Annotated in this window: 56 protein-coding genes, 2 tRNA genes and 4 pseudogenes (1 of these 62 only partly in view); 23 read left to right on the top strand and 39 right to left on the bottom strand. The window is 63.7% G+C overall.

The window, feature by feature from the left end:
* The 3 genes in view from AiwAL_RS10690 to AiwAL_RS10680 are tightly spaced (at most 16 nt apart) and all read left to right on the top strand, a layout consistent with a single transcriptional unit that may run on beyond the window.
* A protein-coding gene (locus AiwAL_RS10690; RefSeq protein WP_235702335.1) for an FUSC family protein crosses the window boundary here: on the top strand, positions 1–369 show its 3' end. It extends 690 nt beyond the left edge of the window; 369 of the gene's 1,059 nt are visible here — the last part of the coding sequence; its start codon lies beyond the left edge, outside the window; the stop codon is at positions 367–369.
* A complete protein-coding gene (locus AiwAL_RS10685) occupies positions 366–584 on the top strand; it encodes a DUF1656 domain-containing protein (protein WP_235702336.1) in 219 nt (72 codons plus the stop codon). The genes AiwAL_RS10690 and AiwAL_RS10685 overlap by 4 nt, the downstream gene beginning before the upstream one ends.
* A 16-nt stretch (positions 585–600) precedes the next feature.
* Positions 601–1,533, top strand: a complete 933-nt coding sequence (locus AiwAL_RS10680; RefSeq protein WP_235702337.1) for an HlyD family secretion protein — start codon at positions 601–603, stop codon at positions 1,531–1,533.
* Positions 1,534–1,580: 47 nt separating this feature from the next.
* Here AiwAL_RS10680 and AiwAL_RS10675 read toward each other — a convergent pair whose 3' ends face one another.
* The 8 genes from AiwAL_RS10675 to AiwAL_RS10640 form a co-directional block, all read right to left on the bottom strand.
* Entirely contained in the window at positions 1,581–2,045 is a 465-nt protein-coding gene (locus AiwAL_RS10675) for an Hsp20 family protein (RefSeq protein ID WP_235702338.1), read from the bottom strand.
* 140 nt (positions 2,046–2,185) lie between these two features.
* Positions 2,186–2,653, bottom strand: coding sequence for a DUF1203 domain-containing protein (locus tag AiwAL_RS10670; protein WP_235702339.1), 468 nt, complete (start codon positions 2,651–2,653; stop codon positions 2,186–2,188).
* Between the two features lie 101 nt (positions 2,654–2,754).
* Positions 2,755–2,982 carry a 50S ribosomal protein L31 gene (gene rpmE, locus AiwAL_RS10665; protein ID WP_235702340.1) on the bottom strand — a complete coding sequence of 76 codons (228 nt, stop codon included), beginning with the start codon at positions 2,980–2,982 and terminating at the stop codon, positions 2,755–2,757.
* Positions 2,983–3,074: 92 nt separating this feature from the next.
* The gene (locus AiwAL_RS10660; RefSeq protein ID WP_262312676.1) at positions 3,075–3,527 is read right to left on the bottom strand and encodes a GNAT family N-acetyltransferase; all 453 of its coding nucleotides are present in this window, start codon (positions 3,525–3,527) and stop codon (positions 3,075–3,077) included.
* A complete protein-coding gene (locus AiwAL_RS10655; protein WP_235702342.1) occupies positions 3,524–3,874 on the bottom strand; it encodes a cupin domain-containing protein in 351 nt (116 codons plus the stop codon). Before AiwAL_RS10655 ends, AiwAL_RS10660 begins: the two co-directional genes overlap by 4 nt.
* Positions 3,875–3,925: 51 nt before the next feature.
* A complete protein-coding gene (locus AiwAL_RS10650; RefSeq protein ID WP_235702343.1) occupies positions 3,926–4,558 on the bottom strand; it encodes a DNA-3-methyladenine glycosylase in 633 nt (210 codons plus the stop codon).
* Between the two features lie 10 nt (positions 4,559–4,568).
* Entirely contained in the window at positions 4,569–5,150 is a 582-nt protein-coding gene (locus AiwAL_RS10645; RefSeq protein WP_235702344.1) for a hypothetical protein, read from the bottom strand.
* Positions 5,151–5,193: 43 nt separating this feature from the next.
* Positions 5,194–7,128 carry a DUF6600 domain-containing protein gene (locus AiwAL_RS10640; protein WP_262312675.1) on the bottom strand — a complete coding sequence of 645 codons (1,935 nt, stop codon included), beginning with the start codon at positions 7,126–7,128 and terminating at the stop codon, positions 5,194–5,196.
* A 336-nt stretch (positions 7,129–7,464) separates the two neighbouring features.
* Here AiwAL_RS10640 and AiwAL_RS10635 point away from each other — a divergent pair, with 336 nt between their 5' ends.
* Both AiwAL_RS10635 and AiwAL_RS10630 read left to right on the top strand, forming a co-directional pair.
* A complete protein-coding gene (locus tag AiwAL_RS10635; protein WP_262312674.1) occupies positions 7,465–7,731 on the top strand; it encodes a hypothetical protein in 267 nt (88 codons plus the stop codon).
* Positions 7,732–7,983: 252 nt separating this feature from the next.
* Positions 7,984–9,291 carry a DEAD/DEAH box helicase gene (locus tag AiwAL_RS10630; protein ID WP_262312673.1) on the top strand — a complete coding sequence of 436 codons (1,308 nt, stop codon included), beginning with the start codon at positions 7,984–7,986 and terminating at the stop codon, positions 9,289–9,291.
* A 100-nt stretch (positions 9,292–9,391) separates the two neighbouring features.
* On the opposite strand, the gene AiwAL_RS10625 is transcribed toward AiwAL_RS10630, so the two are convergent.
* The 10 genes from AiwAL_RS10625 to pspA all read right to left on the bottom strand — a co-directional run bounded on the left by AiwAL_RS10625 (position 9,392) and on the right by pspA (position 18,525).
* Positions 9,392–10,330: a DmsC/YnfH family molybdoenzyme membrane anchor subunit gene (locus tag AiwAL_RS10625; protein ID WP_235702348.1), complete on the bottom strand. Its 939-nt coding sequence runs from the start codon at positions 10,328–10,330 to the stop codon at positions 9,392–9,394.
* Complete coding sequence (locus AiwAL_RS10620; protein WP_235702349.1) at positions 10,327–11,070, bottom strand: 4Fe-4S dicluster domain-containing protein; 744 nt, start codon at positions 11,068–11,070, stop codon at positions 10,327–10,329. Before AiwAL_RS10620 ends, AiwAL_RS10625 begins: the two co-directional genes overlap by 4 nt.
* Entirely contained in the window at positions 11,067–13,910 is a 2,844-nt protein-coding gene (locus tag AiwAL_RS10615; RefSeq protein WP_235702350.1) for a molybdopterin oxidoreductase family protein, read from the bottom strand. Before AiwAL_RS10615 ends, AiwAL_RS10620 begins: the two co-directional genes overlap by 4 nt.
* Positions 13,911–13,983: 73 nt before the next feature.
* The gene (locus AiwAL_RS10610) at positions 13,984–15,429 is read right to left on the bottom strand and encodes a pyridoxal-dependent decarboxylase (RefSeq protein ID WP_235702351.1); all 1,446 of its coding nucleotides are present in this window, start codon (positions 15,427–15,429) and stop codon (positions 13,984–13,986) included.
* A 74-nt stretch (positions 15,430–15,503) separates the two neighbouring features.
* Complete coding sequence (locus AiwAL_RS10605; protein WP_235702352.1) at positions 15,504–16,169, bottom strand: head GIN domain-containing protein; 666 nt, start codon at positions 16,167–16,169, stop codon at positions 15,504–15,506.
* A 74-nt stretch (positions 16,170–16,243) separates the two neighbouring features.
* Positions 16,244–16,876, bottom strand: coding sequence for a GIN domain-containing protein (locus AiwAL_RS10600; RefSeq protein WP_235702353.1), 633 nt, complete (start codon positions 16,874–16,876; stop codon positions 16,244–16,246).
* Positions 16,876–17,136: a hypothetical protein gene (locus AiwAL_RS10595; RefSeq protein ID WP_235702354.1), complete on the bottom strand. Its 261-nt coding sequence runs from the start codon at positions 17,134–17,136 to the stop codon at positions 16,876–16,878. Before AiwAL_RS10595 ends, AiwAL_RS10600 begins: the two co-directional genes overlap by 1 nt.
* 28 nt (positions 17,137–17,164) lie before the next feature.
* Positions 17,165–17,575 (bottom strand): PspC domain-containing protein, encoded by a 411-nt coding sequence (locus AiwAL_RS10590; RefSeq protein WP_235702355.1) that lies wholly within the window; start codon positions 17,573–17,575, stop codon positions 17,165–17,167.
* Between the two features lie 15 nt (positions 17,576–17,590).
* Positions 17,591–17,815, bottom strand: coding sequence for a phage shock protein B (locus tag AiwAL_RS10585; protein WP_235702356.1), 225 nt, complete (start codon positions 17,813–17,815; stop codon positions 17,591–17,593).
* A 26-nt stretch (positions 17,816–17,841) separates the two neighbouring features.
* Positions 17,842–18,525 (bottom strand): phage shock protein PspA, encoded by a 684-nt coding sequence (gene pspA, locus AiwAL_RS10580; protein WP_262312672.1) that lies wholly within the window; start codon positions 18,523–18,525, stop codon positions 17,842–17,844.
* A 169-nt stretch (positions 18,526–18,694) separates the two neighbouring features.
* Here pspA and AiwAL_RS10575 point away from each other — a divergent pair, with 169 nt between their 5' ends.
* Positions 18,695–19,648: a sigma 54-interacting transcriptional regulator gene (locus AiwAL_RS10575; RefSeq protein ID WP_235702358.1), complete on the top strand. Its 954-nt coding sequence runs from the start codon at positions 18,695–18,697 to the stop codon at positions 19,646–19,648.
* On the opposite strand, the gene AiwAL_RS10570 is transcribed toward AiwAL_RS10575, so the two are convergent.
* From AiwAL_RS10570 to AiwAL_RS10550, 5 genes are all read right to left on the bottom strand, one after another.
* Positions 19,629–20,867 (bottom strand): DNA polymerase IV, encoded by a 1,239-nt coding sequence (locus tag AiwAL_RS10570; RefSeq protein ID WP_235702359.1) that lies wholly within the window; start codon positions 20,865–20,867, stop codon positions 19,629–19,631. The genes AiwAL_RS10575 and AiwAL_RS10570 overlap by 20 nt on opposite strands.
* A gap of 73 nt (positions 20,868–20,940) precedes the next feature.
* Positions 20,941–21,870 (bottom strand): sterol desaturase family protein, encoded by a 930-nt coding sequence (locus tag AiwAL_RS10565; protein ID WP_235702360.1) that lies wholly within the window; start codon positions 21,868–21,870, stop codon positions 20,941–20,943.
* On the bottom strand, positions 21,870–22,871 hold the full coding sequence (locus tag AiwAL_RS10560) for a beta-propeller fold lactonase family protein (RefSeq protein WP_235702361.1): 1,002 nt from the start codon (positions 22,869–22,871) through the stop codon (positions 21,870–21,872). Before AiwAL_RS10560 ends, AiwAL_RS10565 begins: the two co-directional genes overlap by 1 nt.
* The gene (locus AiwAL_RS10555) at positions 22,868–24,193 is read right to left on the bottom strand and encodes an O-antigen ligase (RefSeq protein WP_235702362.1); all 1,326 of its coding nucleotides are present in this window, start codon (positions 24,191–24,193) and stop codon (positions 22,868–22,870) included. Before AiwAL_RS10555 ends, AiwAL_RS10560 begins: the two co-directional genes overlap by 4 nt.
* Positions 24,190–24,777: a class I SAM-dependent methyltransferase gene (locus tag AiwAL_RS10550; RefSeq protein WP_235702363.1), complete on the bottom strand. Its 588-nt coding sequence runs from the start codon at positions 24,775–24,777 to the stop codon at positions 24,190–24,192. Before AiwAL_RS10550 ends, AiwAL_RS10555 begins: the two co-directional genes overlap by 4 nt.
* Positions 24,778–24,840: 63 nt before the next feature.
* On the opposite strand from AiwAL_RS10550, the gene AiwAL_RS10545 reads away from it, so the two are divergent.
* A complete protein-coding gene (locus AiwAL_RS10545; protein WP_235702364.1) occupies positions 24,841–25,602 on the top strand; it encodes an alpha/beta fold hydrolase in 762 nt (253 codons plus the stop codon).
* A complete protein-coding gene (locus AiwAL_RS10540; RefSeq protein ID WP_235702365.1) occupies positions 25,599–26,840 on the top strand; it encodes a Zn-dependent hydrolase in 1,242 nt (413 codons plus the stop codon). The genes AiwAL_RS10545 and AiwAL_RS10540 overlap by 4 nt, the downstream gene beginning before the upstream one ends.
* 69 nt (positions 26,841–26,909) lie before the next feature.
* On the opposite strand, the gene AiwAL_RS10535 is transcribed toward AiwAL_RS10540, so the two are convergent.
* The 6 genes from AiwAL_RS10535 to AiwAL_RS10510 all read right to left on the bottom strand — a co-directional run bounded on the left by AiwAL_RS10535 (position 26,910) and on the right by AiwAL_RS10510 (position 34,735).
* Positions 26,910–28,712 (bottom strand): NAD(P)/FAD-dependent oxidoreductase, encoded by a 1,803-nt coding sequence (locus AiwAL_RS10535; protein WP_262312671.1) that lies wholly within the window; start codon positions 28,710–28,712, stop codon positions 26,910–26,912.
* Between the two features lie 28 nt (positions 28,713–28,740).
* Positions 28,741–29,592: an alpha/beta fold hydrolase gene (locus AiwAL_RS10530; protein ID WP_262312670.1), complete on the bottom strand. Its 852-nt coding sequence runs from the start codon at positions 29,590–29,592 to the stop codon at positions 28,741–28,743.
* 128 nt (positions 29,593–29,720) lie between these two features.
* A complete protein-coding gene (gene acs, locus AiwAL_RS10525; RefSeq protein WP_235702368.1) occupies positions 29,721–31,655 on the bottom strand; it encodes an acetate--CoA ligase in 1,935 nt (644 codons plus the stop codon).
* Between the two features lie 67 nt (positions 31,656–31,722).
* On the bottom strand, positions 31,723–32,187 hold the full coding sequence (locus AiwAL_RS10520; protein ID WP_235702369.1) for a hypothetical protein: 465 nt from the start codon (positions 32,185–32,187) through the stop codon (positions 31,723–31,725).
* Positions 32,188–32,190: 3 nt separating this feature from the next.
* Entirely contained in the window at positions 32,191–34,464 is a 2,274-nt protein-coding gene (locus AiwAL_RS10515; protein WP_235702370.1) for an NADP-dependent malic enzyme, read from the bottom strand.
* A 188-nt stretch (positions 34,465–34,652) separates the two neighbouring features.
* A tRNA-Leu gene (locus AiwAL_RS10510) sits at positions 34,653–34,735 on the bottom strand.
* A gap of 24 nt (positions 34,736–34,759) precedes the next feature.
* On the opposite strand from AiwAL_RS10510, the gene lipB reads away from it, so the two are divergent.
* Positions 34,760–35,446 carry a lipoyl(octanoyl) transferase LipB gene (gene lipB / locus AiwAL_RS10505; protein WP_235702371.1) on the top strand — a complete coding sequence of 229 codons (687 nt, stop codon included), beginning with the start codon at positions 34,760–34,762 and terminating at the stop codon, positions 35,444–35,446.
* Positions 35,447–35,449: 3 nt separating this feature from the next.
* Here the strand turns inward: lipB and AiwAL_RS10500 are convergent, their stop codons facing one another.
* The gene (locus AiwAL_RS10500; protein WP_235702372.1) at positions 35,450–36,916 is read right to left on the bottom strand and encodes an oligosaccharide flippase family protein; all 1,467 of its coding nucleotides are present in this window, start codon (positions 36,914–36,916) and stop codon (positions 35,450–35,452) included.
* A 166-nt stretch (positions 36,917–37,082) separates the two neighbouring features.
* Between AiwAL_RS10500 and AiwAL_RS10495 the strand changes: the two genes are divergently transcribed.
* Positions 37,083–37,174: transfer RNA gene (locus AiwAL_RS10495), tRNA-Ser, on the top strand.
* A 503-nt stretch (positions 37,175–37,677) separates the two neighbouring features.
* Here the strand turns inward: AiwAL_RS10495 and AiwAL_RS10490 are convergent.
* Entirely contained in the window at positions 37,678–37,929 is a 252-nt protein-coding gene (locus tag AiwAL_RS10490; RefSeq protein ID WP_262312669.1) for a hypothetical protein, read from the bottom strand.
* Between the two features lie 102 nt (positions 37,930–38,031).
* Here AiwAL_RS10490 and AiwAL_RS10485 point away from each other — a divergent pair, with 102 nt between their 5' ends.
* On the top strand, positions 38,032–39,000 hold the full coding sequence (locus AiwAL_RS10485) for an LLM class flavin-dependent oxidoreductase (RefSeq protein ID WP_262312668.1): 969 nt from the start codon (positions 38,032–38,034) through the stop codon (positions 38,998–39,000).
* Between the two features lie 520 nt (positions 39,001–39,520).
* On the opposite strand, the gene AiwAL_RS10480 is transcribed toward AiwAL_RS10485, so the two are convergent.
* Complete coding sequence (locus tag AiwAL_RS10480) at positions 39,521–40,051, bottom strand: hypothetical protein (RefSeq protein WP_262312667.1); 531 nt, start codon at positions 40,049–40,051, stop codon at positions 39,521–39,523.
* Here AiwAL_RS10480 and AiwAL_RS10475 point away from each other — a divergent pair.
* Positions 40,050–40,493, top strand: coding sequence for a hypothetical protein (locus AiwAL_RS10475; protein ID WP_262312666.1), 444 nt, complete (start codon positions 40,050–40,052; stop codon positions 40,491–40,493). The genes AiwAL_RS10480 and AiwAL_RS10475 overlap by 2 nt on opposite strands.
* A gap of 86 nt (positions 40,494–40,579) precedes the next feature.
* Here AiwAL_RS10475 and AiwAL_RS10470 read toward each other — a convergent pair whose 3' ends face one another.
* From AiwAL_RS10470 to AiwAL_RS10445, 6 genes are all read right to left on the bottom strand, one after another.
* Positions 40,580–41,692 carry a mandelate racemase/muconate lactonizing enzyme family protein gene (locus AiwAL_RS10470; protein ID WP_262312665.1) on the bottom strand — a complete coding sequence of 371 codons (1,113 nt, stop codon included), beginning with the start codon at positions 41,690–41,692 and terminating at the stop codon, positions 40,580–40,582.
* Between the two features lie 313 nt (positions 41,693–42,005).
* On the bottom strand, positions 42,006–42,335 hold the full coding sequence (locus AiwAL_RS10465) for a Rieske 2Fe-2S domain-containing protein (protein WP_262312664.1): 330 nt from the start codon (positions 42,333–42,335) through the stop codon (positions 42,006–42,008).
* Positions 42,319–43,359 (bottom strand): 2Fe-2S iron-sulfur cluster binding domain-containing protein, encoded by a 1,041-nt coding sequence (locus AiwAL_RS10460; protein ID WP_262312663.1) that lies wholly within the window; start codon positions 43,357–43,359, stop codon positions 42,319–42,321. Before AiwAL_RS10460 ends, AiwAL_RS10465 begins: the two co-directional genes overlap by 17 nt.
* Positions 43,356–43,712 carry a Rieske (2Fe-2S) protein gene (locus AiwAL_RS10455; protein ID WP_262312662.1) on the bottom strand — a complete coding sequence of 119 codons (357 nt, stop codon included), beginning with the start codon at positions 43,710–43,712 and terminating at the stop codon, positions 43,356–43,358. The genes AiwAL_RS10460 and AiwAL_RS10455 overlap by 4 nt, the downstream gene beginning before the upstream one ends.
* Entirely contained in the window at positions 43,712–44,791 is a 1,080-nt protein-coding gene (locus AiwAL_RS10450) for an amidohydrolase family protein (protein WP_262312661.1), read from the bottom strand. Before AiwAL_RS10450 ends, AiwAL_RS10455 begins: the two co-directional genes overlap by 1 nt.
* A 131-nt stretch (positions 44,792–44,922) precedes the next feature.
* Entirely contained in the window at positions 44,923–45,606 is a 684-nt protein-coding gene (locus AiwAL_RS10445; RefSeq protein WP_262312660.1) for a Crp/Fnr family transcriptional regulator, read from the bottom strand.
* Between the two features lie 171 nt (positions 45,607–45,777).
* On the opposite strand from AiwAL_RS10445, the gene AiwAL_RS10440 reads away from it, so the two are divergent.
* Both AiwAL_RS10440 and AiwAL_RS10435 read left to right on the top strand, forming a co-directional pair.
* The gene (locus AiwAL_RS10440) at positions 45,778–46,224 is read left to right on the top strand and encodes an IS66 family transposase zinc-finger binding domain-containing protein (protein WP_316044777.1); all 447 of its coding nucleotides are present in this window, start codon (positions 45,778–45,780) and stop codon (positions 46,222–46,224) included.
* Between the two features lie 166 nt (positions 46,225–46,390).
* Positions 46,391–47,263: pseudogene (locus AiwAL_RS10435) on the top strand (IS1595 family transposase); the annotation flags it as partial.
* A gap of 101 nt (positions 47,264–47,364) precedes the next feature.
* On the opposite strand, the pseudogene AiwAL_RS10430 reads toward AiwAL_RS10435, so the two are convergent.
* Positions 47,365–47,556: pseudogene (locus tag AiwAL_RS10430) on the bottom strand (IS110 family transposase); the annotation flags it as partial.
* A gap of 185 nt (positions 47,557–47,741) precedes the next feature.
* Here AiwAL_RS10430 and AiwAL_RS10425 point away from each other — a divergent pair.
* The 9 genes and pseudogenes from AiwAL_RS10425 to tnpC form a co-directional block, all read left to right on the top strand.
* A complete protein-coding gene (locus AiwAL_RS10425) occupies positions 47,742–49,133 on the top strand; it encodes an MFS transporter (protein ID WP_262312659.1) in 1,392 nt (463 codons plus the stop codon).
* Between the two features lie 280 nt (positions 49,134–49,413).
* On the top strand, positions 49,414–49,785 hold the full coding sequence (gene arsC / locus AiwAL_RS10420; protein WP_262312658.1) for an arsenate reductase (glutaredoxin): 372 nt from the start codon (positions 49,414–49,416) through the stop codon (positions 49,783–49,785).
* A 15-nt stretch (positions 49,786–49,800) separates the two neighbouring features.
* Complete coding sequence (locus tag AiwAL_RS10415; RefSeq protein WP_262312657.1) at positions 49,801–50,793, top strand: quinone oxidoreductase; 993 nt, start codon at positions 49,801–49,803, stop codon at positions 50,791–50,793.
* Positions 50,794–50,820: 27 nt separating this feature from the next.
* A complete protein-coding gene (locus AiwAL_RS10410; RefSeq protein WP_262312656.1) occupies positions 50,821–50,997 on the top strand; it encodes a hypothetical protein in 177 nt (58 codons plus the stop codon).
* A 12-nt stretch (positions 50,998–51,009) separates the two neighbouring features.
* Positions 51,010–51,198: pseudogene (locus tag AiwAL_RS10405) on the top strand (IS5/IS1182 family transposase); the annotation flags it as partial.
* 528 nt (positions 51,199–51,726) lie between these two features.
* Complete coding sequence (gene tnpA, locus AiwAL_RS10400; protein WP_262312655.1) at positions 51,727–52,170, top strand: IS66-like element accessory protein TnpA; 444 nt, start codon at positions 51,727–51,729, stop codon at positions 52,168–52,170.
* Positions 52,171–52,196: 26 nt separating this feature from the next.
* Positions 52,197–52,523 (top strand): IS66 family insertion sequence element accessory protein TnpB, encoded by a 327-nt coding sequence (tnpB, locus tag AiwAL_RS10395; RefSeq protein ID WP_262312654.1) that lies wholly within the window; start codon positions 52,197–52,199, stop codon positions 52,521–52,523.
* Between the two features lie 13 nt (positions 52,524–52,536).
* Positions 52,537–53,058 (top strand): transposase, encoded by a 522-nt coding sequence (locus tag AiwAL_RS10390; protein WP_262312653.1) that lies wholly within the window; start codon positions 52,537–52,539, stop codon positions 53,056–53,058.
* Between the two features lie 99 nt (positions 53,059–53,157).
* Positions 53,158–54,250 (top strand): annotated as a pseudogene (gene tnpC / locus AiwAL_RS10385) (IS66 family transposase); the annotation flags it as partial.
* Positions 54,251–54,387 lie beyond the last annotated feature (137 nt).

The following is a 54,387-nucleotide window of genomic DNA, read 5'->3' as shown; positions in this document are numbered from 1 at the left end:
GCCGCGCATCCCAGCAAGCTGACCGCGACGCTCGGGCTGTTGCGCGGCTTTCTGCTGGGCACCGCGCTCGGGCTGTTCGCCCGCTTCATCCTGTTCGCCCAGGGCGCCGATTTTTTCACCGAGGCGCTGATCCTGCTGCCGTTCCTGATTCTTGGCGGCCTCGGCGTGACCGATCCGCGCACCCAAGGGCCGGCGACCGGCTATAACCTGGCCTTCATGCTTGCCGCCGACCCGGCCAACCGGATCGATTTCGATCTCGGCGCCGCACTGAACACCGATCTTGCGATGATCCTCGGCGTGCTGTTCTCGATCGCCGCGTTCCTCGGCCTGGTGCCGATCCGCGAACTGCTGCGGCGGAGGCCGGCATGACCTTCCTTCCCCATCTCGCGGAGTTTTCGATCTTCGGTATCGGGATCGAGCCGGCGGTGCCGATGCTTCTGCTCGCGGTGGCGATCGCCGATGTGCTGCGCCGCGTGCTGACCCGGCTGGGGTTCGACCGGATGGTCTGGAACTGGCCGCTGTTCATGTTTGCCGTATTCGGCTGCATCGCCGGGGGATTGATCCTCGCGATGCCGCTGATCTGAGTCTTTGGAGATGGCTATGTTCGATTCGCCGCAGCGCGACGCCGTGCCGCAACAGGCCAAACCGCCGGCGCCGCGCCCCTATATGCCGGTGTTCTCGGTCCTGGCGACGATCCTCGTGGCGATCGGCGCGGTGTGGATCGGCGTTCTGGCCTGGACCCGCTACGACACCACGCCGTGGACGCGGGATGCGCGGGTGCGCGCCTTCGCCGTCGCGATCGCCCCGGAGATTTCCGGGCGGATCGATCAGGTCGATGTTCGCGCCAATCAGTTCGTCCGCAAGGGCGACGTGCTGATGCGCATCGACCCGAGCGATTTCGAAAACAGCCTCGCCGAAGCCAAGGCGGCACTTGCCGCCGATCAGGCGACGGCGCGGATGAAATTCGCCAATGCGCGGCGGCGGGCCAATCTGCCGTCGATCGCGGTTTCGGCGGAATCGCAGGAAAACACCCAGGCCGCCGCGCTCGCCGCCGCCGCCGCGGTTGCCGGCGCGAAAGCGCGGGTCGCGCAGGCGCTGCTCGATCTCAAGCGCACCGTGGTGCGCGCGCCGGTCACCGGCACGATCACCAATCTCACACTGCACGCCGGGGATTACGCCCATGCCGGGCAGAGCGCGCTCACCGTGGTCGATGCGCGGGATAGCTGGATCACCGCCTATTTCGAGGAAACCGAGCTTGCCCGGATCAAGCCGGGAGCGGCGGCGCGCATCAAGCTGATGGCCTATCCGGGCCGCATTCTGACCGGCCATGTCCAGGGGATCGGCCGGGGGATTTCGGTGGCGGACGCGCAAGCCTCGGCGGGCGGGCTGCCTGTCGTCAACCCGGTCTATTCCTGGGTGCGCCTGTCGCAGCGCATCCCGGTGCATATCGCGATCGACCACGTTCCGGCCGGGATTTTTCTCTCCGCCGGCATGACCGCGACCGTGCGGATTGTGGGAGCGCGCCGCCCATGAAAAAACCCCGCGCCTTGCGGCGCGGGGTTCGATTCAGGCCCTCGCGATCAGGCCGCCTTGGCGGTGTCCTGCTCGATCGTCGGGACCGCGGCTGGGGCCGCGGCTGAAATCGCGATCCGGCGCGGCTTCAGCGCCTCGGGGATCACGCGCTTCAGCGCCACGTGCAGCAGGCCGTTCTCCAGTGTCGCACCATCGACCACCATATGGTCGGCCAGCGCGAAGCGGCGCTCGAAGGCGCGGGCGGCGATGCCGCGATACAGCGTCTCGCCCTTGGCGGTCTCGCCGGCGATCTTGCCGCTGATGACGAGCGTGTTTTCCTTCACCGTCATTTCGATGTCCTCGGCGCGGAATCCGGCGACCGCCATGGTCAGGCGGTATTCCTCGCCGCTGAGCTTCTCGATGTTGTAAGGGGGATAGGCCGATGCACTCGCATCGGGAACGGCATCGAGCAATTGCTGAAGCCGGTCGAAGCCGATCGCGGTGCGGAACAGGGGTGAAAAGTCGAGAGTCATGGTAACCTCCTCGGTCAAGCAAGGTTTCGATCCGGGCTGTCGATTGACCAGCCCGTAGATAGGCGAAGGACCCAATGGCATCCTTCGCTCATAAATTTCGGTGTTCGATGGAGGGATTTCAACCCCTCGCGACTATGAGCCTATTCGCGGCCGATCCGGCAGGCATAGCAGCCGCGTTTCGCGTAATGCGCATGGATGTAGCGGATGCGCGCATCGGCGAAGAGCCGCTCGATCAGGCGTTCGACATCGGCGCCATCGACCAGATCGGCATCGACGATCATGTCCCGATCGTCGAATCCGCGCAGCGATAAAACCCGTCCCCGCAACGCGTTGGGCACCTCGTCAACCCGGTCGTAGGATTGGGTCGCGCCCTCCAGCACGAACACGGCATGGCGCGAGCGATAGGGGGTTCTGGCGGGAAGGTGTTCGTAATTGACCAGGATCACGGTCTCGCCGGGCACCCCGTCGCGCAGTTCGATGCGATCGGGAAAACCCGGCGTTTCATCGACGGTATAGCGCGCGGCGTCGAACCCGGCGAGTTCGGCGTCGGGCAAGCCGAACAGATGGCTGAACGGGGAGGCGGGCAGGCCGGTGATGCGAAAGGACATGGACAAACTCCGTCGGCATGATTGCCGCCGTCATCTGCCCGATGCTTTCGCGTGAAACACCCCGGTTCTTGCGGCCGAATTCCTGATCCGGCCGGAAAACCTTACTTCGTGCGCGCGCCGATGCTGGCGAAGCGCTTGTTGAATTTCGCGACCTGACCGCCGGAATCGACGATGCGATGCTGCCCGGTCCAGGCCGGGTGGGATTTCGGGTCGATGTCGAGGCGCAGCGTGTCGCCCGGTTTGCCGTAGCAGGACCGGGTCTTGAATTCGGTGCCGTCGGTCATGACCACGGTGATCTCGTGATAGTCGGGGTGGGTGTCGGGTTTCATCGCATAGCTCCTGGTTCGCGCCCGATGCCGACCGGCCGCGTCGGCCGGTCGCTTAGCCGCTCGGCGCGATCAAGGCAAGGCGCGGGCTGAAATCAGCCGAGAATTTTGGTCATGTAGACCCGCCGCAACCCCGTCTCCTCACCCCGGCGCGTCTCGACATAGCCGATCCGGGAGTAGAGCGCGATGTTTTCCGTCATTGCCTCGTTGGTATAGAGCCGGATCGAGCGATACCCCGCATCGCGGGCGGTTCGCTCGGCGAATTCCAGCAGCTTGCGGCCGAGACCGGTTTCCTGCGCCGCTGGGGCGACGGCGACATTGTCCAGAAGCAGCGTCTCCTGCTCGGGGATGAGCACGAGAAGACCCGCGACCGCACCGTCGCGTTCGACGACATGGACTCGTCCATCCTGGATGAGGGTTGCGTAGTTATCGCGCATCGGTCCGGGTTCGCGGCCGATGCGCGGCACATAATGGGAATAGGCGGCTTTGACGATCGCCTCGACGGCGGGGCAATCCTCCATCGTCGCGAGGCGCGGGTCGTCGCTCATGCCGGCGGGCCGGCTTCGCCGCCCGCGGCACCCCAGAAGATCACCCAGGCGGCGAAATCCTCGGAAAAATTCTCGAACCGGTGTTCGATGCCGGCTTCCACGAAAATGGCATCCTGCGGCGCGAAGCGACGGCGTTCGCCGCCTTTCACGAAATCGCCGGTGCCGCTCGCCACGATATAGAGTTCGTCCTGGGTATGCGGCTTCTGGATATCCCGGCCGCGCGGCGCATAGAGCCCGATTCGCATCGTGCCGTGGCGGAGACCGTAGAAAACCCTGGATACGTTGGGATCGTCCGGCAGTCTCGCCTCGGCGTCCCGCAGCGAAAACATCCAATCACCGTCCGGCATGGCGGATCGTCTCCCAAGTTGGCTGCTTGTGTGTGCAGGAGGCGGCCAGCCTCACGGTGCCGCCTGCTTCATCGTCTTGCCGCGTTCCGCCGCGCGCCAGAGATACCAGGCGGCGCTGCTGCGATAGGGTGCATAGGCTTCGCCGATCACCGCGAAATTGCGCGGCTTGGGCTGTTCCGCCAGCCCATGCAGCAGCCGGTAGCCTTCGCGCACGCCGAAATCGTCCACCGGGAATACATCGGGCCGGCCGAGAGTGAAGATCAGCAGCATTTCCACCGTCCAGCGGCCGATGCCGCGCACCATGCAGAGCCGCTCGATCAGCACCGCGTCGGTCATCCGGGCGGCGGCGCGGCGGCTCGGCACCGTGCCGTCGAGGCTGCGAGCCGCGATATCGCGCAGGGCGGCGATTTTCGCACCCGAAAAGCCGCAGCCGCGCAGCGCTGTCTCCGATAGCGACAGCAGCGTGGCGGGGTCGGGGATCGGGGTCGCGGCGAGTGCCGCCAGCCGCACCAGCATCGCCCCGGCGGCGCGGGCGTGCAATTGCTGATGCGCCACCGCCGAAATCAGCGCCTCATAAGGTTCGCGCGCCCGGTTCGGCTTCAGCCCGCACGGCCCGACCTCGCGGATCAGGGTGCCGAGCACCGGATCGGAGGCGGTCAGATGGGCGCGCGCCGCGCGGCTCATGGGAGCGTGCTCATTTCGAGGCAAACCCGGCCATGCGGGCGAGGCGCAGCCGCCATGCGGCGAGCCGGCGCGCGAGCCGGCCGCTTGCGCCGCCCCGGACGATCGCGCGCAGCCGGTTGCGGACCGGCGCGGTGCGCGCCAGCACCCAATCGCGGCCGGCGAGCGCCTTGTCGTGTGCTGTGGCAAACCACCGCACCGACATCAGGCTCGCTTCGCAGGATTGATAGATCCAGATGGCGAGCAGAATCGCGAAGCCCTTGACGAAGATCGCCACCGCCGTCGCGCCCAGCCAATTGCCCTTGACGAAGAGAAGCGTGGCCCAGAACCCGCTCAGATGGTCGATCACCTCGGGGATCAGGAACAGGAACACGACGATCAGCGGCGGCAGGCCCTGAAGGAAACGCCGCAGCCGCGCCACCGCCGGCAGCCGGGAGATCAGTTCGAGCAACGCCTTGGTGCCGCGCCAGATGATCCGGTCGAGAAACTCCAGCACCAGCGCGAGCGGCAGGAGTAGGGCATCCTCGACCGTGCGCCGCCAGCGGCGGCGGCGTGCCGCGCGGTCGAGTTCGGGCGATGCGGCGGGGTCGCTCATCAGCCTATCGTATCACGCGGCACCCCGCGCGCGATAGGGACGGTCAGGGATGCTGATCCTTCCGGTTCGGCTGCTGCGGGTGCGGTGTGGGACGCGGTGCCGGTGGATGGAATTGCTGCACCGGCGGGTGGAATTGTTGCGGCTGCGGGTGGAATTGCTGGGCCGGTGGGTGGAATTGCTGGGCCGGCGGATGGAATTGCTGCGGATGCGGCTGCGGGTGGGTCTGCTGAGCCGGCGGGTGGAACGGTTGCGGATGAATTTGCCCATGGTTTTGCAGGGCAGGCGGGCGCGGCACTTGCGGCATGCCTGGCCGCTGGACCGGCGCGGGAGTCATCGGCCGACCGATCGCCGCCGGAGTCAGGTGTCCCGGCGCCGGATGGAAGGGCGCGACACGGATTTGCGGCCGCATTGCCGGCCCGCGGACCGGCCCCGGATGCGCGACCGGCAGGCCACGTTCGGCGGCGAAGGGAGCCGGGCGCGGCGCCGGCGCCGGCGCGCGATGGGCGAGCGGGGTAGGCGCCGTCGGCAGCCGTCCGAAAGCGGGCATCGGATGCGGCCCGGCATGAGGGCTCGGTTGACCGTTCGGTCCATGGTTCGGTCCGGGCAGCGCGCCGTGCAGAGGCCCCGGTCCGGGATGGAATCCGGCCGGTGGCACCGGCCGCGCCGCCGCCAGAACCGTATGTGGCACCGGGCGGGCGAATCGCGCCACCGGGTCGCCCCGGCGCATCGCCACCACCGGCATCACCGTCGCTCCACCCCGGTTGATCAGTCGCGTCGGGCCGTAATTATTGATGACGGTACGGTTGATGATCGTCGTGTTGTTGATGTTGACGATCCGGTTGACGTTGCGGACATTGTAGTAGTTGACCTGTCTGATGTAGCGCGGTGGGCAGTGATACCACGGCAGATAGGGTTCGTCCGGCGCCAGCGGCACCCAGCCGATCGAGCCGGCGGCGAATGCGCCCGTCGTGATGCCGACGCTCAGCGACACGCCGGAGCCGACATCGAAGAAGCTCACCAGCGCCGGGGCGTAGACCGGCTGGTAATAGGCGGGTGCCGCATAGGCGATTGGCGCGGGCGCCCAGCCCCAGCGGCCGCCATATTGCACCCAGCGCCCGTAATGGAACGGTGCGAAACCCCATGGATCGTTATCCACCCAGGTCCAGCCCCACGGCGCCACATAGGCCCAGTGACCATCGCGATACGGCACCCAGCCGGCGGCCACGCGCGGATACCAGATGGCGCCATATTGCGGCGTCTGCGACCAGTTGCCGTATTGGGAAAGCTGGTAGGCGCCGGTCATCTGATCGACCACCGGCGGGACATAGGAGGGCGGCGCCGCATAGCGCACCGCCATCATCCGCATGGTGAACGGGTCGCGCTCCGCGCCGCCAAGAGCCGCCGTAACCGGATTGGCGCCTTGCAGCGTCGCGGTTTCCCCTGGGCCGATATTCAGCGATACGTCCTGGCCCTGCAACTGGGCGGCGCCGTTGATCACGGTGACCATGGTGGGGGTGTTCTGATCGCCCGCCAGAATGTCGTAGCGCCCGTTCCGGGTGATGTTCACCGTGCCGCGCGGCGTGGTGATCACGTAACTCGCGCCGGGGGCGAGGTAGCGCAGGTCGAGGAACGCCTCGCCCTGCGGCAGCGCCGCTTCCACAGTGCGCGGGCCGATGCTTGTCACCTGCAGTTCGGTCGCGCCGTTGAGGGTGATCCGGCTCCAGTCGATCGCGATGGCGGCCTGAGCGTTCGGCTGGGTATAGAGCGCGTCGCCGCCGGTGACCGGATAATTCAGCGCCGCCTGGGTCCAGCCGCCGGTCGCGGACCCGTCGAACGACACCGAACCGTTAAGCTGCGCGATCTGGCCGACCCGGCCCGGCGGGGCGGACGCGGTCTGGGCATGCGCCGCTTGCAGGGCCGGCAGGATCAGGCCGATCGCCGTGGTGAAAGCGAGAACGAAGCGGATGTTGGGGCGCATGGTTAGTCTCCGTATGACAGTATCGAGGATACAACGATCACACTACGACCCAATATCGCCCGGATCGCGGCGAGATGAAGGCGGCCCGTGTCCATCTGTTACAATTTAGACGCCTCCGCGCCTCATCCTCGCCATAAGAGGTATCCTATATATTGGCAGTGTGGTGGTTCTGGAGTTCCTACGTATTTGCGGTAGCAATTTTAGGAACTTCAAAACTGAAACCACACTGAAATCATATGTTTGCTAGCGTCCTTTCGATTCGGAAATTCGTAAAACACTCGCTTCAGCTACGACGAGTTTTCGAATCGGGACACTAGCGTTCAACGAGGTGCGATCATGAAACCGATGTTTCGCAAGATCCTTCTCATGACGGCGGTGGGTGCCGCGGCACTCGCGCTTTCCGGCTGCGTCTATTATCCCGGCTATGGTTACGGCTATGGCGGCTATGGCGGCTATGGTTACGGCGGCGGCTACTATGCTCCACCGGTTTCCGGCAGCGTCACGCTCGGCGGTGGCTGGTGGGGCGGTGGCGATGATTGGGGTGATGGCGGCGGCGATTGGGGTGACGGCGGCGGTTGGCGCGGCGGTGACGAGCGCCATTGAACCGCTCCCTTGCCAGAAGGCTGGTTCGTGCTTTATATGCACTGCAACAGAGCAGTGCTCGTAGATGCGGCGTAACCGCCGCCGGCCCTGTTCACTGGATGCTTCGTACCCATTAGCAGGTGCGGCATCCCAGGTTGGCCTCGGTCGCAATACCGGACGCTTTTGCCGGGTAGCTGTTCTACGCACGCTTCCTTCAACCTTATTGTCGCCTCCCCGGCATGTGCCGGAGCGGCGGTTTTGAAAGCATTGTTCTTGACCCTCTTTACCGAACTCGGCCTTGCCGAGCCCGTGCTGCGCGCCGTCGTGGCCGAATCCTACACCACCCCCACCCCGATCCAGGCCCAGGCGATCCCCGTGGTTCTCGCGGGGGCCGATCTGATCGGCATCGCCCAGACCGGCACCGGCAAGACCGCCGCCTTCGTGCTGCCGCTGCTGCATAAGCTCGCGGAGCAGCGTCAGGCGCCGGAAGCGCGCACCTGCCGCGCGCTGATCCTCGCGCCCACCCGCGAGCTTGCCCAGCAGATCGCCGAAAGCACCCGCGCCTACGGCAAGTTCATCCGCCCCCGCGTCGCGGTGGTGATCGGCGGTGCGAAACCCGGCCCGCAGGCGCGGCAGTTGCTGGCGGGGCTCGACATCGTGGTCGCGACCCCAGGGCGCCTGCTCGATCACATCGCCACCGGCGTTTTCAGGCTGGATGCGACCGATACGATCGTTCTGGACGAAGCCGATCAGATGCTCGATCTCGGCTTCATGCCGGCGATCCGCCGCATCATGGCGATGCTGCCCGCGCGGCGCCAGACCATGCTGTTTTCGGCGACCATGCCGAAGCCGATCCGCGCGCTCGCCACCGAGTTCCTGCGCGACCCGCGCGAGGTCGCGGTGACGCCGGAATCCCGCCCGATCGACCGGATCGACCAGCAGGTGATGCTGCTCGACGCGAACGCGAAGCGCACCGCGGTGGTGACGTTGCTCGCCGACCGCGCGGTCGAACGCGCCATCGTGTTCACCCGCACCAAGCACGGGGCGGACAAGCTCGTGAAGCATCTCGAGACCTCCGGCCTTACCGCCGCCGCGATCCATGGCAACAAGAGCCAGAGCCAGCGCGAGCGCGCGCTCGGCATGTTCCGCGACGGGCGCATCCGCATCCTGGTCGCGACCGACATCGCCGCGCGCGGCATCGATGTCGACGGCATTTCGCATGTCGTCAACTACGAATTGCCGAACGTGCCGGAATCCTATGTCCACCGGATCGGGCGCACCGCGCGGGCGGGCGCGAGCGGAGTGGCCGTGTCGTTCTGCGAGCCGGCCGAGCTGGCCTATCTGCGCGATATCGAGCGGCTGATCGGCCGCCAGTTGATCCCCGGCGGGGCGGTTCCGCCGCGCGGCGTCGCGCCGCCGCATCTGAACCGTGTGAACAATGCGCGCAATCATGCCCAGAATCACGGCAACGGCCATAACCCGGCGCATAAGCAGGAGCGGGGCCGTCAGCAGCACCGTCCGGGCGCCAGCGCATCGCACGGCAACCGGAGCCATGGCGAGCGCGCGGCGAACCGCGCCTGATTGTTTGCTAACGCCGCGCGGTCTGGTTTCATTGTTTGGCGAGCAAGTGAGCCGGTTCTGATTGAACGGAATGGTTCAATCGGAACCTACCTTGCTCTAATCAGGCCGCGCGGCCGTAATAGAGCGCCGAAACATGGGTCGCTTCGGCAAAGAACAGCCAGCGCTCGATGAACAATCCTGCCCCGGCGAGAACGACCGCCAGCGGTGCGGCGATCGCCGGCAGAACGCCGAACGTCGCGATCAGGGCCAACAGCGCGGGGAGCAAAAACGCCATAATCAGCACGATCCGGCGCAGCCTCGCCGCGTGCTTGCGGGCGATCTGATAACCCATTTCGCGCAGAATGTAGTTTTCGGTGAAGTGCGGCTGATCCAGCGGCTTGACCATGCCGAAATTCGCGAGACCGGTCGCCGAGGCGAGGGTCGCGAGCGGCGATTGTGCGTCGATGAAGCGCCAATAAGCGAGTTTCGCGCCAGCACCGATCAGGGCGGCGATTACCGCCACGATCCCCGCGATCAGCACGTGTCCGAACCACATGCCGAGCAGTGCCGCGAGCAGAACCGCCCCGGAAAACAGTGCGAAGATCAGGTAATCCGGCGCGGTATGCCGGTTGTGCCATTGGCGGATCGGCTTCAGGCTCGCATAGATCATCGCGGTGCAGAATACCGTGACCATGCCCAGGATCGCCGCGAGCAATCCCACCGCACGGGTCGCGATTGCTCCCGGTCCCATGAGCCACCACAGCGCCGCGAAGGCCATTGCCGGCGGATAGGTGAGCATCGAGGCGACACCTTCGCGCGACAGCCATGACGAACGCCATTGGCTGAACGCGCGCCACGCCCGTTCCGGCCGGCCGAGATGCAGGGTGGACGCGAGCAGACCCGCGCTCGCGAACGCCAGTCCGATCACCACCGCAACCGGCACGAACCAGGGCGATGCCGGCAGTGCGCGCGCGGAAGCGAACACGCCAAGCCAGGCCAGCAACCCATAGCCGAAGCCGGTCAGCGTGGTGAGCAGAAGAACGGAACTTGCCGGTGTCATCGCGACAGCACCCGGTCCACCAGATTGAGCAAGGCAGAGCCGACGCCCTTGCCGTTGCGCATCGGCGCTTCGGTGGGCTTGGTCGGGATCTGGGCGCGGCGCGGCGGCAGATATTTGTTCACCGGCTTGTAGCCGAGTTCCGGCATCAGATCGACGCCGCCGCGCGACGCCACCAGTTTCGAGACCTTGCTCTCGGGATCGCCCAGATCGCCGAAATGCCGCGCACGGGACGGGCAGGTCGCGACACAGGCGGGCTCGCGTTCGGCTTCCGGTAACGAGGTGTTATAGATGCGGTCGATGCACAGGGTGCATTTCTTCATCACTCCGGCATCCTCGTCGAACTCGCGCGCGCCATAGGGGCAGGCCCAGGAACATAGTTTGCAGCCGATGCAGATATCGGTGTTGACCAGAACGATGCCGTCTTCCGCCCGTTTGTAGGATGCGCCGGTGGGGCAGACGGTGACGCATTGCGGCTGCTCGCAATGCAGGCAGGAGCGCGGAAAATTCACCGTGCGGCCGCCGCAGTTGCTGTCTTCCGCTTCATAGGAATGGATGCGGTTGAACCAGACGCCGTCCGGCTCCGCGCCGTAGGGGGCATGATCGGGGAGCGGCGCGTAATGCCCGCCGGTATTCCATTCCTTGCAATTCACCGCACAGGCATGACAGCCGACGCAGGTATCGAGATCGATAACCAGCCCAAGTTTTTTCGCACCCGGCAGCGATTGCGGCAGGCTGGTCATCGCACGCCCTCCTTCGCACCAAAGCGCAGGATCGCCGGATTATTCACGGCAAATGGCGGATCGAGCGGCGCCATGCGCGGCTGGGTTTCGGCGATGGTGTCCGCCTCGCATTTTTCCAGCCGCACGGTGAGATCGAACCACGCCGCCTGTCCGGTCACCGGATCGGAATTGGATTGGCGCGCACCGCCGGCATCCGCCGGCAGATATTCCGAAATAATGTGGTTGAGCAGAAAGCCGCGCCGCGCTTCGGGGGCGTCCTTTGCGAGTGCCCAGGCGCCCGAGCGTTTGCCGATCGCGTTCCAGGTCCAGACCGTGCCGGGGTTGACGCCGTCCATCAGCCGGACCTGGCATTTCACCCGTCCGTTGCGGGATTCCACGAACACCCAATCTTCGTCAGCGAGATCGTGCGCCGCGGCGAGATCGCGGTGCAGATACAGCCGGTTTTCCGAAAGAATCTGGCGCAGCCACGCGTTTTGCGATCCCCAGGAATGATACATCGCCATCGGCCGCTGGGTGATCGCGTGCAGCGGGAAACGCTTTGTGTCCGTCAGCGTTTCCTCGACCGGTGGATACCAGATCGGCAGCGGGTCCATGACGCGGGCGATGCGCGCGCGCAGCCGCTCGGGCGGCAATCGGCTGCCATGGCCTTCGCCGGCGAGACAGAAACGTTGCATGATTTCGCTGTAGAGATGCAGAACGATCTGATCGTCGGACTCGACAAGCCCCATCGCCTTGGCACCCTCCAGATAGGCGCGGTTGGCGTGCTTGTAGTAGAGCTGTTCGGGCGGCAGATGGTGGCGCCAGAATCCGTGATTCTCCACATAGCGGCGAAGCTGATCCGGGTTCGGCGCACCCCGGCCGATCGCGGTGCCGTCTTCGCCGCGAAATCCCGCCAGCGGCCCGATACCGGGCTTGCGTTCGTGGCGGACCATGTAGTCGGCATAGCTCGCATAGAGCTTGTTGCCGGATTCGTCGACGAAATTCGGCAATCCAAGCCGGCCAGCAAGGTCGATCAGCACGTCCTGGAACGGCCGCACGTCGCGGTCGGGCTTGAGCACTGGCACGCGGATCGCATCGGCCGGGCCGTGCGCCGAGCCGATCGGCCGGTCCAGCAAGGAAATGCAGTCGTAGCGTTCGAGATAGGTGGTGTCGGGTAGCACGAGATCGGCATAGGCGACGGTTTCGGAGAAGAACGCATCGGCATAGATCACGAAGGGGATGCGATAATTGCCGCCGGCGTCCCGATCGGTCAGCATCCGGGTGGTTTCGCCGGGGTTCATCGCCGAGTTCCACGCCATGTTCGACATATACATGAACAGCGTGTCGATTTTGTCCGGCCCGGCTTCATGGGCCTCGGCGATCGCCATATGCATCAGCCCGTGAATGCCGAGCGGTGCGTCCCAGGAAAATGCGCGGTCGAGCCGCAGCGCCTCGCCCGCATCGTCCACCAGAAGATCGTCGGGCCCGCGCGGAAATCCTAACGGGGCGTTGGCAAGCGATCCGTCCGCATGGCGCCGCACGCCGCCCGGCGCGGGACCGGCGGGAATCGGCTTCGGGTAGGGCGATTTGTAGCGCCAGGAGCCGGGCGTATCCACCGCGCCGATCAGCATTTGCAGCACATGGATCGCGCGGCAGGTATGAAACCCGTTGGAATGGGCGGAAATGCCGCGCATCGCGTGCATCGCGACCGGCCTTCCGATCATAGTGGCGTGACGGCGGCCGGCGCTGTCGATCCAGGGTTGATCGAGGGTGAGCGCGTGATTGAACGCGATTTCGGCGATTTCCGCGGCGATCCGGCGGATTGTCGCGGCATCGACGCCGCAGCGTTGCGCGGCCGCTTCGGGCGCGTAGTCCGGCGCCGAATAACGCTCGGCCAGAAGTGCGAACGCCGGCCTGGCCTGTCTGCCATCGGGCAGGGAAAAGCTGCCGAGCAGCGCGGGATCGGTGCCGGTTGCCTGCGCATCGACGAACGCGCGGGTCGTCCGGTCATAGGCCAGGGGCTTGTCGAATTCATTGCGGATAAACAGTCCGTTACCTGGTTCGCCCGGCGCGTCGATCACCAGATAATGCGCGTTGGTATAGCGGATCAGGAATTCGGTATCGATGCTGCCCGATTCGAGCAGGCAATGGATCAGCGCGAGAACGAACAAACCGTCGGTACCCGGTGTGATGCCGATGAACTCGTCGGCGATCGCGGAATAGCCGGTGCGCACCGGATTGATCGAAACGAACTTCGCGCCGCGTTCCTTGAGCTTCGAAAGCCCCAGCTTGATCGGGTTGGAATCGTGGTCCTCGGCGACGCCGAACAGCAGAAACAGCTTGGCGTGCTCCCAGTCCGGCTCGCCGAATTCCCAGAATGCGCCGCCCAGCGAATAGATGCCGGCGGCGGCCATGTTGACCGAACAGAACCCGCCATGGGCGGCGAAGTTCATTGTGCCGAACATCTGCGCGAAATAGCCGGTGAGCGATTGCGACTGGTCGCGGCCAGTGAAGAAGGCTAGGCGGTTGGGGGCGGTCGCGCGGATTTTGGCGAGGCGCTCGGTTGCGATCGCCATCGCCTCGTCCCATTCGATTTCGATGAATTCGCCCGCGCCGCGCGGGCCGATCCGCTTGAGCGGCTTGCGCAGCCGGGCCGGCGACAGCGCCGTCATGATCCCCGCCGAACCTTTGCCGCACAGCACGCCGCGATTGACTGGATGGTCGCGATTGCCTTCGATGTAGCGCAGCGCACCGTTCTTCAGATGGACTTTGATGCCGCAGCGGCAGGCGCACATGTAGCAGGTGGTATAGGCCACCCGGTCGCCGACGGGTTCGGAATAGGCAATGCGGTCTTCGGGCATCGTGCACCTCTGCCACGACTATGGGAGCACCAATCCGGCTCGTCCACGGGCGGGTGGCGATGGAACCGATCGGTTACGGCGATCGGTTGCGCCGCGCCTGTCCTGCCGCGATCACTGCCTCCGCCAGCGCATCGATATCGGCCTCATTGGTGCGATGGTTGACGATGGCGGCGCGGATCGCGCGTTTGCCGCCGATCATGGTGGTGGACGGCACGAACGCTCCGGCCTCCTGCAGATCGGCGACGATATCGGCGTTGAGCGCATCGAGGTCATCGCCGCCGTCATCGTAGCGAAAGCACACGATGTTGAGCGGTACCGGGGCGAGACGGTTCAGGGCATTGGTCGCGTCGATCCGCGCGGCGAGGCGCTGGGCCAGCGCGCAGGTGCGATCGACGACGGCGCCGAGCCGGTCGGCCCCATAGCTTTGCATGGTCATCCAGACCTTCAGCGCCCGGAAGCCGCGCGACAGATCGGGGCCGAGATCGCAGGGCCAGGGCGCGCCGCCGGCGAGGCCGCGCGCGTCGCTGACCAGGTAATTCGCCGCCTGGGCGAAGGTATCGAGCATCAGACGTTCGTTGCGCACCAGGATGCAGCCGGAATCGTATTGCACCTGCGCCCATTTGTGAAAATCGAACGCCACCGAATCGGCCCGCTCGATGCCGGCGAGCAAACCGCGTTTGGTGGGCGAAAGTGCGGCGAGCGCGCCGAACGCGGCATCGGCATGGAACCACAGCCCATGCCGGGCGGCGATATCGGCAAGCGTCGCGAGATCGTCGATCGCGCCGGTATCCACCGCGCCCGCGGTGCCGACCAGAAAGAACGGGGTCATGCCGGAAGCGCGATCGGCGGCGATCCGCTCCTCCAGGGCGGCGAGATCGATCCGGCAATCGGCATCGGCCGGGATGCGGCGCAGCGCCTTGGTGCCGAGTCCCGCCATGTCGAACGCGCCGGGGACGCAGCGATGCACGCCCGCCTGGGCATAGCCCACGAGCTTTGCGCCCCTTAGCCCGTCGGCGCGCACCGGAGCACCCAGAACATGCCGCCGCGCGCATAGGAGCGAAATGAAATTGGCCATCGACGAGCCGGTGACCAGCAAGCCGCCGGTCTCGCGCGGCAGGCCGAGCATTCCGGCCGACCAGGCGATGACCTGCCGCTCGACGGCAAGCCCGACATGGTCGCGCCCGCCGCAATTCTCGTTGAGCCCGCCCGCCAGCAATTCGGCGAGCATCCCGGCCGGGTTGCCGCCGCCCTGCACCCAGCCCATGAAGCGCGGATGCGCATTGCCCGAAGCGTAGGGTGCTATGGTTTCGGCGAAATCCCGATAGGCTGCCTCGGCGCCGACACCCTGGCGCGGCAATTCGGCACGAAATCCGGCGCGCACCGGATCGGGCATCTGCTGCCACACTTTACCGTCGCGGATTGCGGCGAGCCGGTCGATCATGTCGTCGATCATGCGGTGGCCGAGCGCACGCAAATCGGTCCAGTCCTCGGGGTCGAGCGTGGTGCGGATTTCCGTCATGGCAACGGACTTATCGGCCTATCGGGCACGGGTAAAGGGCCGCGCCGGCCTCGCGTTCGAGGCGGCATGATCTACTACTTTGAGGACACGACCCCATAGGCCATCGCCTTGAACTGACGGATCGGCGGATGGCCGAGCACGTCGACCCGCCCTTCGCCATACATGTCGACGATCGCGCTGTGGCTCGCGAAAACCCGCAAATTTCCCTGTCCCCGGACCTCGACCTTGAGATCGCGCGCGTGCAGCGCCCCGGCATCGATCGAGACGACGCCGCGCGAGGCGATGTCGAGCCGCCGCACCGAGCCGGACAGCGTGGCCGCCGCGGCGCCGTGATTGTCGAGGGAAAACGTTTTCCCGGTGAGGCCGCTCAGTTTCGCGCGAATCCGGCCGCGCAGATCGAGGCTGGTGAGGCTGGGCGCGGTCACGGTGACGACGACCGTTTGGTGTTTCGGCATATAAAAGCCGCTGGGCCGGACGATGCCGAGCACGCCGCGCGACGCCGAGACCAGCAATGCATCGATGACGTAGCGATTGCCGGTAAGGCTGACCGTTTCCCGTGCCGATTCGGCAAAATCGAGGTGGAACCGGCCGGACAGGCGCAGCGCCGAGAACGCGCCGGGTCGGGGATGGGTGGTGACCGTGGCGGCGCGGGCCTGTGCCGCCACGGCGAGGGCTGCGAGCGATAGGGCGATGGCGCGACGGCATCCTTTGCCGCAATGGCCGGTGCGTTTTCGGACCATGTTCCGCTCCCGTCGATATTGAACGGTCGTTATGGCCGGTTCGGGGTTCCGCGCAACCGGAAAATCGGGCCGGATCAGTCGAAGCTGACCGACCCGACGCCGCTATTGGTGATCTGGCGGATTTTCGGGTTGCCGGCGATCGCCACCGACCCGGCCCCGCTGATCGAGACATGGCAGGACTGGCTGGCATAGGCGCGCAGCGAGCCGGCACCGCTGAGCCGGACGACCAGATCCTTTGCCATGAGCGAGCGCGCATCGACGCTGCCGGCCCCGCTGATCGATACCGAAACGTTCGCGACGGTGCCGGCAAGGGTCATCGATCCGGCACCGGACAGGCTCAGCACGAAGGTCGCGCCGGACAGGTCGCGGGCCCAGCCGCTTACGGCGCCGTCGATGCCGATCCGGTCGAGCGCGGGGGCGGTGACGACGAGGTCGAGCCTACGGCGTCCGAACAGGCCGAGGCCGTGCCGCTCGTCGACATGCAGCACGCCGTCCCGCACCCTGATCCGCACCCGGCGCAGCAGTGACGGCCTGGCCGTCGCCGTCACCGATTGAGCCGGCCCCTCGGTGAAGTCGAGATGGGCCGCGCCGTCGATCGCGATGGCGTGGAACGGCGGCAGCGCGAAATGTTTGGTGCGCGCCTCGGCCGGTGCCGATGCCGCCACCAGGATGGCCGCCGCGCCGAGCGCGATGAGCGGAGCGCGCATCACAATACGAAAATCGCGGTGTGCGTTGCCGTGGCGGCGTGACGGCCGCCAGTCGCGGCGTCGCCGGCACCGCCGGCGAGCGCCAGGGCGAAGGAGACGACAAGCATGGCGGCCAGGGCGAAGCCGATCACCGGGCCGGCGAGCATGGCGAGCCGGGCGAGCCGCACCTCGCGCGGCGCCTCCGGTGCTGCGAGCGCACCGGGAGACCAGCTTGGCGGCGGTTCCTCAGGAGTGCGGTATTTTACCAGTTTTTCAGTCATAGCCGTGTCCTCACGAGACAATCACATGTTAGAGCGAATCGAAGCGCCGGCGCAACAGACGATCGGGGTCGGCGGCGCGGGCCTCCAGCTCGGCGAGCCGGAGGTCGAGAGTGGCGAAACGGGAGGCGAGACCGTCGATCGGCGGGACCGGCGGCGGGTGGTCGCCAAAATCGGGCCGGCGCGGTGGGGCGACGCGATCGCGCAGGGCCGACAACCGTTGGGCGAAAGGCGTTCTGCCGTGGCGGATGAAGGCGGCGCAGGCGAGATAGGCCAGGACGATGACGATCGGGTGCCAGAGCAGGAGCAGCACCGCGACGGCACGGATGATCCAGACCGGCACCCCGACCATCGCGGCGAGCGAGGCGCAGACGCCGGCGGCCATGCCGCGCCGCGGCGGGGTGCTGGTGCTGAAGTCGTATTGGCTCATGGTGGTGCTCATGATTGCGATTCCTGGTCAGACCTTGGTGCCGAATTGTCGTTCGGCATCGAGCAAGGCGCGTTCGAGTGTCGCGACTCGGGATTCGAGCCGCTGCGCGGTCGCCTGCAGCCCGTCGATCGCCTGCCGGTCGGCGGTGGAGAGACCGGCGCCATGGGCGCGCAGGTAGACTTTGTAGGCCGAGAGCGCGTAGGCGCCGGCGATCGCGATGATCGGGATCATCAGGGCCAGGAAACTTGACATGAAACCTTCTCTCCTTGCGTGCGTTGTTACGCTGCCTTGTCTTCCGGCTTGATCCGCGATTTCAACTCGGCGAGTTCGCGCTCGACCTTGTCGTCCGCTTCAAGGGCGGCGAATTCCTCGCTCACCGTGGGCGCTGCCGGGCGGCGGCCGAGATCATAGGCCTCGGCGCGGCCTTCCATCATGTCGAGATTGCGCTCGACCTGCTCGAACCGGGCGAAGGCGTCGGTCACCCGCTCGTCGTAGAGCGACTGTTTCACCCGCAGCCGCGTGGTCGCACTTTGCTGGCGGAGTAGGATGGATTTTTCGCGCCCCTTGGCATCGTCGAGCTTGGTCTGGAGCTTGCCGACATCCTCGTTCTGCTGGGCGATGGCACCCTGAACCGCCTCGATCTGCGCTTGCGCCGCCGCGATCGCCTGCGCTGCGCGGCTTTTGGCGAGCAGCGCGGCCTTGGCGAGATCCTCGCGGCCGCGCTGCACGGCGAATTCCGCCTTGCGGTGCCATTCGTCCTGATCGCGGGTGAGGGCAGTGATGCGGCGTTCGAGTTCGCGCCGCTCGGCGATCAGCCGCACCGCGGCGGAGCGCACCTCGACCAGCGTATCCTCCATCTCCTGGATCACCAGACGGATCAGCTTCTGGGGGTCTTCCGCGCGATCGAGCATGGCGTTGAGGTTGGAGTTCACGATGTCGGATAGGCGCGAGAAAACTCCCATGGAACCCTCCTATCGGGTGAGAAATCGTTTCTGAAAACCATGTTGCATGTCCCGTGCCAACTGTGTCGAGCGTCACGAGTGCGGCTAACCCGTTGATTCGCAGAGGTCGGGATTGCAAGCCGGCTTGGAATATTGCTAATAATTGGCGCTAATTTATGGTATTAACACCATGTCGAGTCCAATGCCGCCCAGCCCGGCGGAGACCAACCTGATCGGCGAGAGTGCGCCGTTCCGCGCGATGCTCGCCCATGTCTCCGATCTGGCGCCGATCGACCGGCCGGTTCTGGTGATCGGCGAGCGCGGCACCGGCAAGGAACTGGTGGCGAGCCGGCTGGCGCTGCTGTCGGGGCGATGGAACCAGCCGCTGCTGCAACTGAACTGTGCCGCTTTGTCGGAATCGCTGCTCGATTCCGAATTGTTCGGCCATGAGGCCGGAGCGTTTACCGGCGCGGTGCGGCGGCGCGCCTCGCGCTTCGAACTCGCCGATCGCGGCACGTTGTTTCTCGACGAAATCGCCAATGCCTCGCTCGCGGTGCAGGAAAAGCTGCTGCGGGTGATCGAATACGGCGTGTTCGAACGGGTCGGCGGCAACGAGCCGGTGCGTGTCGATGTCCGGGTGATCGCCGCGACGCACGAGGATTTGCCGGCCCTGGCCGGAAGCGGGAAATTCCGTGCCGATCTGCTGGACCGGCTGGCCTTCGACGTGATCCGAATCCCGCCGCTGCGCGAGCGGAGCGAGGATATCCTGCTCCTCGCCGAGCATTTCGCCCAGCGCATGACCGCCGAACTGGGGCGGGATTTCTTCGCCGGGTTTGCCGAACCCGCGCGGGACGCGCTGCTGGCGCATCGCTGGCCGGGCAATGTGCGCGAGCTGCGCAACGTGGTGGAGCGCAGCGTGTATCGTCAGGCGGAGTGGCAGGCGCCGCTCGAAGCGGTGCGGATCGATCCGTTCGGCGCGGCGCCGGAGGTCGAAGCCGCGCCCGGCGAACGCGAAACCCTGGCCGCCTCGCTCGCCGAGCACCGGCACAATCAGCGGCGCACAGCATCAGCGCTCGGCCTGACCTACGATCAGTTGAGGCATCGGTTGCGCAAGCACGGGCTGCTCACGAACCGCGCCGGATGATGTCCGCACCGAATTTTTCGCGGAGTTTGTCGAGCGCCTGTTGGCGGGCAGCGCGGCGAGGGGTTTCCTGGTCCACCAGGTCGCCGCGATCGGCCTGATCGGCGCCGGCCAGCCGGGATGCGCCGATGCCGATCAGGCGGAATGCCGTGCCGTCGGCGGCGCGCAGCAGAACCGGTTTCGCGGCTTCGAACATGGTTTCGGGCAGTTGCGTGGGTGAAGCGAGCGGGACCGCCCGCGTGTGGGTCTGAAACCGCGCGGTCTTCAGTTTCAGCGTGAGACCCGCGGCGGCGAAATTCTCCGCGCGCAGCCTGCGGCCGAGTTTTTCGCAGAGCGGCCAGAGTTCGCGGGCGAGCCGGGCGGGATCGGCGATACCCTCGGCGAACGTGGTCTCCGCGCTGATCGACTTGGCCGAGCGCGTCGGATCGACGACCCGCGCATCCTCGCCGCGCGCGCGGGCGGCGAGCGCGGGTCCGTCCTCGCCCAGCCGGGCGCGGGCGGTGCGCGAATCGAGCGCGGCGAGCTGGCCGATCCGGGTAATTCCGATTTCGCCGAGCTTGCGCGCCAGGCCGGGACCGATGCCGGGCAGGATGCCGACCGGCTCCGGCGCCAGGATCGCGGCGGCGTCGGTCCCCAGAACGGCGAAGCCGCGCGGCTTGTCGCGTTCGGTGGCGAGTTTGCCGAGCAGGCGGTTGGGTGCGAGTCCGATCGAGATCGTCACGCCGACCTCGCGTTCCACCATGCGGGCGAAGCGGCTGAGCACCGCGGCGGGCGGTGCGCCGTGCAGCGCCTCGGTGCCCGTCAGGTCGAGCGCCGCCTCGTCGATCGAGAGCGGCTGGACCAGGGGCGTGAGCGCGTTCATCAAATCCCGGATCTGTCGCGCCGCGGCGGCGTATTTCCCAAGATCGGGACGGATCACCGTCGCGTCCGGGCAGAGTTTCAGCGCCTTGAACATCGGCATCGCCGAGCGCACGCCGGACAGCCTGGCGATGTAGCAGCAGGCCGCGACCACACCGCGCGCCCCGCCGCCGACGATCACCGGGCGGTCGCGCAGTTCAGGCCGGTCGCGTTTTTCGACGCTCGCGAAAAACGCGTCGCAATCGATATGGGCCACGGCGAGGCTGGCGAGTTCGGGATGGCTGACCAGCCTGGTTCCGCCGCAGCGCGGGCAGGGTGCGGTTTTCGGAAAGATCGCGTCGCAGTCGCGGCAGAGCGTGTGCACCAATAAAATGCCCTCAAACGCCGGGCGGAGCCGTCGGCAGCGAAACGAGCTGACGCTCCGTTTCGCTGTTCTATTAGAACGAACGCATCAACTGAACCAGGCCGGACCATTGCTGCGCCAGATAGCCGCCGGTCGCCATCGCCTCGGGGGCCGTCTCATCGCCGGTCGGCGGGAAATCGCGGGTGAAATCGGCGGTGCGGAACAACATGTCCCAGAACGGAAACACCGCGCCGTAGTTGCAGGAGCGCTGGCCGGCGGCGAGAATGCCGTGATGCGCACGATGAAAGCGCGGCGAAACCAGCAGCCGCTCGCCGATCCGCCCGAACGAAAGCCTGATATTGGCGTGGCTGAAACTCTCGACGAAGCGGAGCATCAGCACCAGTACCGGAAATTGCAGCGGCGGAATGCCGATCAGCAGGCCGACCGCCATGAACCAGAGAAAGCCGATGAGTTCGTCGAGAATATGGTTGCGGTCGTCGGACCAGAAGGTCATTTGCCGCTGCGCATGATGCACGGCGTGCAGCGCGTACCAGAGGCGGAATCGGTGCGACAGCCGGTGCCGCCAGTAATCGGCGAAGTCGAGGATTAGCGCGTAGAGAATGAAGGTGACGACCGGATGGCCGAACAGCGGAGGGATGATCGTCTCCAGCATCGGCGGGATATAGCCGCGATCGGCGAGAAACCCGTCGAGCCGGACCTGGGCGGCATAGAAGACCACGAAGGTCATCACCGGCAGCACGCCGACGCGCGCGAGGAATGTGTAGAACACATCGACCAGGACGGGTTTTTTTCCCGTCCATCGCTCGATCGGGAAGCGGCGTTCCAGCGGCACGCAGACCGCGTAGGCGAGGATCATTTGCGCGACACCGTAGACCGCCACCAGGGTCCAGCCGAACGAGACGAATTCCCATTGCATCAGCCCGAGCCGGTACAAAGCCGGCAGAACCGCGACCTGTTCGATCCAGCCGGCAAGATCGTTGAACGGGTGGACGGGGATCGGCATCAGGCGAGCCGCATCGCCGAAAAGGCGGGCCGGTCGGTCAACAGCGTCGAAATGAAAATTCCATGCGGTGAACGGCCGACCGGAATACGCTCGGTATGGCCGGTCGCGGGATCATAGACGCCGACGCGCGAGGCAAAGCGCAGCGCGATCCACAGCCTGCCGTCCGGCGCGAAACATAGATCGTCCGGGCCGCCCGGCATCGGAATGTGCTTGACCACATCGAGCGTCCTGGCGTCGAGCACGGAGAGCGACCCTGCGACGCGGTTGGTGACGTAGATATGCTTGCGGTCCGGCGTGAGGAACAAATTATGCGCGCCGCGATCGGTGACGATGCGGCGCATCACTTTGCCGTCCTTGGGATCGACCACGACGACGTAATCGCGCCCCATGATCGCGACCAGAACCACGCCGTCATGCCACATCACCCCGGCGGGGGTTTTGCCGACCGGCACGCGCCAGCGCTCGGTCATGGTGGCGAGGTCGAAGGAGGTCAGCGCGTCGGAACCCTGCAGCGAATTGAACACGGTGCGCGAATCCGGCGCATAGCTCAGATGACTCGGCATCGAGCCGGGGCGGAAGCGTTTCGCGAGCGTCAGCGTGTCGGCTTGGTAGACATCGACATGGTTGAGCCGCAGGCAATTGACCGTGAGATATTGCCCGTCCGGGCTGAACCAGAGCTGATACGGGTCGGGGATCAGCTTGTGGCCCAACTCCGCGCCGGTCGTGGGGTCGAGGAAGAAGATCGCATTGCCCGAGGCGTCGGCGATCAGCAGTTTCCTGTGATCGGGGCTGAGCGCCCAATGGCTCGGCTCGCGAAAGGTCGGCACCGTGCGCAGCACGCGGCGCGTGGCCATGTCGATTTCCGAAACCGTCGCGCCGCCGGAATTCATCACGATGCACAATGGCGGTGCAGCGGCGGCGCGCGCTATCGCCGGCAGCGCCAGCCCCAGCGTGGGAACGGCGAGTAACGTGCGGCGAGACAGCGGAGCGGAATCAGTCATGCGGCAGGGGGTCCTTCATCGGCGTCGGCGAAGACCGCTCGCGCCCATGTGAAGAACGCGAGACTAGTCGTTGCAATCAAGGTATTATCCGTGAAAGATTGCACCGCGAAGGCGAGAAATACAAGACGGATCACAAGGCGCTGCCCCGCCGGCAGCGCGGCTGTGCCCCGCCGGAGCCAGAGACAGAGCAGGGCGAAGAGCAGCACCGCGCCAATCACCCCGCCCTCAGCGGCGATGCGCAAATATTCGTTATGCGCCGCGTTGGTGCCGAGAAACCGGCCGAGATGCGATTGTAGCGGTACGATCACCTTGCCCGCGCCCACGCCCCAGCCCAGCAACGGCGAGCGGGCGATCGCCGCCTCGAAATCGGGCCAGATCAGGTTGCGGTTCGACAGATCCCCCGCCTCGCCCAGATGGATCAGATCGACCACCCGGATGGCATGCAGCGCGGAAAACGCCATGATCGCCGCGCCGAGCACCACCCCGCCGGCAGCGAGCAGGGCGATGCGCCGCGATGCCGGCAGATGGGGCGAAGGCGTGGCGAGCAGGGTCGCCAGCGTGACGCAAACGGCCAGCGCCAGCGGCGCGCGGGCGCCGGTGGCGAGCAGGATGACGAAATTGACCGCGATCCAGCCCGATTCGCGCAATCGCCCGGCGCGCAGGAATTCCACCAGCCCGGCGAACACCGCGATCATCGCGAAACCGCCGAGAAAGGCGGGATTGCTGGAGGCGATCAGCCGCACCGCGCCCTGTTGCGTGCCATAGAGTGCGCGCACGCCGAGCGCGGCCAGTGCCGCGCCATAGGTCATGGTCACGCTCGGGCCGATGATGGTGCAACGGACGATGCCACGCCGCATTGCTGGGGTGAGGCGCAGGAATCCCGGCGCGAAGGGCGCGGCGGACCCCACCAGCGAGCGGAACGACGCGATCATGGTCAGCCCGGGCCAAAATCCGTGGACCAGCCCGGCGCCGAACATCGCGGCGAAGGCATAGGACGGGTTGAACCGGTCGAATCGCGCACCGTTGCGCAGCGCCGCGAGCGCCACGATGAGCAGCCCGGCGGATTTCAAGGCCGCGATGATCAGTTCGTGATGGCCGATCATGTCGGACAGCCACATTTCCGGCGTGGTTTCGACCAGAAGCAGCCAGGCGGCCATGGCGGCGGCCGGCCGGGCATAGGCGACGGCGGCAACAAGACCCAGTCCGGTCAGCACCAGCAGCGTCCCGGTTACCGGCGGCATTATGAATGCGGTAGCGGCGAACCCGGCGAGCCCCGCGAGGGCGAGCCACCGGACCGGATCGCGCCGCGCCGCGCGGATCATGTCGCGTGGGCGAGGATGATATAGTGTTCGTCCGGCGCATCCGCGTCGCGAGTCACGGCAAAGCCCGCATCCGCCAGCATTGCGCGCACGCAGGCGCGCGGCAGGCGCTTTGCCGGCGGGGCGCCGACCGCGCCTGGCGCCGCGGGATCGTATTCGGCGATGAACAGCGTGGCGTGTTCCGGCATGGCGGCGCGGATCGCCCGCAGCCCGGCACCGGGATCGTCCATGTGGTGCAGCGCGTCGGTCAGCATGACGCGGTCGGGCGCGGCGGGAAGCGCCGGAAGCGATTCGATCGAACCGGTGATCGTGCGGAGCCGAAGCCCGCGCCGATCGGCCTCGGCGCTGGCGTGGTGCAGGCAGAGCGCATCGGGGTCGAGGGCGATGACCCAGCCGTCCGGCCCGACGATTCGAGCATATTCGAGCGCCAGCGCGCCGGTGCCCGCGCCGATATCGAGCACGACCATCGCGGGCGCGAGCCCGGCGGCCTCGGCCCAGATGGCGGCGAGGTGACGCTTCTCCGCCTGCCGCGCGATCAGCCGGGCGAGGCGCGCAGCGGGCGTGGCATCTTGCATTAAGTCGGTCATCGGGCGAGTCTTAACCTCTGATCGTTAATATTCAATCAACAAATGGAACATTAGAGATCCACGATGATCCTGCACGCGACCGCCACCGGCGACGGCCCGGACCTTCTGCTGCTTCACGGCCTATTCGGGGCGGGCAAGAATCTTGGCGCCATCGCGCGCGGGCTGGCCGCGAAGTTCCGGGTGAATTCGCTCGATCTGCGCAATCACGGATCGAGCGGTCACGCAGCGGATATGCGCTACGCGGCCATGGCGGCGGATGTGCTGGAAACCATGGATTCGCTCGGCATCGGCAATGCCGTGGTGGCCGGCCATTCGATGGGCGGCAAGGCGGCGATGATGATGGCGCTGACCGCGCCCGCGCGGGTGGATGCGCTGGTGGCGATGGATATCGCGCCGATCGCCTACGGCCACGATTACGATGCCTATCTCGCGGCGATGCGCGCCTTGCCGCTTCGCCCCGGCCTGACCCGGCACGAGGCCGATACCGCCCTGGCGGACGCCGCGCCCGATGCCGCGATGCGCGCCTTTCTGCTCAACAATCTGATCCTGGCGCCCGCGCCGCACTGGCGCCTCGGGCTCGACGAGATCGCCGGCGCGATGGAGGATCTGATCGACTGGCGCGACCCCGAACCGTTAACGCCTTATGATGGTCCGGCATTGTTCCTGTGCGGCGGCCATTCGCCCTACGTGCCGGCGCGCGCTCACGGCGCGATCCGCGCGCGGTTTCCGAACGCGGCGATCGAGACGCTCGATGGCGTCGGCCATTGGCTCCATGCCGAGAAACCAGCCGAGGTGATCGCGGCGTTGAAGGGGTTTTTGCAATGAATCGGGACAGCAACTACCGCATCGACGGCAAGCGGCTCTGGGGCGCGCTGATGGCGATGGCGGAGATCGGTGCGACGCCGAAAGGCGGGGTGAATCGCGTTACGTTGACCGAGGTGGATCGCGCCGGCCGCGCGCGATTCGCCGAATGGTGCGGCGCATTGGGATTGTCGGTGCGCGCCGATTCGATGGGCAACATGTTCGCCCGCCGCGAAGGCCGCGACCCGGCGCGCAAGCCGGTGCTGTTCGGTAGCCATCTCGACAGCCAGCCGACCGGCGGCAAGTTCGACGGCGCGCTCGGCGTGATCGCCGGGCTTGAAGTGATGCGCGCGCTGAATGAACTCGGCATCGTCACCGAAGCGCCGCTGGAACTGGTCAACTGGACCGACGAGGAAGGGTGCCGGTTCGGCCGCGCAATGATGGGCAGCGCGGTCTGGGCCGGGGTGCATGACGAGCAGACCATCAAGGCGCTGCGCGACGCCGATGGCGTGTCGGTCGGCGAGGCGCTGACCGGAATCGGCGCCGCCGGCAGCGCGCCAGCGCGCGCCTTCGCGGCGGATGCCTATTTCGAACTGCATATCGAGCAGGGGCCGATCCTGGAACGCGAGGCGAAGACGATCGGCATCGTCACCGGCGCGCAGGCGCAGATCTGGTTCGACGCGGTGCTCCGCGGGCGCGAATCGCATGCCGGCACCACCCCGCCCGATGCACGGCGCGACGCGCTGGCCGGTGCGGCGGAAATCATCCTCCTGGTCGAGGCGACCATGCGCGAACGGGGCGATGCCGGGCGCGGCACGGTGGGGCGACTCACCGTGCATCCCAATTCGCCGAACGTGATCCCCGGCGAAGTGCGATTCGCGGCGGAGTTTCGCCACCCCGACGATGCGGCGATCACGACGGTCGCGTCGCGTTTTCCCGAGCAAGCCGCAGCGATCGCGCAAGCGCGCGGGCTCGATCTGTCACTGACGCCGGTGTTCCGCGTCGCCGCGACGGAGTTCGATCCGGGTTGCGTCGCCCTGGTGCGCGACGCTTGCGCGCGGCTGGGTTATCCGGCGCGCGAGATGGTCTCCGGCGCGGGACATGATGCGGTGCATGTGGCGCCCCGCGTGCCCACGGCGATGATTTTCACGCCGTGCAAGGACGGCTTGTCGCATAACGAGGCGGAGTCGATCACCGAGGCCGAAGCCGCCGCCGGCGCGCAGGTTCTGCTCGATGTCGTGCTCGCGCGCGCCAATCGTTAGAGCAATATGGCTTTAAGTGGAATCGCGCAGCGATCCACAAAGCCATGAAATTGCTCGCCCAAACAAAGACTAGTGCAGATGGTGCACCGCTCCCATGCCATAGACCGGGGTAGAAATCCCCTCCATCCGGGCCTTCAATTGCAAAGCGAGGTAGAGCGAGTAGTGACGCGACTGGTGGAGATTGCCGCCGTGGAACCATAGCCCGTCCTGGTGCGTCGGCTTCCACATGTTGCGCAACTCGCCTTCGAAGGGTCTGGGGTCTTTTTTGGTGCCCGAGCCGAAACCCCAGCATTTGCCCACCTTGTCGGCGATGTCCTGGGAAATCAGCCTGGCCGCCCAACCATTCATCGAACCGTAGCCGGTGGCGTAGACGATGAGATCGGCGGGCAATTCCGACCCGTCGCTGAACACGACGGAATGCTCCTTGATCTCCTTGACCGAGACGCCGGATTTGAGCCTGATCTTGCCGTCGGCGACCAGGTCGGACGCACCGACATCGATGTAATAGCCTGAGCCCCGGCGTAGATATTTCATGAACAGGCCGGAATCGTCCTCGCCGAAATCGAGCATGAACCCGGCTTTTTCCAGACGCGCGTAAAAATCCGCGTCACGCTGCTTCATCTCGGCATAGATGGGTTTCTGAAGCTCCGCCATGATCCGGTACGGGATCGAGGCGAAGATCAGATCGGCCTTGTCGGTGGTGATGCCGTTCGCCACCGCCTGTTCGGAATAGAGCCCGCCGAGCGCCAGATCCATCAGCGTGTCGGATCGCGCGATATGGGTCGAGGACCGTTGTACCATCGTCACGTCCGCGCCGTGTTCCCACAGATCGGCACAGATATCGTGCGCGGAATTGTTGGAGCCGATGACCACGGCCTTCTTACCCTTATAGGCTTCGCCGCCGGGATGCTTGCTGGAATGATGCTGTTCTCCCTTGAATTTATCCATTCCAGGGTAATCGGGCATATTCGCGATGCCGGACATGCCGGTTGCGAGAATGAGCTGTTTCGGCCGCAATGTCAGTTGCTTGCCGTCGCGTAGAACCTCCACCGCCCATTCGCCCTTCGCCGCGTCATGGCGTGCGGATATCGCCTCGCTGCTGGTCCAGTAGTTCAGTTCCATGATCGAAACGTAGGATTCCAGCCAGTCCCCGATCTTGTCCTTCGGGGAAAATACCGGCCAATGGTCCGGGAATGGCAAATAGGGCAGATGATCGTACCAGACCGGATCGTGCAGGCAGAGCGATTTGTAGCGCTTGCGCCAGGAATCGCCGCCGCGCTCGTTCTTTTCGAGGATGATGGTGGGCACGCCGAGGCGCCGCAGCCGCGCGCCGAGCGCGATGCCGCCCTGGCCGCCGCCGATGACGACGCAATAGGGTTGGGTTTCGGAGCCGAGTTTTGCTGCCTCCTCGCGCCGATGATCGAGCCAGGTCTTGCGGCCCGGATGCACGCCGTGCTCGGCGCCTTTCGGCCGTGCCGAACCGCGCGGTTCCTCGAACCCTTTCAACTCGGTCATGGTGGTCAGCAGCGTCCAGCATGTCCCGTCCTTGAGGCGGATATGGCCGCGCCCGCGCGCCGCCTCGGTCTCGAAGGAGAACCAGCCTTCGGTAACGCCATCGGCCTCGGCGGCCTCGCCATCGATCAGGAAATGGCGTGGCTTGACGGCCTCGAGCACCGCGTCGAGCAGCGCCGCGATCTCGCTGCGGCCTTCGACGGTTTTGATGTTCCAGGTGAAACTGACGAGATCGCGCCAATAGCACTCATCCGCGAAAAGCGCGGTGGCGGCTTCGATATCGCGCTGCGCCAGCGCGGATTCGAAATCGGCGAGCCAGTTCGAAACGGCGGTGCCGGAATTGGAGACGATGGCGTCCATGGTTTCCTCCGCTTGATGTGCTCCGGTCTCAAACCTGCTGGGCGAGTGCGGTCAATTCCGCATTGAACCGTTCGGTGTATTCCTGCTGCGGTGCATGGCCGCAGGCAGCGTAGCGCGACAGTGTCGCCCCCGGCACCGATGCCGCGATATGCTCGGCCATCGAGGGCAGCACGATGCAATCCTCGTCGCCCTGGGTGATCAGGCAGGGCCGGTCGAGCTTTGCCAGGGTGTCGGTAAAATCGAGCGTGCGCATCAGCAGGAAGGCGCGCACCGCCGGCGGGGTCAGGCCGAGGGCGACCAGCGCGCGTTCGGTATCGGCCACCGGCAGGGGCTTGAAGGTGGTGGCGTGAACCACGTGGCGCACGCCCTCGATCATCACGGCGGGGTCGTCGCTCGCCGCCATCAGCGCGCCATCGATGAAACGCTCGCCGACATGAGTGGGCGGATTGGAGGAAATGACGGCGGCGCCGACGAAGTTGACCGCGCCGACATTGGTGGTGCCGTGGCGGGTGAGATAGTCCGAGATCACGAACCCGCCATAGGACCAGCCGACCAGAACCGGCCGCTTGAGCCGCAACTCGATCATCACGGCGGCTACGTCGTCGGCCCAGTGTGCGCCGGTCTGATAGGCTTCGGGTTCGAGCGACTTGTCGGAAAATCCATGGCCGCGCAGATCCATGCAGACGATGCGGAAGCGCTCGCGCAGGGCGCTGTCGAACTGGTTATGCCAGGCGAGGTAGCACGCCGACCAGCCATGGATGAACAGGATCGGCTGCGCGCCGTCCGGCCCCCATTCGCGCACGTGAAGCCCCACGCCGCCGGACCCCAGGATGCGGTGAACCTTGCCGGCCTGATGGTCGATCGTGTCGGTTGCGCTCATGTCGATGTCTCCCGCAAAGAAGGTCGGTGGTTTTGCATCCGGGTTTGCGCGAAGCCGGCCCCGGTCGCGCCGAACAGCGCCGCCACGGCCAGGAGAATGCGTGCGCGGCGCTGCCGGCGCGTCACGCGCTACGCCGCCCGGTTGGCGACGAGGTCGTCCACCACGCCAGGATCGGCGAGCGTCGAGGTATCGCCCAGATTGGAGGTTTCGTTCGCGGCGATCTTGCGCAGAATCCGGCGCATGATCTTGCCCGAGCGGGTCTTGGGCAGGCCGGGCGCCCACTGGATCGCGTCGGGTGCCGCGATCGGGCCGATTTCCTTGCGCACCCAGGCGACCAGTTCGCGGCGCAGCGCTTCGGTCGGCTCCTCGCTGGCGATCAGCGTGACATAGGCGTAGATGCCCTGGCCCTTGATGTCGTGCGGGAAGCCGACCACCGCCGCCTCGGCGACTTTCGGGTGGGCGACCAGGGCGGATTCGACCTCCGCCGTGCCCATCCGGTGGCCGCTCACGTTGATCACGTCGTCGACCCGTCCGGTGATCCAGTAATATCCGTCCTCGTCGCGGCGCGCGCCGTCGCCGGAGAAGTAGTAGCCCTTGAAGGTGGAAAAATAGGTCTGGACGAAGCGCTCATGGTCGCCGAACACGGTGCGCATCATCCCCGGCCAGCTATCGGCGATGCAGAGATTGCCTTCGGTTGGCCCCTCCAGAACGTGGCCCTCGCCATCGACGATCACGGGTTGCACGCCGGGCAGCGGCAAGGTCGCCGAGCCGGGTTTCTGGTCGATCGCGCCGGGCAGGGCGGTGATCATGATGCCGCCGGTTTCGGTCTGCCACCAGGTATCGACGATCGGGCAGCGCTCATCGCCGACCACGCGGTAATACCAGAGCCAGGCTTCCGGGTTGATCGGCTCGCCGACGGTGCCGAGCACGCGCAGGCTGGCGCGCGAGGCGCGTTTCACCGGCGCCTCGCCGTCGCGCATCAGCGCACGGATCGCGGTGGGGGCGGTGTAGAAGATATTGACCTTGTGCTTATCCACCACCTGCCAGAAGCGCGAACTGTCCGGGTAGTTCGGAATCCCCTCGAACATCAGCGTGGTCGCGCCGTTGGCGAGCGGGCCGTAGACGATATAGGTGTGGCCGGTCACCCAGCCGACATCGGCGGTGCACCAGTAGATCTCGCCCGGATGATAGTCGAACACGTATTCATGGGTGAAGCTCGCCCAGACCATGTAGCCGCCGGTGGTGTGCAGCACCCCCTTCGGCTTGCCCGTGCTGCCCGAGGTGTACAGAATGAACAGCGGGTCTTCCGCGCCCATCGGCTCGGGCGCGCAATCGGCGGAAACCTGCGCCGCCGCCTCGTGGTACCAGTGGTCGCGCCCCGCCTGCATCGGCACGTCGCCGCCGGTCGCGCGTACCACCAGCACCGATTTCATCATCGGGCAGGATTTCAGCGCCGCATCGGCATTGGCTTTCAGCGGAACCTTGCGCCCGCCGCGCCGCCCCTCGTCGGCGGTGATGAGAATGCTGGAATCGCAATCCTGAATGCGGTTGGCGAGGCTGTCCGGCGAGAAGCCGCCGAACACCACCGAATGGACCGCGCCGATGCGGGCACAGGCGAGGAGTGCCACCGCCGCTTCGACGATCATTGGCAGGTAGATGGTGATCCGGTCGCCCTTTTTCGCGCCGAGCGATTTCAGCACGTTGGCCATGCGGCAGACCTCGGCGTGAAGCTGCCGGTAGGTGACGTGCTTCTGATCGTTCGGGTCGTCGCCTTCCCAGATGATCGCAACCTGATCGCCGCGCGCGGCAAGGTGCCGGTCGAGACAATTGGCGGAAGCGTTCAGCACCCCGTCCTCGAACCATTTGATCGAAACCGCGCCGGAAAAACTGGTGTTCTTGATTTTCGTCGGCGGCTTGATCCAGTCGAGGCGTTTCGCCTCCGCCGCCCAGAATGCATCGGGGCCGGTGCTCGCGCGGCGTGCCATGTCGTCGTATTTCTGGCGGTTTATCAGGGCATTGGCCGCGATGTCCGGCTTCACCTTGACGAGCTCGGGATGCGACATTCTGGTTTCCTCCTTGGCTTGTGCGCAAAGTATGGCAAGAATCGCCCCGGATCGGAAGGGTTGTCCTTCACCGCTTCAGCAGCACGTCCCGCGCCTCGTTGAGCCGGTCCGCCAGCCATTGCGAGCCGCCGTGGTCGGGGTTGGCGAACCACATCATATGGCGATAGGCCTCCAGCACCTCCTCGCGCGTGGTGCTCGGCGTGAGGCCGAGAACGGCCAGCGCTTCCGCCCGCGTCATCGCCTTCGGCGGCGGGACGGCACGCGGCGCGGGCGGAGGCTGGGGCTTCGCGCCGCCGCGGTCCGGCCAGAGCGCGCCGAGAAACGGCAGCACGCCGAGAGCGACGATGCCGTGCCCGGCGAGCAGGGCGGTCGCGCCGAAACTGACCGCGAGCGAGATCAGCACCCAGAGGGCCGGGTGGCGCAGCGCGCCCCGCCAGTCGCGCCTGCCATCCTTCTGCGGCCAGAACAGCACCAGGAACGCCGCTCCGGCGAGCAGCCCCGCGAGGATCAGGCGATCGGCGGCGTCCGCCATGCGCTATTTCGCGAGCAGCGCCGCTTCCATCGCGGCGACGGCGCTCATGTTGATCAGGCCGCGCGCGGTGACGCTCGGCACCGCGATATGCAGCGGCTTGGCGAGCCCGAGCAGGAACGGCCCGACGGTCACGGCTTCCCCGGCCGCCTTGAGCAGGTTGAAGGAGATGTTCGCGGAATCGATATTGGGCAGCACCAGCAGATTGGCCGAGCCGGTCAGCCGGCTGTCGCAGACCGAGCGCGCGCGGATCGGCTCGAACAAAGCGTCGTCGGCGTGCATTTCGCCGTCCACCTCCAGCTCCGGGTCTTCCGCGCGGATCAGCGCCAGCGCCTGGCGCATCTTGCGCGCCGACGGCGAGTTCGAGGCGCCGAAATTGGAATGCGAGAGCAGCGCCACCTTGGGCGCGATGCCGAACCGCGCCACCATGTCGGCGGCGAGATGGGTCATTTCGGCGATTTCCTCGGCGGACGGGTCCTCGTTCACATGGGTGTCGCAGAAGAACAGATTGCCGCTTTGCAGGATCAGCGCGGTCACCGCCGAAACCCGGCTGATCCCCTTCCGGCGCTGAATGATCGGCATGGCGTAGCGGAACTGGCGCGACCAGTCGCCCAGCCCGCCGCAGATCGCGGCATCCGCCTCGCCGGCCGAGAGCAGCATCCCGGCGGCGACGGTCGGGCGGCGGGAGAGCTGACGGGTCGCTGCGTCCGGCGGCACGCCGCGCCGCCCGACGATGCGCTGGTAGTCGTCGAGCAGGCGGCGGAACAGCCCGGTATCACGCTCGAAATCGACGATGCGGAAATCCTGCTCCGGCTTCATCCTGAGCCCGAGCGAGGCGATGCGGCGCAGGATGGTCTCGCTCCGTCCGACCAGCAGGGGTATGCCGAGCCGGTCGTCGATCACGCTTTGCGCCGCGCGCAGGGTACGCTCGTCCTCGCCTTCGGCATAGACGATGCGCTGCCGCGCCTGCCGCGCGACCTCGATGACCGGGCGGAGCAGCAATCCCGAGCGGAACACGAACCGCTCCAGCTCGTGGGCATAGACATCGAAATCGGCGATCGGCCGCCGCGCCACGCCTTCGTCCATCGCGGCTTTGGCCACCGCCGGGGCGATGTGCAGAATCAGGCGCGGGTCGAACGGTTTGGGAATGATGTAGTCCGGCCCGAACACCGGCGCCTGCCCGCCATAGGCCGCCGCCACCGTCTCCGACGCCTCGATCCTGGTGAGTCCGGCGATCGCCGTTACCGCCGCGAGCTTCATTCCCTCGGTGATCGCGGTCGCGCCCACATCCAGCGCGCCGCGAAAAATGAACGGGAAACACAGGACGTTGTTCACCTGGTTGGGAAAATCGCTGCGCCCGGTGCAGATGATCGCATCCGGCCGGTGCTCGGCGACCAGGTCGGGCATGATTTCCGGCTCGGGATTGGCCAAAGCGAGGATCAGCGGGTTCGGCGCGAATTTGCCGAGCCATTCGGCCTTCAGCACGCCCGGCGCGGACAGGCCGAGGAAAATATCGGCGCCGTCCAGCACCTCGTTCAGCGTCCGCGCCCCGGTCTCGCGGGCGAAGGCTTCAAGCGTGGGGTCGAGCTTCGGCCGTCCCTGGTAGATGACCCCTTCGATATCGGTCATCGTGACGTTCTCGCGCTTGGCCCCCAGCGCGATCAGGATGTTCACGCACGAAATCGCCGCCGCCCCCGCGCCCGAAGTGACGATCCTGACGTCGCCGATCGCTTTGTCCTGGAGACGGAGTGCATTGGTGACCGCCGCGCCGACGATGATCGCGGTGCCGTGCTGATCGTCGTGGAACACCGGAATATTCATCCGCGCCCGCAGGGTCTGCTCGATGCGGAAGCATTCCGGCGCCTTGATGTCCTCGAGATTGATCCCGCCGAACGAAGGTTCCAGCGCGGCGACGACTTCGATGAATCTGTCGGGATCGGGCTCGTTCACCTCGATGTCGAACGTGTCGATTCCGGCGAACTTCTTGAACAATACCGCCTTGCCCTCCATGACCGGCTTCGACGCCAGCGCGCCGATATTGCCGAGGCCGAGAACGGCGGTGCCGTTGGTGATCACCGCGACCAGATTGCCGCGGATCGTGTAGTCGTAGGAGGTGTCGGGATCGTCCTTGATGGCGAGGCACGCGGCGGCGACGCCGGGTGAATAGGCGAGCGCGAGGTCGCGCGAGGTCTCCATCCGCTTGGTCGGCGTGATCGCGAGTTTGCCCGGTCGCGGGTAGCGGTGGTAGTCGAGTGCCGCCTTGCGGAGCGTGTCATCCATGTTTTCGTTCCCCTTCTCGCCGGCAGAATGCGCGATCGCGGCGGCGGGAACAACCGGGGCGGCATGGCAGGCGCGCGTAGACGAGCTATGCGCGGACACTCCGTGCGGCCATATATGTGCGCGAACAAGCCGCTCGGGGCACTATAAATGTCCGCCGGGCCGGTCTCGCCAAGGTTTCGGGATCAGAATGCGGTCGAGAAGACTCGAACTTCCACAGGGTTTCCCCCACAAGCACCTCAAGCTTGCGCGTCTACCATTCCGCCACGACCGCATCGCAGCGGGAGCGCTATAGCCGATGGATCGGCAGGCATCAATAACCGCTCCGGTCGAGTGGGCGAGGGCGTCCGGCCGCGTCGATTACGCGGCGGCTTTGGCCGAAATGCAGGCCCGCGCCGTGGCGATTCGCGCGGGCGAAGCGGCGGAACTTGTGTGGCTGGTCGAGCACGCGCCGCTCTATACCGCCGGCACCTCGGCGCGCGACTCCGACCTGATCGGGCTTGGCGGAATTCCCAGCCATCGCACCGGGCGCGGTGGGCAATGGACCTATCACGGGCCGGGCCAGCGAGTCGCCTATGTCATGCTCGATCTCGCGAAGCCGCACGGCGCGGTGCCGGCGCGCGATATCCGCCAATTCGTCGCCGGGCTGGAAGCCTGGATGATCGGCGCGCTCGCGCGGTTCGGGGTGCGCGCGGAGACGCGCGCGGGGCGGGTCGGACTCTGGGTCGTCGATCCCGCGACCGGCGCCGAGCAGAAAATCGCGGCGATCGGGGTGCGGGTGTCGCGCTGGGTCAGCTTCCACGGCGTGGCGCTCAACGTCGCCCCCGATCTCGGGCATTACGCCGGCATCGTGCCCTGCGGCATCAGCCAGCACGGCGTCACCTCGCTGGCCGCACTCGGCGTCGATGCCGCGATGGACGCGGTCGATGCCGCGCTGCGGGCGGAATTCGCCAGGATTTTCGGAGTCGAATTGGTGGATTTCTGAAGGTCACACCGTTTCCGGCACGGCGGGCACGCGGCGAAACGCCCCGATCAGGCGACGGACCAGCCCGATCACGCGCGACGGGGCGAACAGCATCAGCACGGCGAGAAACGTGAGCCCGGCGATGCCCGCGCCGAGAACCAGTTGCGCAATGAGCGGCGTGGCGGGTGCTATGTGCCGGAGCAGAACAGCGGCTGCAATTCGGGCAGCGACCAAAGCGATGAGCGGGGCGGCGAACAGGCGCAGCAGCGGCCAGGCCGAGCGGCCGATGCCGATCGACAGCGCCGGCAATAGCACCAGCGCCGCGAGAGCGCCGCGCGCGGCCAGCGTCCAGGCCAGCGGCACCAGCCCGAACGGCGCCGAAACCCAGGCGGCGAGCGCGATGGTCAGCGCGTTCAGCGCCGCGAAGCTGGAGACGAGTCCCGGCCGCTTCAGCGCGGTCAGCATCGGGTTGACGAAGGCGTAGAGCGCCGCCGCCGGCACGATCAGGCTCATCGCGGCGAATACCGGAGCCGCCTCGGCCCAGCGGGCACCGAACATCAGCACCACGATCGGCTTCGCCGCCGCCCCGGCCATCGCCGCCGCGCCGAGCGAGACGATCGCCAGCGCGTCCATCAGCGTCTTCGCCACGGCGAAGCGGCGCTCCGGGTTCTCGCGCACCGCGACGAAGACCGGCAGAAACACCTTGCTCGCCGGAAAGATCGCCAGTTCCTGCAGCACCTCGGCAAGCCGCTGGGCGATGCGGAACTGCCCCACCGCGACCACCGGCATCCGCGCGCCGATCAGCACGACATAGCCGGTCGCCGCGATGTAATCGACGAACGCCGCCCCCATCATCGGGATGTTGAAGCGCAGCGCGGCGCGGATCACCGATAGCGGCGGCAGGACGGGCGGGCGCCAGCGCGCGGCGATCGAGGCGGCGGCGGCGAAGAAGGCGATTCCCACCATGCGCTGGGCGACCAGCGCGCCTAGCCCGTGACCGGTGAACACCAGCGCCAGGGCCGCCGCACCGCCGAGCGCCGTGCTGCCGAACGACATCAGGCTGAGCGCGCGGAAGCCGAACCGTTGGGCGAGCCGGGCCGACGGCACGATCAGGAATGCGCCGGTGACGATATTGACCGCCAGGGCGCGGGTCACCCAGCCGAGTGCCTGTGCGCCATAGGCGTGCGCGAGCAACGGCGCCGCCGCGAACAAGAGGCCGGCCGCCGCCAGAGCGAGCAGGAACTGTGCCCAGAACGCCCCCGCCTCGACCGTGCGGTCGCCTGGCGAGGCGATCACCTGCTCGCCCGAGCCGCCGGTGGTGATCATCCGGCCGATTTCCGAAATCGCCGAAGCGATCGCGACCACGCCGACATCGCGCACCGATACGTGCCGCAGCAGGATCACCAGAACCGTGAAGCCGAGGCTGCGCTCGCCCAGCACGGAGGCGAGATTCCACGCCGCCCCGCGCGCCGCGCCGCGCCCCAGGCTCATTATCGGAGACCCATCGAAGTTGGCGGCATCAATGTTCGGGACATGAAGGGAAGAATAATGAATTCTTCAGTATCGGGACAGGGCGCAGTGCGAGAAATCGCATCACTCTTTACGAACCCCCGCGCTCTCTTTATGAACCGCGCCTGCATACGCCGTGGACCCCGGCGGAGGGGTGGCCGAGTGGCCGAAGGCGGCGGTTTGCTAAACCGTTAGACGGGTTAAACCGTCTCGTGGGTTCGAATCCCATCCCCTCCGCCAACTAGCCTGATAAATCTTTGATATAAAAGAAAAAATTTTAGTTGTTGCAGTTCTACCTGCACATTTACCTACACCTAAAGAGGTGTTCCAAATGCGGTCTTCTGCTGGATTATCGCCCTTGCGCGAATGTTCAACCCGATCCAAAGGACGAGCTTCTCCGAGCCGGCCGCTGCGCCAACCGCATTGGCCGCCGACAACGGTCGTCTGGGTTGCGAGTGCTGGCGCGATTGTTGATGTAGCGGGGGCAATGAGGGGTTTAAGAGTTTTTGAAGAGAGAAGAGCGTATTTAAGCGTGGGTGGTTGCGGGTCCCCGCAACCACTTTCGTTATAACTCACTCACAATCCCGATTTAATAAAGTCCGTTCAGGATTAAGCCACTGAACGAACTTTATTTTTCTTTGTTCTTGGTCGAGTCACAATGACCGACGTGGGTGGAAACCGGTCTGCTGATCAACGTCGAACTCAAATTTCCACCACAACCGCATGACTAATTGCCGCTTCAGCTACACCAAAATTTCCACCACATTGACGGACGCTACCCACCACCCAGGATCGCGGTAGGGGCGCCCAGTAATGGGCGTCCCTACCGCGATCGTCGCGATCAATGAACCTTGGTATGAGTCCATTTCAAATCTGATCAGCAACGTCCCAGCCGTCGCAGCAGGTATGATGACTGACGCGGCGTAGAGGAAGGCTTCTGCGGACGCGATGAATTTTTCAACATCGCGGGAAAAACGACGTTTTCGGTCACGCATGTCTTGCCGATCTCATGTCATTTAACTGACACTGCGCCATCCCAAAAGCTATTACGTTGAGCAACAGAATAACAAGACAATGTCTAGCGGGGGGCATCTTCGATGATGAAGTTTGGTGTAAGATTGGCTGTGCAAGGCGAGATGGGTGCGAAGGGACAGGGATGGGACTATACGAAAGAGATGGCCCTTGAAGCCGAAGCGCTTGGGTTCGATTCCGTATGGCTGCCTGATCACGTGATCAATGCCCACATGACCAAGCGTACGCCCATGCTGGAAAACTGGACGGTGCTCTCTGCACTTGGAGCCCTCACGACGAAAGTCAAATTCGCCGGCCACACGTTTAATAACTCGCTCCGGAACCCGGCAGTTATGGCCAAGATGGCTGCCACTTTTGATGTGATGTTCAATGGGCGGTTGATATACTCGGTCGGATCGGCATGGTTTAAGGATGAAACCCACAGCTACGGTCTGCCGTGGGATGATCACGATTGCCGCGTCGCGCGGCTGCGCGAAGCGTTGATCATCGCCAAGCGGATGTGGACGGAAGCCGAGGTCACCTTCAAGGGCGAATTCTATCAGGTCGATGGCGCGTATCTGGAGCCGAAACCGGTGCAGCAGCCGCACATCCCGATCTGGGTGCCTGGCGATTCAGAAGCCACACGGGATTTGACAGCGGAACTGGGCGACTGCTGGCTGATTTATTCCAAACCGCCCGAGGTTATCGCGGACTGGACGGATGAAATGCGGCGCCGGGCGGGGGCGGGCGGGCGGCATGTTCCGACCGCGATCTCGACCGTCTGCCTTGCCGGCCTGCCTAAGGCCGATGTGGCACGATGGAGCCATCTCTATGCCGAAGAACGCAAGCACCGGTTCGCGGTTCCGCCGACGCCGGATGATGTATTGAACGAAAATCTCTGGGGCGATGTCGATCAATGCGTGCGCCGCATCGGGGAATGGCGGGATGCCGGCGTGTCGTATCTGATTATACAGCCGATTCCGCCGCTCGATGGCATGCGGTTTTTTGCGAAGGAAATCATGCCGGTCGTCCTGGCCGAAATCGAGACGGCTTGATGGCTGGGTAGCATGCAGCGGCGGCTTTGCGGATAACCACATCCGAAGCCGTGCGGACCGGGAGACCATGGATACGCGAGATTAGATGCACGCTTCCCGGCCGGAGGTGGCGTTCGGGCTTTTCAGCAGGGCTGTTCAACGCTCTGAACTGACGTTCATTGAGTCCGATATGCAACAGGATGTCGGAAAGTGAGGCGATGGGTGTCGGGAGGATTCCCGAGGCGGCCGATCTCGGATTCTTGGGACGGCAACCGACTCGGAGGTTGCCCTGGCCACATTCACCCCATTGCTCGACATCCTGACGGATGTGCCTGACCCACGGCGCGCGGAGGGCAAACTCTACATGTAGCTGCTCGATTTCATCGGCGGCCGTGCTCGAATTCATCGCCGGTTTCTGCTCGAATTATGTGATCGTCGGGCGGGCCTCCACGCTCAAATTATCTGCCTCCATGCTCGAATTGAATGATCGGCGCTCGACATCAGAGGGTCGTGCTCATAATTCGTGACACTGACTTTCGGGCTACAGCGGCAGGCCGGCCGCGAGCATTTCGTCAGTGAGTTCGCGCGTCCGGGTGGCGTCCAGCTCGCCCCGGAGAAAGCGCTTGATTTCGGCTGGTTTGGCGTTGAACTGCTCGGCGAGCGACCGCACGTTGTAGCCGTGCCGGGTGAGCCGTGGTTCGAGGTCATCGATCTGCTTGGACAACACCGTCTCGACCACTTCCGGCGTGACCGGTTTCTCGCCGATCCGAAAGCCCTCCTCGAGCGCGAGGATGAGATACTGCACGATCTGCAATGGCGTCCGCAGCCGTCCGGCGAGGACAGTGCTCGCGGCGTCGGTCAACACTTCGCCCTGCTTACCCTCGGCGACGCCGCATTTTTCGAGAAGCCAATTGATATATTCGCGGTGTTGACCGGCGATGCCGTCGAAATTGAACAGGCTGGTGCGGTGGCCGATTTCCTCCATTTTCGGGCGACGCAGATCGTTCCGCAGCTTCGGCTGCCCGGCCAGAACGACGGACAGCTTGCCACCGCCATCGGTGATCACCTCCATGAGCCGCTTCAATCCGGTCAGCGTCTTGGGATGGAGGTTGTGGGCTGACGCACTCGCCGGCACCGATTGGCACACCCAGGTCGCCACGATCATCCGGGTTGAACGCTCGATCGCTATCCGCAATCCCGCAACCGGGCTGCTCCACCAAACAAACGAAACCGCCTTCTACATCGCGAACCGTCCAATCACTGCCGCTCGTGCCGCCGTGGCCATCCGCGCGCACTGGAAAATCGAAAACACCTCGCATTACACCCGGGATGTCACCATGGGTGAAGACCTGTCCCAGATCCGCACCAATCCAGGCATTTTCGCCCGCATGCGCAGCTTCGGCTTCAATATCCTCATGGCCAGTAAGACCGGCACCATGAGACAGGACCGATACCGCGCAGCCCTCGCAGGCATCCGCCACCTGCTCTCACTCGTCGCTATACCGAAGCGTTGAACAGATCCCATGGGCTTTTCAGGGAGGCGCGCAGCAGTCTCGCGCTAGGCATGACGTCAGGTATCGAGATGGAAAATATTCTCTGATCAATGCCACTGACCCGCCTTCTTGACGGCATATTCAGCGATCACGGCTTCATTGATCTCTGGCAGTTCACCGTTCAGGACAACCTCGGCACCTTCCATACGCAGCGGAGGCGACAGCAATTGTGGGTGGGTCTTGAGGAAGCCGTTCATTTCCCCCGCCGTCGGAACGTTGCCCAGCGCCGCAGCAATTTCCATCCAGCAGCCTAAGTCTGTCGCGACACCATTGCCTAATACCGGCGTCATGCCACGATTAGTAATCATGCGTAGGCCCCGCTCAAGAGTATCGAGAGCTCCGAGCTTCATCAGTTTGAGTTTCACGAAATCGGCACAGCCAAGGGTTGCGGCGCGCGAGACATCATCGAGCGTGTAGATCGACTCATCCAGCATAACCGGTACGCCGGCCGCCTGCTTGACGGCGACGGCGGCATTCCAGTCGCCCGCCGCGCAGGGCTGTTCCACAAGCTCAATATCGGTCGGATCTAACAGCGACAGAAATTCCATTGCCTGTTCCAGGGTATATCCTTGGTTTCCATCGACACGGAGTTGCGCACGGCCTGCGACGATTTTCTGCACCGTGCTGACCTGTTTGATATCCTTTGCGACATCCCACCCGACCTTGAGCTTCAATGTGCGATATCCGATGGAAATCAGTGTCTCGATTTCCTGCTCGAGCGCCTCGAACGTCTCGAACTTGCCGTTGACCGTGCCCAGAAGGGGGAAGTGCCCGGCGCGCCGCAGGCAGGGGTGACTCTCCAGCCAATCGAGTGCGGTCAGAAAAGCCGACGCAACAAAGGGCGAGGCTTTGGCAGCTGCCAAAGCTTTCTGCCGAATATCCGTGCTTGTCCGGCATTGCTGCAGAAGCGCCAATGCCACGGACCATCCTTCCTCCACCGTTTCCGTCGTGTAGCCCGGAAGAATCGTCGCCTCGCCCCAGCCGACCCGATTATCGGCACTGCGCAGCCCGACAAGGATCACATCAAAGCGTTGCTGCTCGCCAAAGGCCAAGCGATATGGGACGATCAGCGGAAGTTGCAGATACACGATGCGCATCTGCAAGGTGGCAGTAAGCGCATCCAAATTGTCGGAATGATGACGCGGATCAAGCTCGTTCATATTCAGGAAACCGCCGATTCTTGTGTTATTTCTATGATTCACGCGCAGTTACGATATGCTCACGCTTGGAACATGATGTCGTTTAGCTGACAGTGAAAATTCAATAAATGAATTAAAACAGTCTAGGCATAGAATTTCATCTCAAAAAGTCAACTTGTTCGAACATCTGTATATATCCGGGGGCAATCTGGCGGAGTGTTTCGTCGGTGGGCGCATTGCGGGCCAGGAGGCGATGTCATTACGGCACGGGCATGACGTGCGTGCGGCCGCCGATTGATCGGACGGTGCCGCCGGCGGTTTCAGCTCAGTTTAGTCACGACGCCGCATAGATGGAGATACAGTTCTCGTCCTCCCGCACCGGGTAGATGTGCAGCCGCATTTCGGCGATGCCCAGCGGGTCGCCGGTTGCCAGGTCCCACTGCCAGAAATGGGCCGGGCATGTCAGCGTATCGCCGTCGATCGGTGCATCGAGCAGAGGCGTATCCTGGTGGGGGCAATCCGCCGGGCAGGCGATGAGGCGCTTTTCCGTGCGCATCAGGAGAACAAGTTGGCCGTTCGGCAGGGAGATTTCACGTCGCTCGCCGGGCGCAAGTTCGTCGGAACCGCAGATCCTTATCCACACATCATTAGTCAAATCTGTCATACCTTACATCGCCTGGAGAAATCTTCTGCTCCACCATCAGCATGCGGAGTGTCGCGTCGACCATCAGAGGTGGGCCTGCGACATAGTGGATTGGCTTCGCATCCCCGGGCACTAACATGCCGCGCGCAGCATCATGGGCGAAGCCGTGGAAAAACCTGAGTGCGGGATGGGTGGCGGACAGAGTTGTATCCGGGGGTCCGTCGGAAAACGCGATGACAATCGCTAATCCTTTTGCAAAACGTCGCGCATATGCAGAAAGCCTGTCCAATAGATATGCAGCATTTGGCGCCCTCAAGCCAAAGACAAGTTGTGACGGGTAATCCGCGAAGTGACCAACCTCCACCGCATGGTCAAGGATCGACAATATCCCCGCTATGCCTGAACCGCCGGCTATCGCGACGAACGGGCGGTGCTCGGCGGGATCGTATGTCGCCCTGCCGAGCGGACCGAAGAGCCGAACAGGTTCGTCCAGCGGGGAACTGTCAAACAATCGCCGCGTGACAAGTCCGGTACCGGTATCACGGATGAGGAAACGTGGCGATTTCGTATCGACTCCCGGACGATTAGTCATGGAGTAGGCGCGCGGACCGGGAATTCCGGAAAACTCCATCAGGACGAACTGCCCTGCGATGAAATGCATGGGCCGGTCGAGTTCAACAGAAAATTCAGCGATTTCCTCGTTGTGGCGACGGCGCTGCGTCATCCGGCCATGCAGGTGGGCCGGCACATTGTCGACACGGCCGATGCTACCCCGAATCGAAAGTTCAAGGTCGCCGGTCGCCGCGGTCTGGCAGGTCAGGATATCGCTGGCTCCGCGCAATTTGCGCCCCCCCGGCGCATCCGGCCAGAAGGATGCGACATTGCCGTTGGTCACCGTCGCGCGGCAGGTTCCGCAGGACCCGGTGGCGCATTCATAGGGCAGCATCACACCGGCCCTGAGGGCTGCATGCAGTACGCGCTCACCCGGCTCCGCTTCGAATTCGCGGGACTGGCTAGCCGTAGTGATCCGGATGCAGTGAGTCATGTTTCGATGATTATATTGTCGCCCTCAATCATGGTGCGGTACTCCCGCAACCGCATGGTGGAGGATTCCACGAGCGGGCACCCGGTCACCAGATCGAATTCGAACCCGTGCCACGGGCAGCGCAGAATTTCGCCGAGTCGGTCCACGGCCACCTCGTGCGGATCGTCTCCGGTAGTGGTGCCGGTGATGCAGGCATGCGTGAAATCCGCTCCCTGGTGGGGGCAGCGGCCGGAGATTGCCTTGATATCGCCGGTCGGTAAGCGACATACGACGACGGTGGATCGGCCAATCGTCACCGGCAGAAGTTTGCCTACGACCACGTCTTCGACTCTGCAGATCGTGTGACGGTTCATCAGACTGTCATCTCCGTGCGGAGAGCCGGGTTCGCGGGCGGCGCCGACACACCGTACAGCGCGGCGCCGTTAGTCCAGAAGATCTTTTCCCGTAAGCTCTCGGGAAGGCCGCGCGGAATCGCCGCATGAGGATCATCGAAGTCGAAATGCGGATAGTCCGTGGAGAATACGAGAAGTTCGTCTGAACCCATCAGGTCGATCATCTTGGTCCATTCGGATGTCGTCATATCCTCGGTCGGCTGGGTCGAGAATCGCAGGCGTTCGCGAATATGCTGGCTCGGCAGCCTCTTGACCCATGGCACTTCGACGCGTCCCTGCCGGTATTCGCGGTCCATGCGCCACAGCAGGTGGGGCAGCCAGCTGAAGCCGCCTTCCAGGATGATGAAGTGGAGAGATTGAAATTCATCGAATACGCCGTTCAGGATCAGGCTGATGGCCTGCGCCATCATAGAGGTCGGCAGCAGGGTATGCCGCTCGATATAGTGCAATCCCATGCCATAGGGTCCGGTCGCCATGATGGTGTGATGGAAGGCGACGACGAGGTTGTGGCGTGCGGCTGCCGCGAAGATAGGGCGGTACATCGGGTGCCCGTAGGCGATATCGTCGACGACCGGGAGCATAACCTGCTTCATCTGCGGATGGACGCCCATGCGGTTGATCTCCCGCGCGGCATTCTCGGGGTCCCGGGCGTTGACCTGGATGCTGCCGAGAAACCGCTCGTCCTTGCTCAGCCATTGTTCGCAAACATAGTCGTTGTACGCGCTCGCCAGCGCACTGCCGAAGGCGAACTGCAGCTTGAGCATCGTCGGATAGAAATATCCCGTCAGGACGGCATAGGTTTCGTCATAGGCATCCAGGAGTTGCCGGCGCATCAGGGGATAGTCGCTGACTGACGCGGAGCCGTCCGAATTACGGACATCGGCGCGGTTACCCATGCCGGGGGAGGTGTACGCGAAGGGCTGGCTGAACCCGCGCCATGCACCATTGGCGATCCAGTCCCGATAGGGGGGAGGTAAGTATGGAATCAAATCTTTCAGGCTGGAAATGCTCTCATGAACATCGGCATCAAGCAGAAGCATCAGGAAGTCCTTTATGACCCTTGTTAAACTGATATGATTGTCAATTTCAGTGTCTTGCTGAACATTGATCTACTGCCGGTTCTTATCGGTCCCTGATATTCTTCTCTGTCAGCCAGACGACATGGCAAATTTCATTCGGGAAGCACGCATTTCAGCCCGAGGCGATCGGTGATGACGAGATGGCGGCCTTTGTAGGCGATCAGCCCTGCCTGGACGAAGCGGCTCAGCGCAGCCGTTACCGTCTGCCGGCGGCTGTTGATCATCTGTGCCAGCTCCTCGTGCGTCAGCAAAATACAACCATCGCCGGTCTGTGCAACGATTTCGGTGTCGGGCCGGCTCAATGAGAGTAGGGCGCGTGCAAGGCGCTGCTCCACGCGATTGGTCGCAATCTCCCCCACGCGTATGTGAAAATCGCTCAACCGATCAAGCACGAGCTGAATCAGGCCGACGCCGAGTTCTGCTTCGGCCTTCAAAAGATTGATGAAGTCATCCCGCCGGATCGCCACCAGTTGGGACGACTCGATGGCGATGGCGCTGGCGTCGCGCACCTGCGCGGTCGTCAGCGCTGTCAGGCCAAGCAGGCTGTTGGACAGATGAATTCGCAGCAGGGCTTCCTGCCCGCCGGAATTCACCATGAAGGTTTTCATCCGTCCTTGTCGCAGTAAATAGATATGGCAAGCAGTATCACCCTGATGATACAGGATTTCCCCGGCGTCCAGTTGCCGGCTTCCTCCGGCCAGCGCCAGTCGTTCGATCTGCTGAGGGAGCAAGGCTGATCCCAGCGACAGATCTATATGAAGGTTGTACTCACGCATTGTTTCCTACCCAGAGTCTATAATTTTAGAAGAGCCAGCACGATATACCGGATCACCCTCCGGGAGCTTTCCATCGGCTGACGCCGACGGAACCTTGCTCCCTTCGCTAGGCCTGCCGCTCGACGACCTCTCCGCGACCCCGCCTGAACCACAACCGTTACCCAAGCCGACATCGCAACGCCGCGCACCCAGCCGGCCGGGGCGGCGCAATATCGGCACCCTGCCGGCGCATCTGCCACGTTACGACGTTACGACTTAACGGTCGAGCCGGAAACCACGACCTGTCTGTGTTGCGCGGGCGATCTTCACAGGATCGGCGAAGATGTCACCGAGCAGCTCGACGTGGTGCCGGCAATCCGGCGGGTCCAGCGGCTCCACCAGCCGCGTTATGGCTGCCAGGCTTGCGAGAGTGCGGTCGTGCAGGCCAAGGCTCGGCCACGCCCGATCGATAGCGGGCTGCCGACCGCGGCACTGCTGGTCCATGTCGCGACAATGAAAGTCGCCTGGCACCTGCTGAACCGTCAGATCGAGATCCTCGCGGGCCAGGGAGATGAAGTTAAGCCTGGTGGGGGGTGCTACGTAATTCCGGACAAATCAGCAGAATTCCGCGGATTTTGATGTCATGTGGCTGACAGACGCTATCTTTCGAGGGGAGCTAGGTGGGGTTGAATAAATTTAGAGACAAAGTCTGCTATGTTAAAGAACAACCTGATTACGCATGTTGATCCGTGAATTTCGGGGCGGTATGATCTGCTGCGAATGGAGGAATTTCCTGGAGTGTGGGATGGCACGGAACAAAGTTCAGTTTCAGAAAGGTCTCAGCGAAGCGGAGTTTGATCGGCTCTACGGAACGGAAGAAGCCTGCCGGGCGATCGTTTACTCCTGGCGCTGGGCGAAAGGTTTCGTCTGTCCGGTGTGCGGGGACACGCGGCATTGCGTGGTGAAGCCTCGACAATTGTTCCAGTGCACGGGGTGCGGCCGGCAGACCTCACTGACGGCGGGAACGATTTTCGCGCAGACCCATTTGCTGTTGCGCACCTGGTTCCGCGCAATGTATCACCTGACGCAGAGCAAAGGGGGGATATCGAGCATCGAGCTTGGCCGCCGGCTCAGGGTGACGCAGACCACCGCCTGGAAGCTGAAGCACAAGCTGATGCAGGTCATGATGGAGCGTGATGCCGGCAAGCGTCTGGGCGGACGGATCGAGATTGACGATGCTTATGTCGGGGGCGAGCGCAATGGCGGCAAGCGCGGCCGCGGTGCTGGCGGAAAGACCCCAATTGTTGCTGCGGTTGAGACGACGCCGGAAGGAAAGCCGGTGCGGATCAAGTTGCGACGGGTTCCAGGGTTCCGGCGCGATGCACTGAAAGCCTTGGCTCAGCGCCACTTCACGACCGAAAGCACCGTCGTCAGCGACGGTCTCGCCTGTTTTGCCGGCGTCGCAGAGGCAGGTTGCTCCCACCAGCCGATCATCACCGGATCAGGGCGCAACGCCGCGCGAACACCCGCCTTCCGCTGGGTCAACACGACGCTGGCCAATATCAAGAACGCCATGGTCGGAACCTATCGCGCCGTGCGGCAAAAGCACCTGCCGCGCTACCTCGCCGAATTCGAATACCGTTTCAATCGCAGATACGATCTCGCCGCCATGATCCCATATGTGGACGACCGCCTCCTTGCAAGAATTTTCGGGCAATGCTTGATCAGATCGCTTGCGTTCATATGTCCGGCCTGTTGTCGCGCTCGCCCATGAACGCTGGCCACGCAGCGCATCGTCGGCGGGCTCATCGCCTCGCAGAGCGCCTCCGCGTCTGCCGCATCGTTCTTCCAGCGCTTGACGTACGGCTTGACCATCTGAGGCGGGATCAGCTTCACCGTATGCCCAAACGATTGCAGCAGTCGCGCCCAATGATGGCTTGCGCCACAGGCTTCGACCGCGATCGCCGTCGGCGGCCGTCCACCCAACATACCTCGGATACGCCGCAGTTCATACCCCGCCAATGCCATATGCCTTGCTCAAACTCGCGGAGAAAAATGCGTAATCAGGAAAGGTAAAAGTAAAGGTCGTAAAAGATCAGAAATATCATAGCGCCATACGGTTGCGGTATATAAATATATAAAAGGGAGGCCTGAAAATGATGACTCAGTATTCTGACGTGGCTTTAAACATACCAGCTAGGATGGAGCGGCTACCCATTAGTCGGTTTACGTGGCTTGTCGTGTTGCTTGCTGGGGCTGCATGGTTCGTCGAATCCCTTGATATAGGTGCGATTGGCGTCGTTCTCGAAAGCGTTCGCCGCATTATGCATCTGACGCCTGCTCAAGTTGGCCTCCTGGCTATTTCGTCTACGGCAGGTATCGTTGTTGGCCTTATTCCAGCGGGCTATTTGGCTGATACATACGGGCGGAAGCAGCTTCTTATATGGGGCGTGGTAGAATACAGTGCATTCACCATGTTGGCTGCGTTTAGCCCAAATTTTGCTGTGCTTTTGATTCTTCGTTTCCTCTCCGGCTTGGGTATGGGTGCAGTGTTTCCACTGCCTTATGCAATTGTGTGTGAGTTTGTCCCGAAACTAACGCGCACTAAATTCTCCGGAATTCTGGATGGCTGCCTTTCCGTAGGTTACTTCCTAGCACCGCTCATTGGCGCGGCAATTATTCCACTTTTTGCTCCAGCACTTTCGTGGAGAATATTTCTTTTTATTTGTGGTATTCCGCTTCTGTACGCTGTTGTCGTATATAAGTGGTTGCCCGAGTCTCCACGTTGGATTGAGGCGCGCCATGGTTGGGAGCAGGCTGATACGGCCATGAAAGTCATCGAAGCGAGAGTCGAGATAGAGAAAGGGGTGGCTTTACCTCCGCCACGTGAGCGTATGGGTGCGGAGGAAGTGAAAGGGCGTCCATCTGCTGCGGAAGTCTGGAAACCTGGACATCTAGGCAATACGGTTATTGGTAGTATTGCTATGGTGTCGGCACTCTTGATGTTCTACGTTGTCATGATCTACATGCCTAGCTTACTGGTAAAGCAAGGTTACTCGATTGCTCATTCACTTCTATACACGGCGATCATCACAGGATCCGCGATTCCCGGAAAACTGCTCAATGGATGGCTATCCGACGCCTGGGGGCGTAAGCCTACTTACATCCTCTTTATGGTGATTGCTTCTGTCGGAGCTCTTTTATTTGGCACAGTGCACAGCCTCGATCTGGTGATTGCTTACGGCTGCCTCATGGGGTTCTTCGGAACAGGTACCTTCCCAGGCCTAAAAATGTACTATGCAGAGCAATTCCCAACCCGCTTGCGCGCCACCGGTTCTTCAACGGTGGAGACAATTGGGCGGCTCCTAGGGGGCGTAGTGGGGCCTTATTTCGTGCCCGTACTTATCCTTGCCGTCGGGCTAGTTGGTGTCTTCCGGGTCATTGCACTTATTGGTGTCATTGGTCCTCTGGTGGTGCTGATTTGGGGCCGGGAGACCGCCGGGTGGACGATAGAACAGGCATCTGGGATGGATTTGATCTCCGAGTAAGGCAATCAGGCGTTGTTTGGGCGCATGAACGTAATCGAGGTCTCGTCATGTAGAAATTCTGGGTGGGTTAATCTCTCGTTTCACCACGAGAGTCGGCGTTGGTGGATTTCCAATGGAAATCACACTATGGAGAAACATAGCACGAAGATGCTAGATGCCACTCTGTTTGTAAGCGGTAAGTGTTGTGAGCTTGCCTCCCTTGGTCTGATGCAGCTGGCTGCCGATTTAGCTGAGATAACGCACGAAGGCTGACGAACGGCGTCATGCGGAAAGGAGAAAAATGCAAATTACAATTTATCACAATCCTGCCTGCGGAACTTCACGCGAAGTTCTGAATTTAGTTCAAAGCACTGGAGAAGAGGTCCAGATAGTCGAATATTTAAAATATCCACCAGGCAAAGAGGAGTTGATAGAACTTATCCAGAGCATCGGTATTACAACACGCGATCTGCTGCGCTCGCAAGAAGTACTTTATACTGAACTTGGCTTAGGTGATGCGAAGTGGACCGATTCCCAGATCATCGATATCATACGGCAATATCCCATCCTTATGAATCGCCCAATTGTCAAAACCCCATTTGGGGCGCGCCTTTGTAGGCCGCCTGAAACCGTAATGGAGATTTTGTCCAAATCAGTCTCTGCGTCAACATAACTCAAAAATATTGCAATGAAAGCTGTTCAGATAGATGCTTTCGGTGGCCCGGATGCTCTGCATCTCGTCGATATTCCGGTTCCATCGCCCGGCTGCGGCGAAGTTCTGGTCCGACTGGACCGTGCCGGCGTTAATTATATTGATGTGTATATGCGATCAGGTGTTTACGCACGCTCTGACACCTATAAGACCTCCTTGCCTATGACGATCGGGATGGAAGGGGCAGGTACGGTGGAAGCCGTAGGTGAAGGAACACTAGATTGGAAGCCTGGCGACAGAGTGGCGTATTGCCTGTCCAGAGGAAGCTATGCCGAATTTTCCTCCGTTCCGGCTTGGAAACTTGTTGCCGTGCCGGATGGGATCAGCTTCGATATAGCGCCGGCCCTCATGCTGCAGGGGTCGACAGCTCATTATCTTACGCACTCCGTCTATCGACTTGAACCTGGTCATATCTGCCTTATCCAAGCGGGAGCGGGTGGTGTTGGCCAGATTCTTATCCAACTCGCCAAGCGACGCGGCGCTAAGGTTATCACGACAGTTGGTAGCGTAGAGAAAGCAAAGATCGCTGCTGCCCGCGGTGCTGACCATTGTATTCTCTACCGAGAGGAAGACTTCAGACAACGCGTGATGGAAATTACCGATGGAGAAGGTGTGCATGTGGTATATGATTCCGTCGGTCAGGATACCATCCATTCCAGTATCCGTTCTGTCCGCCGACGCGGCCTATGCGTTCTGTTCGGTGCCAGTTCCGGCGTTGTGCCCAGCATTGAACCAATTGAACTTGCTGAAGCGGGATCTGTCTTTTTTACCCGACCTCATCTCGCCGACTATCTAACGACTGCGGAAGAACGGCGGTGGCGCGCGGCGGACCTTTTTGAATTGTTTCAGCAGGGCGGCAACCTGGAGGTGGCGATCCAGGATGTTCTTCCATTGCAGAGAGCTGCAGATGCACATCGGCTTCTGGAAGGAAGAGCGTCGCGGGGGAAACTCATTCTTTCCATCCCGTAACTGAGGCGATCGACCATTCTGGAGTCTATGATCCATCTGGGCCAGAACCTCGGCTTGGTGATCACGGGTGAGGGCATCGAGAACGCCGAACAGGCGGAACGGCTTCTTGCCCTGGATGCTGCGAAGGGTTTCTATTTTCACCAACCTGGGCACCTCCAAAAACCCTCTGGCCAATCGGGTCGGGATTTGATTCATTCGACCTGACGGGAGGTTGTGATGCGTCAGGCGGGATTGTTCGGTTTATTGGATCATCTGAAGCGGTTGTCGGCCTGCGGCGACCCGCTGGAGGAACTGGGGCGGATCGTCGATTTCGATCTATTTCGCCCGACACTGGCTGGGGCGTTGGCGTACGGCGATGGTGCGAAGGGCGGTCGTCCGCCGTATGATCCGGTGGCGATGTTCAAGCCCAACTTCGACACTTTGACCTTCAGGGGCGTGAAAAAGTCGCCGAATTCTGCGGATTTTTCGGCGGCCATCTGAATTGTGGTGCTGGGAGAGCCAAATGGCTGATCCCGAAGAGAAGAGCGGACCCGCGGGCGACGTCAAACATCGGAACGGCGGATGGCCTGAAAGCGCTTGACCTCAACCAGCCGAATAGAGAAGAGCCACAGTTGGACGCGATTTGACACTGGTAGGGGGCGATTCTCTCGTTCCAAAGCGTCGAGATACGCCTCCAGCCGCCGTACATTCTCCTGCCCTTGCGCAACGCCTTTCATGCAGTGTCATGAATTTTGCGCACGGCAGCCTGATGTCACGCACCGATCAGTTAATTCGCGCATGGAGGCACTTAATCTGCGCACGGCGCGCGGCCCGCGGTCACATAATTTGCGCAGAAATCGGCGACGAAATGTAAGCGTTGTTCTGCTCCCATTCTTCTGCGTTGGTGATGTTTATGCTTACCGGGGCTGAAGATTTTTGCTTTGGGACGGAATTATGGACGACGTTAATGACGACGCGAAGGGTTTGTATCGACGGGTTGAGGTTCTGACGGGTCCTGGCCGGCGTCGTCGGTGGTCGGTGGATGAGAAGGCGCGGATCGTGGCGGAATCTTTGGTGCCTGGTGCGGTTGTCTCGCGGGTGGCGCGGCGCTGGCAGGTCTGCCCGCAGCAGATATTTGGCTGGCGCCGCTTGTTGGTGACCGAGACGTGTGGCGGGCCTGGCGGAGATGCATCTGACGATCGGACTGCGCCGGCGTTCGTGCGGATTGTCGGCGAGCCTGCGGCGCTGGCTGTGCCCACGCCGTCGCCGCCACCGCCGGCGCCAGCGGTGGCGGGGATCGCGATCGAGGTGTCGGGAGCGATCATTCGTGTCGCCGCCGGGGTGGACGCCAAATCCCTCACGGCAGTGCTGCGGGCGGTCCGGGCGTCGGGCCATTGATCGGGGTCCCGCCTGGCGTTCGCATCATGCTGGCGACGCGGCCGGTGGATTTTCGGTGCGGCGCGCATAGTCTGGCAGCGCTGGCAGCCTCGGTGCTTCGCCAGGACCCGTTTGACGGCGCGCTGATTGTTTTTCGCTGCAAAAGATCGGACCGCGTCAAAATTCTGTTCTGGGATGGCGGCGGGCTGGTGTTGGTGTGGAAGCAGCTTCAGCATGGCGCGTTCCGCTGGCCGCCGGTTGTCGATGGGGTGATGAAGCTGAGCTCGGTTGAATTTGCCGCCCTCTTCGATGGCCTCGATTGGGGTCGAATTCAATCGGTGCAGAGGATTCCCACGCCGACCGCGGCGGGCTAAGATTCGCGCAGACATGCGCAACCAGATCGGTCAGATCGACGCTCTGCCGCAGGATGCTGACGCGATGCGCGCGTTGCTGCTGACGGTAATGGCCGACCGCGATGGCATCATCGCTGCACATGAAAATATTGCAGCGGAACACGCCCAAGTTTTGGTTCAGCGTGATGAGCTTGTCGAACAAAATGCAGCACTCGCCGAGCAGAATGAACGGCTCCGTCACCTGCTGCTGAAACTCAAGCGCCTGCAATTCGGCGCCAAATCCGAACGCCTGCCGGAGGCGCAGCTACAACTGGGCCTGGAAGAGCTGGAGACGGCGATCGCCCAAGTCGAGGCCGAGGGTGAGACGCGCGATCCCCGGCTGAAGCGCGAAGGCGTCGCCCGGCGCCGTGCCAGCCGTGGCGCGCTGCCCGAACATCTGCCGCGGATCGAGGTGGTGCTGACGCCGGAAGATACCTACGGTATGCACACATCTCTTTGCGGCAAAGAATCAACCCGAAAAAATTTCGCCGAAGCCAGATTAAAGTACATGATCTGAAGTGCTCATAATAGAGAACACATAACGGGATCAAATCGGAATATCGGTTACAATCCGTTGATTTACATACATTTTATGAAATGTGTGAATCCCGTAGCGGAAGATACCGATTGCCCGTGCTGCCGGCAGGCGATGGTAGAGATCGGGCACGACAGTTCGCAGCGGCTGGATATCATCCCCCTGCAATACCGGGTGATCGTAACGAAGCGGCCGAAATTCGCCTGCCGGTCTTGCGAGGGCGTAGTTGTGCAGGCACCGGCGCCGCCACGGCTGGTGGAAGGCGGCCTGCCGACCGAGGCGCTGGTGGCGCATGTTCTGGTGTCGCGCTTTGCGGATCATCTACCGCTCTACCGGCAGGCGCAGATTTGCGCGCGCCAGGGTGTGATGGTCGATCGCGCCACGCTCTGTCTATGGGTGGGCCATGCCGCCGCGGAAGTTGTCCCCGTGGTCAACCGCATGCGGGAGATCCTGCTGTCCTCGGCACGGGTGTTCGCCGATGAGACGACGGTGCCGGTGCTCGCCCCTGGACGGGGGCGGACGAAGACGGGATATTTTTGGGTGGTTGTAGCGCGATGACCGGCCGTGGGGCGGCGGTGATCCGCCGGCGGTTGTCTATCGCTACGCGCCGGGCTGCGGGACCAAGCATGCCGACGCGTTGCTGGGCGCATACGGTGGCATCGTACAGTGCGACGGCTATGCCGCGTACAAGCAGCTGGCCGGTGCCGCGCGTGCCGGCCCCACGGTCACGCTGGCGTTTTGCTGGAGCCATGTTCGGCGCGGATTCTATGATCTCGCCAAATCCGGCAAGGCGCCGATCGCCGCGGAGGCATTGCATCGGATTGCCGAGCTGTACCGCATCGAAGCCGAGATACGCGGCGCGCCGCCGCAATACCGGTTGGCGAAACGCCAGACGGACAGCCAGCCGTTGGTGAATGAACTGCGGATTTGGTTCGAGGGCCATCTGCAAAAACTGCCGGCACGGGGTCCGCTCGCCGAAGCGATCCGCTACGCGCTAAACCATTGGGAAGGGCTTGAGCGGTATCTCGCCGACGGGCGCATCGAGATGGCCGAGCGCGCCATGCGCCCAGTAAAACTATCGAGCAAAAATTCGCTCTTCGCCGGATCGGACGAAGGCGCCGAAAATTGGGCGGCCATCACGTCACTCATCGAGACCTGCAAATTGAATCAGGTTCGAGGCGGCCCTGACCCGCAAGCACTCGCCGCGCTCGGCTAGGCGGCGCATTTTCGACGGCGCGGCGGAAGCCAAGTTGATCGCACTGGCTTGTTCCTCGCCGCCAAAGGGGCGCGCACGGTGGACACTGAAGCTGC

It is taken from the genome of Acidiphilium sp. AL (genome assembly GCF_025499445.1).
Classification (GTDB): Bacteria; Pseudomonadota; Alphaproteobacteria; order Acetobacterales; family Acetobacteraceae; genus Acidiphilium; species Acidiphilium iwatense.
This window is presented reverse-complemented; position numbering and strand designations above follow the sequence as displayed.

Coding starts and splice junctions, on each gene's coding strand:
- AiwAL_RS10685 (WP_235702336.1), top strand. CDS start 366: ATGACCTTCCTTCCCCATCTCGCGGAGTTTTCGATCTTCGGTATCGGG.
- AiwAL_RS10680 (WP_235702337.1), top strand. CDS start 601: ATGTTCGATTCGCCGCAGCGCGACGCCGTGCCGCAACAGGCCAAACCG.
- AiwAL_RS10675 (WP_235702338.1), bottom strand. CDS start 2,045: ATGACTCTCGACTTTTCACCCCTGTTCCGCACCGCGATCGGCTTCGAC.
- AiwAL_RS10670 (WP_235702339.1), bottom strand. CDS start 2,653: ATGTCCTTTCGCATCACCGGCCTGCCCGCCTCCCCGTTCAGCCATCTG.
- rpmE (WP_235702340.1), bottom strand. CDS start 2,982: ATGAAACCCGACACCCACCCCGACTATCACGAGATCACCGTGGTCATG.
- AiwAL_RS10660 (WP_262312676.1), bottom strand. CDS start 3,527: ATGAGCGACGACCCGCGCCTCGCGACGATGGAGGATTGCCCCGCCGTC.
- AiwAL_RS10655 (WP_235702342.1), bottom strand. CDS start 3,874: ATGCCGGACGGTGATTGGATGTTTTCGCTGCGGGACGCCGAGGCGAGA.
- AiwAL_RS10650 (WP_235702343.1), bottom strand. CDS start 4,558: ATGAGCCGCGCGGCGCGCGCCCATCTGACCGCCTCCGATCCGGTGCTC.
- AiwAL_RS10645 (WP_235702344.1), bottom strand. CDS start 5,150: ATGAGCGACCCCGCCGCATCGCCCGAACTCGACCGCGCGGCACGCCGC.
- AiwAL_RS10640 (WP_262312675.1), bottom strand. CDS start 7,128: ATGCGCCCCAACATCCGCTTCGTTCTCGCTTTCACCACGGCGATCGGC.
- AiwAL_RS10635 (WP_262312674.1), top strand. CDS start 7,465: ATGAAACCGATGTTTCGCAAGATCCTTCTCATGACGGCGGTGGGTGCC.
- AiwAL_RS10625 (WP_235702348.1), bottom strand. CDS start 10,330: ATGACACCGGCAAGTTCCGTTCTTCTGCTCACCACGCTGACCGGCTTC.
- AiwAL_RS10620 (WP_235702349.1), bottom strand. CDS start 11,070: ATGACCAGCCTGCCGCAATCGCTGCCGGGTGCGAAAAAACTTGGGCTG.
- AiwAL_RS10615 (WP_235702350.1), bottom strand. CDS start 13,910: ATGCCCGAAGACCGCATTGCCTATTCCGAACCCGTCGGCGACCGGGTG.
- AiwAL_RS10610 (WP_235702351.1), bottom strand. CDS start 15,429: ATGACGGAAATCCGCACCACGCTCGACCCCGAGGACTGGACCGATTTG.
- AiwAL_RS10605 (WP_235702352.1), bottom strand. CDS start 16,169: ATGGTCCGAAAACGCACCGGCCATTGCGGCAAAGGATGCCGTCGCGCC.
- AiwAL_RS10600 (WP_235702353.1), bottom strand. CDS start 16,876: ATGCGCGCTCCGCTCATCGCGCTCGGCGCGGCGGCCATCCTGGTGGCG.
- AiwAL_RS10595 (WP_235702354.1), bottom strand. CDS start 17,136: ATGACTGAAAAACTGGTAAAATACCGCACTCCTGAGGAACCGCCGCCA.
- AiwAL_RS10590 (WP_235702355.1), bottom strand. CDS start 17,575: ATGAGCACCACCATGAGCCAATACGACTTCAGCACCAGCACCCCGCCG.
- AiwAL_RS10585 (WP_235702356.1), bottom strand. CDS start 17,815: ATGTCAAGTTTCCTGGCCCTGATGATCCCGATCATCGCGATCGCCGGC.
- pspA (WP_262312672.1), bottom strand. CDS start 18,525: ATGGGAGTTTTCTCGCGCCTATCCGACATCGTGAACTCCAACCTCAAC.
- AiwAL_RS10575 (WP_235702358.1), top strand. CDS start 18,695: ATGTCGAGTCCAATGCCGCCCAGCCCGGCGGAGACCAACCTGATCGGC.
- AiwAL_RS10565 (WP_235702360.1), bottom strand. CDS start 21,870: ATGCCGATCCCCGTCCACCCGTTCAACGATCTTGCCGGCTGGATCGAA.
- AiwAL_RS10560 (WP_235702361.1), bottom strand. CDS start 22,871: ATGACTGATTCCGCTCCGCTGTCTCGCCGCACGTTACTCGCCGTTCCC.
- AiwAL_RS10555 (WP_235702362.1), bottom strand. CDS start 24,193: ATGATCCGCGCGGCGCGGCGCGATCCGGTCCGGTGGCTCGCCCTCGCG.
- AiwAL_RS10550 (WP_235702363.1), bottom strand. CDS start 24,777: ATGACCGACTTAATGCAAGATGCCACGCCCGCTGCGCGCCTCGCCCGG.
- AiwAL_RS10545 (WP_235702364.1), top strand. CDS start 24,841: ATGATCCTGCACGCGACCGCCACCGGCGACGGCCCGGACCTTCTGCTG.
- AiwAL_RS10540 (WP_235702365.1), top strand. CDS start 25,599: ATGAATCGGGACAGCAACTACCGCATCGACGGCAAGCGGCTCTGGGGC.
- AiwAL_RS10535 (WP_262312671.1), bottom strand. CDS start 28,712: ATGGACGCCATCGTCTCCAATTCCGGCACCGCCGTTTCGAACTGGCTC.
- AiwAL_RS10530 (WP_262312670.1), bottom strand. CDS start 29,592: ATGAGCGCAACCGACACGATCGACCATCAGGCCGGCAAGGTTCACCGC.
- acs (WP_235702368.1), bottom strand. CDS start 31,655: ATGTCGCATCCCGAGCTCGTCAAGGTGAAGCCGGACATCGCGGCCAAT.
- AiwAL_RS10520 (WP_235702369.1), bottom strand. CDS start 32,187: ATGGCGGACGCCGCCGATCGCCTGATCCTCGCGGGGCTGCTCGCCGGA.
- AiwAL_RS10515 (WP_235702370.1), bottom strand. CDS start 34,464: ATGGATGACACGCTCCGCAAGGCGGCACTCGACTACCACCGCTACCCG.
- lipB (WP_235702371.1), top strand. CDS start 34,760: ATGGATCGGCAGGCATCAATAACCGCTCCGGTCGAGTGGGCGAGGGCG.
- AiwAL_RS10500 (WP_235702372.1), bottom strand. CDS start 36,916: ATGAGCCTGGGGCGCGGCGCGGCGCGCGGGGCGGCGTGGAATCTCGCC.
- AiwAL_RS10490 (WP_262312669.1), bottom strand. CDS start 37,929: ATGCGTGACCGAAAACGTCGTTTTTCCCGCGATGTTGAAAAATTCATC.
- AiwAL_RS10485 (WP_262312668.1), top strand. CDS start 38,032: ATGATGAAGTTTGGTGTAAGATTGGCTGTGCAAGGCGAGATGGGTGCG.
- AiwAL_RS10475 (WP_262312666.1), top strand. CDS start 40,050: ATGAGCCGCTTCAATCCGGTCAGCGTCTTGGGATGGAGGTTGTGGGCT.
- AiwAL_RS10480 (WP_262312667.1), bottom strand. CDS start 40,051: ATGGAGGTGATCACCGATGGCGGTGGCAAGCTGTCCGTCGTTCTGGCC.
- AiwAL_RS10470 (WP_262312665.1), bottom strand. CDS start 41,692: ATGAACGAGCTTGATCCGCGTCATCATTCCGACAATTTGGATGCGCTT.
- AiwAL_RS10465 (WP_262312664.1), bottom strand. CDS start 42,335: ATGACAGATTTGACTAATGATGTGTGGATAAGGATCTGCGGTTCCGAC.
- AiwAL_RS10460 (WP_262312663.1), bottom strand. CDS start 43,359: ATGACTCACTGCATCCGGATCACTACGGCTAGCCAGTCCCGCGAATTC.
- AiwAL_RS10455 (WP_262312662.1), bottom strand. CDS start 43,712: ATGAACCGTCACACGATCTGCAGAGTCGAAGACGTGGTCGTAGGCAAA.
- AiwAL_RS10450 (WP_262312661.1), bottom strand. CDS start 44,791: ATGCTTCTGCTTGATGCCGATGTTCATGAGAGCATTTCCAGCCTGAAA.
- AiwAL_RS10445 (WP_262312660.1), bottom strand. CDS start 45,606: ATGCGTGAGTACAACCTTCATATAGATCTGTCGCTGGGATCAGCCTTG.
- AiwAL_RS10425 (WP_262312659.1), top strand. CDS start 47,742: ATGATGACTCAGTATTCTGACGTGGCTTTAAACATACCAGCTAGGATG.
- arsC (WP_262312658.1), top strand. CDS start 49,414: ATGCAAATTACAATTTATCACAATCCTGCCTGCGGAACTTCACGCGAA.
- AiwAL_RS10415 (WP_262312657.1), top strand. CDS start 49,801: ATGAAAGCTGTTCAGATAGATGCTTTCGGTGGCCCGGATGCTCTGCAT.
- AiwAL_RS10410 (WP_262312656.1), top strand. CDS start 50,821: ATGATCCATCTGGGCCAGAACCTCGGCTTGGTGATCACGGGTGAGGGC.
- tnpA (WP_262312655.1), top strand. CDS start 51,727: ATGGACGACGTTAATGACGACGCGAAGGGTTTGTATCGACGGGTTGAG.
- tnpB (WP_262312654.1), top strand. CDS start 52,197: ATGCTGGCGACGCGGCCGGTGGATTTTCGGTGCGGCGCGCATAGTCTG.
- AiwAL_RS10390 (WP_262312653.1), top strand. CDS start 52,537: ATGCGCAACCAGATCGGTCAGATCGACGCTCTGCCGCAGGATGCTGAC.